This is a genomic window from Enterovibrio sp. FF113, from assembly GCF_041439165.1.
GTDB lineage: Bacteria > Pseudomonadota > Gammaproteobacteria > Enterobacterales > Vibrionaceae > Enterovibrio > Enterovibrio norvegicus_A.
In genome coordinates this window covers 1-57,671 of record NZ_JBGONO010000001.1, presented here as the reverse complement: position 1 = coordinate 57,671, position 57,671 = coordinate 1, and the positions used below count along the sequence as shown (strand labels likewise).

Sequence of the window (57,671 nt, the reverse complement as noted above, 5' to 3'; positions counted from 1 at the left end):
TAAAGGCAACAGTGCCACACAACGGCCTGCTTTCAATTCGAATACATCATATTCATATCAAATGATAATGCAACTGATAATTGATCTCATTGCCATTTCATGCATAATGCACACAGAATTAATCGTTTTCACGAAGTAGGAGAGAAAGTGTGAACGTTCGACGGTACGTTGTGTGTGGTGTCGTTTCAGTTGCGCTGCATAGTTTGGCCCTTTCGGCTCAGCAACCTCCACCACCCCAGTTTGCAATTAGCGATGCCCATGCAGGTAGTCGTGTAGCTATCCAACTTGTTGCTGCTCACCTGCCACCGCCAGAGCCTATCGCGGAAAAAAGCACTGATGAGAAAGTAGAAAAGGAAAGCGAGCCTAAAGACAGGAATAGCAAACCTGTTGAAAAACGTTCGGTCGTGGAAAACCCGAAGATTGAAAAGCCAAAGATTGAAAAGCCAGTTGTCGATAAGCCTAACTTGGATAAGCCAATCGCTAAAAAGCCCAAGACGATAGAACCTAAACCCGTTCAAAAAAAGATATCTAAGCCTGCAGACAACGCTAAGCCTATCGAAAAAATCAAGCCCATCGAGAAGCCTAAGAAACAAGCTACAGACAACAAGCAAATAGACACCCGCGCTAATGCACAGATGAATCAAGCCAAAGACAGTGCGCCAGTGATGGTTGAACGGCCGCAGTTTAAAGTTCGCCCATCTCAGCCTGCCTATCCACGTATGGCTATGCGAAAAGGCATGCAAGGTAATGTATTAATTGAAGTATGGCTCGATGAAGGTGGCAAACAAATCAAACAAGCATTGGTGAAAAGCTCGGGCTTTGACCTGCTTGATAGTGCCGCCATGAGCGCGGTGAAAAAGTGGCGATTTCAAAGCCACACAGTTAACGGTGTTGCATTAGCACACCGAGTCAGAATTCCTGTTCGTTTTAATTTGGATTAACCATGTTGGATTTACACTTTTTCTCATCCATTCACGCTCAGCTGGGCATCATGACTTGGCCGTTGACTATTCTCTCCGCGCTGATGCTGATGCTGATTGTCGAGCGCCTAATTTTCGTGGCTCTCAACACAAAAACCCACAGTCGAAGTCTTCAAAAAGAGATCTACACCCTTTCACTGACAAACGACGACGAGCTCAATCGCTACGTCGAAAACCATCAACAAGAAAAAAGCACCTTATCACAAGGGCTTTGTATGTTGATTAGCCATCGTCAATTTACTAAATCGCTTCGCGAAGAAGCCGTTAGTATTTGGCTTCAAAAAAAGCGCCGACAATTTACCTCGGGCCTCAAATTACTGAACGTGATTGGCGTACTTAGCCCTTTGATTGGCCTTTTAGGTACCGTTATCGGTTTGATTGAGATGTTCAAAGGCCTTTCCGCTACTCAAGGCGGCATCTCTCCCGCAGAGCTTGCAGATGGTCTAGGTTTGGCCATGTCCACCACCGCGGCTGGTCTCCTGATCGCCCTTCCCGCCATAGCTGCATCTCAGTTATTTAGCCTTTGGGCAGACCGTACATTGGCGAAAATAGAATACGTGCTTAACCATTTCAATTTACATCTTGCTGGTGTGTCTTTTGATGAAAGTGAGATGTGTTGCGCCAAAGTGACCCGTTGCCCGCCGACTTGCTCAAGCCAAGTTTCTGCACGAAATACCGTTTCGGATGACGCCGCATGATTCAATCACGTCCTGACAACGAAATAAGCACGTTTACGCCCGACCTGACGCCGCTGCTCGACATCATTTTTATTGTGATGGTGTTTCTATTGCTGACCGCCAACGTGGAATTCAAAAGCATGGAAATCGCTATTCCACAAACCAACGACAGCGCCGTGTTGGATTCCCCTAATCAAAATGTCATTGCCATCAATATATTAGCGGGCTCTCCCGCGTGGGCAATTCAAGGCATACCAATGGATAACTGGGAAGCGTTCACGAGCGCCCTATTAGACGCAATAAAGGCAAATCCAGATAAAACCGTGGTCATAGCCGCAGATAAAACGGCAGATGTACAAAGCATGCTCAAAGTGCTGGCCTTTATGCAAAACAACAAAATCACTGCCACTAACATTGTGATGGAAGAAGAATGAAAACGAATACATCAATTAAAGCGCTCTCATTAACTCTTTGTATGTTGATCAGCCCTCTTTCTATGGCAGCAGACAAAGAGACGCGCATTATTAGCGCAGGTTCAACCGTGACAGAGTTGCTCTTCGCACTCGGTGCTGACAATAAAGTGGTCGCTGTCGATTTAACCAGTCGCCACTATCTCGATCAACGAGACATTCCAGTGTTGGGCTATCACAGACAACTCGCCGCGGAAGGTCTTCTTGCACTCAGCCCTACTCACTTACTTGGTTCACCAGATATGGGACCTGATTCAACATTGCAACTGCTTAAGCAAGCAGGTGTCACCGTTGAAGCCTTGCCAACAGGCAATTCCATTGACGCATTTCATGACCGTGTCGATACCATTGCGCAAATCACCGATACACAGCAACAAGGTGAGCTTATTAAAAAGCAGGTTGAAGAAAGAATCGGCGCGTTGAATGCACAACAACCCGTTAACGCACCTTCGGTTCTATTTATGATGCTCTCGGATGGTAGGCCTGTGACAGTGGCTGGCGATCAAACCACCGTCAATACCGTTATCCAATTGGCTGGCGGCAACAATCCAGCCGCAAAAGAAAGCACCAGCTACAAACCCCTTTCAGCGGAAGCTATCGTGACGATGCAACCAGACTACATATTGGTGTCGGATCGCACATTGGAACAAGTTGGTGGCATGGATGGGATGCTAAAGCAACAACCTCTGCTTGCCGCTACCCCGGCGTTTCAAAACAACAAGGTGATTCCTATCCGTGGTCACGCGATTTTGGGCGGGTTTGGATTAGCAAGCCTTGAGTTGGCAACGTCGCTTAATACCCGTTTTAACAACGATAACTAACACGCAGCGGAAATAACGGAATACAGAATGAACGAGTTAATGACGCGTCGCGTACCTGTTCGATGGATGCTGCTATTTGCTACCATCTTGCTATACACCGCCATGGTGAGTTCCATCACACTGGGCCCAATGGACATCAGTATCACGGATAGCCTAAAAGCCTTACTCCCAATAAAAGCAGACCTGCCAAATTATGTCAGCGTTATCATTCAGCAAGTGCGCTTACCTAGAACCCTGTTAGCCATTGCCATTGGTGGCATTTTGGCTATCTGTGGTGCTGTGATGCAGGGGCTTTTCAGAAACCCACTGGCTGACCCAGGTATTATTGGCGTGTCCGCTGGTGCTTCATTAGGCGCAGCGATTGCCATCGTGTTGTTTGGTGGAGTCATTGGACACACCGCCTTTCTAACAATGGGTACGGTTCCTCTGTTTGCATTTCTCGGCGGCGCGGCGGCCACTTTCGCCATTTACTACTTGGGCACAAACAGCAACGGCACTTCCGTCACGATAATGTTGCTGGCTGGCGTAGCACTGGGCGCAATTGCTGGTGCGGGAATGGGGCTGCTTAACTATTTTGCTGATGATCAGGCGCTGCGTGATTTATCACTATGGACCATGGGATCGTTAGCAGGTGCATCGTGGGATGCGATCATTCTGGCCTATGTTTCGTTGTTTGTACTGGCATTTTTCTATCAACGAAACGCCAAAAAACTCAATGCGCTATTACTCGGTGAAGCAGAAGCGCGTCACATGGGCATCAATGTACAGGCATTAAAGCGCCAGCTGATCCTACTCACTGCTGCTGGCGTCGGTATCACCGTCGCGCTGTCAGGGATGATTGGTTTTATCGGCCTCGTTGTGCCACATATCGCGCGCATGTTGACGGGACCTGACCATCGAACCTTGCTGCCTGTTTCGCTGGTGCTTGGTGGCCTTATTTTGCTGGTCTCAGACATGATTGCACGAACCATTGTGGCACCTTTGGAAATCCCCGTGGGGATTATCACTGCAGCCATCGGGGCCCCCTTCTTCTTAGCGCTATTGCTAAAACAACGAGGACGACTGGCGTAATGAGTATTGAAATCAAACACGCTTCGCTCTCAATGGGCAACAAAGTCCTCCTCGATGATGTTAGCGTTCGGTTTAACAGCGGCGAACTGACCATTATTCTTGGTCCCAATGGCACGGGTAAAAGCAGCTTACTAAGACTGCTCAGTCGAGAATGGCCGTGCAATGGCGAGCTTAAATTCTATGACAAACCCGCGCCTGAATGGAAACCTAAAACTCTGGCGCAGTCTGTCGGTATCTTGCCGCAATCTAGCAGCTTAACGTTTGGCTTTACCGTTAGAGAAGTCGTTGAACTCGGTGGGTTAGCGTTGAGCGTACCGCAGCGAGAGATTAACAACATTGCGACTGCCAATATGACGCAAACCGATGTTCTCCATCTTGAAGACCGCCTGTACCCAAGTCTCTCTGGCGGTGAAAAACAACGGGTGCACCTCGCACGCGTATTAACACAAGTATCCAGAGCAGCAAGAAGCACAGTACTGATGTTGGATGAACCCACATCAGCATTGGATATCGGCCACCAACACAAGACATTACGTCTGGCAAAGCAACTAGCCAACGAGGGATCTGCCGTGATCGCCGTGATCCACGACCTTAATCTGGCATCACAGTACGCCGACCGCGTCATCATGCTAAATAATGGTAAAATAGTGGCGGACGGAGCCCCGGAAGCTGTCTTAACCTCGACCAACATTGAAGCGGTTTATGGCTGGCCTGTTCAAGTTATCCCCCACCCTGAACAGAACTATCCAGTGATCTTGGCCTAAACGGTTAACGTCCCACACCAAACCTATTTAAACGCTCCCTTGTGGAGCGTTTTTTGTTTAGTAACAATTCTTCACCCACAGAAACCAAAACATGGCTAAATTTTTGGTATGGCGCAGTTTTGCTACGACATCACTGTTTAACGATACTACGCTGTAGAAAAAGCGATATAACGCTTAGAGTCATTCTGTATTAAGTCACTTAAGTGTCTTGGTATAAACAGTCTTACTCTCTGAGCATCAACCAAAACAAGGGTCTTATAATGATTCGTACGGGTATTGTTGGCTTTGGCTTTTCTGCACAAACCTTTCATCTGCCGTTTCTCTCTGTCCTGCCCGATTTTGAGCCTGTCGCGGTCGTGTCTTCTCAACAAGCACTTGTTGGTCAATTGCTACCGCAAGCTAGCTGTTATTCAAATATCGAAGCAATGCTGCGCGATGCTGACCTTGACCTTGTCGTTATCACAACCCCTAACGACACCCACTATGACTTTGCCAGACAAGCGCTAGAAGCGGATTGTCATGTTCTGTTAGAAAAACCCTTTGTAGTCAATAGCGGTCAAGGGTTAGATTTACTGCGTATATCCAATACGCGCGGTAAAATTCTGTGTCCTTACCAAAATCGACGTTGGGATGGCGACTTCCAGACCGTTAAATCACTCATTGATTCAGATGAGTTAGGTAAGGTTCGTGTGTTTGAATCGAATTTTGACCGATTCCGCCCTGAAGTGAAGCAACGTTGGCGCGAACAGCCTGGTGATGGCGCAGGTATTTTGTATGATTTAGGTTCACACCTTGTTGATCAGGCGCTTTTTCTATTTGGTGAGCCTTTGGCTATCACTGCTCATTGCAAAGCGATGCGCAATCAATCGAAAGCCACTGACTATTTTCACATGACCCTTCACTATTCAGACAAAGAAGTCATTCTCAATTCCAGTCCATTCCGATCGGGTAAAGGCGCACGATTTGTCGTTCAGGGTGATAAAGCGACCTTCTCTTGCTTTGGTTTAGACGTACAAGAACAACAGTTACGTGACGGTGTCACAGTGACATATTCAGAATTTGGCCGCCAACAGCACCAAGGCAAGCTAGAAATCGGTGACAACGTCACTGAAAAAGATATCGAACTCGAATACGGCTGCTATTCGGATCTCTTTGCACAGCTAGCAAGCGCAATTCTAAACGGCACACCTCCGCCAGTTGATACCTATGACGCAGTGAAGGTCATATACGCCTTGGAGCTTGCAGAGCACTCGTCTCAGGCTGGCAGAACAGAGCGCTGGGAGTTCTGATTTACCCTCTCGTGACTCAGTTATTCAGTTATTCCGTTATTCCGTTATTCACTAATGCCAGCGTGTTAGCTGGCATTGGTGAATCAATAAAATTTTAACCACTCTGCCATCTCTCTGGATGTCGAACCTTTCTCCTACCATTTTTTATCATGAGAGCAGTCATCGGTACTTCATAGTCCTCCCTTGGTTTTCCTCTACTTTGGCCATACGGTGCCTTAGATAGCCGAAATAAAGCAATGACCCATTTAATCAGCAAGAAGATGAGGATAAGCGCGGCAAAAACAGAGTTATTGACCCCGAACTAATAAGTTATAGTGCGTATAAGTTGAAAGATAGGAGGCGTCAGGTCGGATAATACATTTCAGATACAAAAAAGCCTGCACAAGGCAGGCTTCTATAGAATAAATCTAATACGTCAACTTTCTATGTTTACATCATACTCTTTGCAATCACGTAAACCAGCATGCCCGCAAGCAGCCAGAACACAGACATATTAAACTTACGCAATACAGCAAAACCGACCACCACTGCCACCATGTCGGCAATACCATGAACCGCTGACACCCAAACGGGCTGATAGAAAGCAGCAACAAGCAAGCCGACCACCGCAGCATTGATCAATACCACCGACCCTGCAAACTTATTGTGATTCATGACTTTTTGCCATACGGGTATCGCGGCAAACAGGAGCAATGCACCCGGCAAGAAAATGGCAACGGTAGCAATGACACTGCCGATCACAGGGTGAATACCATCCATCGATGCGCCAACGTAACTAGCAATCGTAAACATGGGCCCTGGAACGAGCTGCGCAGCTGCATAGCCTTCGACAAGTGCATCACCCGTTACTGCATCACCAATAAGGGGCTGCAGCAATGGCAACACGACATGGCCGCCACCAAACACAAAACTACCCGCTTGATAGAAATGGCTAAACATACTCACTAAGGGCGCACTGCTCAGGGTCGGCAATATTAGAAGTGCTGCAAAGACACCGAATAGAGCCAATGTTTGTAAGAGGCTCGTATCTATGTTCGCTTTGGCTTCGATAGACACTGGTTTACGGATAAACAACCAACCGAGTAAGCCAGCGACAACGATTGGCAATAACTGTGCAAGTAACCCTGACTGCCATAAAATCCAGCTTGCAGATCCCGCACAGACAATAAACGTGACGGCGTCACTAATAAACTTACGCGCCATTGTCCATATGGCGTCAGCGACAACGACTACGGCTAACAATTTGGCCGCAGAAATGAGTATGGTCAACCATGTCGCATCGCCAAGGCTTGCACTATACATAGCTGCGAGCGTCAACAATAAGAAAGATGGAAACGTGAAGCCAACGAATGCGGCAATCGCACCCAGATAACCTGCTCGGTGATAACCAATGAACATACCCAACTGACTGCTTGCAGGACCAGGTAAAAACTGGCACAAGCTCAGTGCCATTGAGAATTTCTCTTCTTCAATCCATTTGCGCTTATCCACGAATTCACGTTGGAAATAGCCAATGTGGGCAACAGGCCCGCCAAAACTCATACAACCAAGAACTAAGAAACGAATAAATACGTCAAGCATTACAGGTGTACCTCCATGATTGAGGCCGATTCTATCGGACTTCACCACATTAGTAGAAACAATTCATATCGATGATCACTATTAACCGCATCAATTAACTCACCGATACTCTGATCTGCCCGTCTAAATTTTGTTGCTTGGATCAGTAAGATCCGTTCTTTTTTTACATTTGTATGTAAGTGCACACTAACTAGTGTCATGGTTGTTTCCCCACGAAAACAATAAGATTTAATTATTTACAAAACAACCATTTAATCAACATTGAAAACCATGACTCTTAACTTGTACTGTGTGAAACCTAGTTACAAATGGCGATCTTAAGTCAACTTTTTTACAAAGTTGGATCAATAGTCCCTGTTCAAAGTTAATGACCCTTTTGCCTCAATCGCTCACGAAGATTAAAGTGAGCAGATAACAAGCATCGTCTTTTGTCAGTGGAAAATGCGCACTTCTGTGGAAACCATATGCGTGATTGTATTGAGCTGGTTTGTTATGGCTGTTTACCCTATTGGAAGAATTAGTCGCCATAGGTTCATCTGTACTACTCGCTTAATTCATGATGAGCTATCTACAATAACAACGTAAATTACGCCATGTGACACTGTCACTCGTTCAGTGCTCGTGAGTTGTGATACGCTATGCCCTTCTTCTCATAGACGAAATTTCCGCATGTTAGATAATCTTCAGCAAATGGTTATCCTCGCTACCGTCGCGCATGAGCAACATTTCACGCGTGCCGCTGAGTTTTTGGGGATATCTAAATCACAAGTCAGCAAGCAGATCCGCTATCTTGAGGAGCGTCTAGGCGTTCAACTTGTTCAACGAAATACGCGTTCGGTCGCGTTAACAGAAGCGGGTAAACAGTACGCCGCGTTTGGCCGACAGATTGTTGAAACGATGCAAGATGCGGAAGCGATGGTTGCGGGCTATCGAAACGAGATATCAGGCCGCTTGAAGATTGGTATTGCTCAATCATTTGGCAATGCACAGATCACTCGTTTGCTTTCAACATTTCAAGAAAAGTATCCCGCGCTAGAATTGGAAGTGCATTTATTTGACCACCGCCCAAACTTGGTCGAAGACGGTTTTGATTGTTGGCTAGCTATTCATGAACATCCACCTGAAGGTATGGTGGCGCGTAAATTAGGGGATTGTCAGTTCAAGATTGTCGCCTCTTCCTCGTATTTGAACACGCATGGCGAGCCGAAAAATCCTGCTGAACTGAGAGAACACAACTGTATTACGTATCAGAGTGTTCAACGTACTTACGATCAGTGGCTATTTCAAAAAGATGGAAGCGAACAATCTGTCACCATTCGCGGTACGTATCGGATCAATAACGCACCCGCGGTTTTAGAGGCTGCAAAGTCGGGTGTCGGCATCGCCTATATCGCAACATATTTGCTGAATGACGAAATCGAATCTGGTCAGTTGAAAGTATTGATGCCTAGTTGGAAGCCGACGCTCAAATTACCCGTTTATGTTGTGTATCCAAGAAGGGAGTTCTTAGCGCCGAAGGTGAGGCATTTTGTTGATTTTCTTGCGGAGAACATCGACGTGACAAACAATCAACGCTCGTCATTTTAGTCTTTAACAGGCTAAAAGTCAGAGCGCTATGATCGAACAAGATTGTACGTGCAGATAAAACAAAAAGGAGTGACAACGTCACTCCTTTTTTTTATTATTTTTCTCGTAAGTATCTTATATTATTGGTATTTTTACTGAGCATCCACTTTCTTGTCTGTTGGCATCGCATACATGGATGTCACAATCTGCGCCACACCCTCAGGCAAAGAAGATATCTTACTGTCAAAAAGTGCGCGATCACTGTCAGTTATCGACGAATGATCTTTGCCAGCTGCAATATAATTCGACGGGAACAGATGATAATTTTGATAAATCTGACGGTCGATTTCAGCAGCGAGGGCAACCGGTGTTTCGAACTCATTCCCAATAACGTCACCAAACGATACGTGGATACGACGTTTTTGTCCGACGATCCCTTGAACAATGCTTTCAATGTCTTCGAACTCACCTTTCTCATAACCACCATCTTCTTGCTTTCGGTAAAGCTCATTGGCTTTAGCAGCATCACAGGGATCGTTTTCATAAGAGATCGTAACAGGGACAATACGCAATGATGCGATGTAATCAGCAAAAGGGATCTTTTCGCGACGCCCTTCTACGTGAAACATTTTCAAAATAGCAGGATCAGTTTTGTCGTTTCCATCTTTGGCACGACCTTCTTTTTGTGCAATCCACACTGATTGATTTTCATCGATCGAATGTTTGATATAAGCAGACAGTTGTCCCAGAGCCTTCATCATTTCACGTGGCCCTTTGGCCGAACGCTTAACAATAAAACTCTTGTTCAACTTCATCAATTCGGTGGCGCAAGGCTTTTTCAGCAAATTGTCGCCAATGGCGATTCTTAACGTATCAAAGCCTTGGGTGTGAAGACACCAGTTTACCATTGCCGGATCCATCGCAATATCACGGTGGTTTGAGACATACAGATAGCTTTGATTAGGGTCAAGTTTATCTACGCCACTCGTCGTGAATCCTTCCGATGAATTTTTGATCATAGATTGCATGTAGCTCGATACATTCAATTGAACATCACGAACCGAGTTGATTTTTCGCCATTTAGCGCGAAGGTATAATTTCATGAGCGGTTTTAGTAACCACCCGATAGTCCCAGACAGTCGGGAGAAACGATATTTGAGGATAGCCGAAATGAATTCGTCATCATTAACCAGGCGCTCAATGGCTGCCGGAACTTCATCATCGCGATAAGGGCGAATTTCTAAAAACGGATCGTTAGTTTGTGGCACGAGACTCTACTTACTCCGATAAAAACTGCGACATTTTACGCGCTTATAAGAATTCGAACATGGTTTTGATCGTCATTCATGACAGGTTGGAGGTCATACCTCCCTCTCTACGAGTCAGATCGTAACAAATTGATTATTTATCGCTCAAGAAGATACTCACAGCTTGATCTAGTTAACAAAACAAAAGAGTATGTGCGCGTCAGAACGAGAGAAAATTACTATGAAACAAGCTATCGAATTTAATCACTATCGTGCAGACACCATGATTATCGGTGCACGCAAGAAACAACACTATGCAAGTTACCTCCATGTACATAAAGGTACGGTATTAATACGCCTTGGTAAGGCTGAATTGCCCGTTTGCGCTAACCAAGGTTTCTGGCTACCGATTGACTGCCTCAATGCTGTTACCATCATGAAAGGCTCTCAAGTATCAACGCTAAACTTCTCTGTTCGTTCAACCGCTTTACTGTCTAATCAGGCTGGCTTTATTGAAAAATCGCCGTTGATCACTGGCATCATTGAGCAACTGCACGCTCGTCAAGAAAAAAGCAACGAAGATTGGGATGCACCATACGGTCGACTACTCCGTTGTGCTCGTGACTATTTAGCCACTTTAACACCCCATGATATTACCACGGACTCGTTCCGCCTATCGATGACATCGCTAGATGCTTTAGGCAACGGCAAAGCTTTGTCAGAAATCACGGGCAAAGCCTTGGAACACGCACTCGGTTTATCAACAGAAGACATTGCAGTTCAACTACGAGTGCGAGAGTGGGTGCGTCTATACAAATCGGGACGCTCAATTAAAAAGATAGCGCTAGCTGTGTCACTTTCTGAAACTGAAGTTGAACAACTACTGCGTCAAATAGCAGGTATCAGTTAAACGGCAGCTGCATTTGAAGTAAAAATTCGGTATCGCTATCCTCATGCCAACGCATATCAAATCGATACCGAGCATCACTGATTTTCGATTCCGTACTGAAACTAAAGTTCAAACCATGGTTCATAATCCAATCTTCGGTTGAACTCTCTTTAAATGAAAGTCCTTGGTATTCCTCAGGCTTCCATATACCAAAACCATAGAATGTAGTGCCACTGGAAGTCGTTAGATATTGAGGAACATCTAAATCATACTTCCAACCATCCCAAATTGATGGCAGTGGGATATCTTCCACTGTCCATTCAATCACACTTCTTTCATATGACTGAGAAAAGTGAACGTTATACGCCCCTCCATTCTTCAATGTATCGGCTTTCGGTGCTTGTTGTTCAAGGTAAGCAGCATATAAGAGTGACGGTGTCACTAACAGCCCTAAAGCGACACTTATTTGTTTTATTATCTGAGTCACAGTCAACACATAATCCTACAAGGTAGTTAGTCCAGGAGACAAAAAGAAAGGCATCTCCAAATTGGAATTGTTTTTATATTTTTTGTTTCATTGCAAAGATGAAGGCCTGCGGTTTGTCAGTCTTGACCTCTTCGCTTTATTCCATCGCGCCAAAATCAATCTTTGTCATATTCGCTGCCACCGTTGGCGTTGTCAGGTCTGAAATATCTATATCTTGTTCGAGTCTTTTCCTGATCTCCGTACTTCTCACCGGCACACTTTCAGGGCATGCCAGCACGCTCCAGCGCTTTAGGATATCTTGAGAGCGATAGAATTTTGCAAAGCTTAAAAAATTGTCAGGCCCCAGTACGAAGGTGAGATCAGAATTGGGATATTGCTTCTGAATATGGTTCAGCAACGCCCACGTTGTCACTGCACCTTCTTCACCCAGGCTTTTTTCATCTAAATAAATGTCTAGATTTGAACAACCCGCATCTTCAATGAACCCTTTCACCCATTGGCAACGTTTGGTGAAATCTGCCATCTTTTTTCCCCAAGCATGTGAATAACTTGGAACAAGCAACACCTTGTCGTAATGCGCTAGTCGTTGCACCACACTTAGATGACCAAGACTGGGAGGATTGAATGCACTACCAAAAATGGCAATTTTTTGATGTAAGTCCGTATTGACCATTATTAATCGTTTTTTGACAATGAGTTACATATAGATACTGAATCAGGCTGTAAGGTTCAATCTATTTCTCACAAAAGCATCACTAAGTGGGCAATAAAGCAACATCGGCATCATACTGCTCAAGCGTGGTCATTCGGGTAGATCAATCTCATGGCATAAAACGTACTTATTTCAACCAATAGGGCTTTATCTCAATGAATGTTCATGATTTTGGCATCGAGATATTGCAGAATAGAGTAAAAGAGAAAATGAGGAATCCCGCGAAATGGAACAAGCTATCCGCGCAGAGATGCGAGTACTGCCAACTATCGATGCAGAATTCGAAATACAACGTCGTGTTAACTTCATTAAGAAACGCTTGGTCGATTCAAGAACCCAATCCTTGGTGCTAGGCATCAGCGGCGGCGTTGATTCTTCAACCTGCGGACGTTTGGCTCAACTTGCTGTTGAGCAGCTGAATCAAGAAACAGGCACCAATGACTATCAGTTTATTGCCGTGCGTTTACCTTATGGGGTTCAACAAGACGAAGATGAAGCACAACTTGCGCTGAGTTTCATTCGCCCTACCCATTCTGTTAGCGTTAATATCAAAGACGGTGTTGATGGGATGCATTCAGCCACACTGGCAGCACTCGAAAATACAGGACTGACGCCAACTAACAACGCAAAAATCGACTTCGTGAAAGGCAATGTTAAGGCACGCGCTCGCATGGTCGCACAGTACGAAATCGCAGGTATGGTCGGCGGGCTTGTATTGGGAACGGATCATTCGGCAGAAAACATTACAGGCTTCTATACCAAGTTTGGTGATGGAGCCTGCGATCTTGCCCCGCTTTTTGGTTTGAATAAGCGTCAAGTTCGCCAACTTGCAGCCCAACTGGGTGCACCAGATCTGCTCGTGGTTAAAACACCAACGGCAGATTTGGAAGAACTGGCGCCTCAGAAAGCCGATGAAGATGCGCTTGAGCTCACCTATGACGAGATTGATGATTTCTTGGAAGGCAAAGACGTGTCAGATCGCGTTAAAGAAAGACTTGTTCATATCTATACAGTGACTCAACACAAGCGTCAGCCTATCCCTACGATTTACGACGACGAATAATTTCTAATTCGACTTCATAGATAAAAAACGCGCCTATCTTGGGCGCGTTTTTGTTTCGGAAAATAAAAACCAAAACAGCATTCGGTATAACGTGTTTTTAGTACCGTCCTATTTTGTCTCCAACCTCAATCAACATATCTAACTCCCACCAGATCATCTCACACAGTCCATGTCGGTATGTCGCTTTACGAAACTCAGCATGCTCTGATCGATACATTTTGTATTTTTCATGATGAAAGAGGCGGCAAGCTTTAACATTGGCAAGCCTGTCACACGATTTTACGATAAGTGCAAGACGTGCGGCTTCACTGGATTCATCAAGCTGGATGAGTCTTTGATGAAGTTGATGCTTTTTACTTTTTCGATCGCCACCCATGGGATCGGTGACATAGCTGACAGACAATCCAATCATGCCGCCAAACTCGACGACGAGCTCATCAACACTTGTTGTAGTGTCTTCGAGTATATCGTGCAACTGGGCAATGATCATGGCGTTGATACCGAAAGGCTGTGCAAGCCTTTCAACATCATCGAGGTGCACAGAATAGGGGAATTCACCATAACGCTGCCCTTCATGTCGGGCTCTGGCAAATGTTCTAGCTAGCAGTAAACGATCATTCAAGGCGATACCTAATATGTTGCACGTGAACTGTAAATAGCCTTACAAATTCAACGTGATTCAATATATGTATAGATTACCGCTAGAAAACAAAAAGAAAAACGGCCAATTATTGGCCGCTTTCACATTAATCATCTTTTTTTGATGCTTCGCGTTCTCGGATCTCGTTTGCCACAATCATAATGGCTTCTCCGCTGCTCATGCCTTGCGCCATCAGTGCATGAATACGATCAGCAGCAACTTGTTGCTCTGCGTGCGTTAATGTAGGCGAAAAGTTCATACGCGACCTCAAATTCTTACGATAAGAAGTCGCGTATTCTACTGCCCAGCGGGGATAATGTCACCTTAGAAGGTGAATGCCAACTGTGCAGAGGCACCATAACTGTTCTCATCAATAATCTGAGCAGCTATATCAAAGTGTACTGTATTGAAAGGCGACAAGCCGAGACCTAACGTCACGGTGCCGTCCAGGGTATCTTCCATGTCTTGAATATACCCAGCTCGTACCTGAGCCCATCCCCACGCGTTAAATTCCGTCCCTAAGCGAACCAACTGCGTATTATCTTTTATCTCTGGTCCACTTGGTGCTGAGAAGCGTTTTTGCTCATTCAAATCAATATCTAGTGCTAACGTGAATAAATCAGTAACAAATGCCCCACCCACTGTGTAAAGTGGCGCGATCTCATACGTATATTCACGCGTATAGAGTACCGTCTTAATGTCTTGTGCAATCAGATTTTTTGCTGCAAAGCCAACACGAAATGGCCCTGTTTGCCACGCTGCGCCCAAATCCACATTGAACACGCTTTCTTCTGTTTGATTGGCATCTGAATCCCAATCATCAGCATCAAAATCATCAATCGAGACTTCGTAGTGATACGTATAATACTTCTGCGATTTCGGGGTGATACCTAGCGCAATACGTTGGCCAGCAAGTTCGACATTCCCCCCCAACGCTAGCCCAACATCAACCACTGCAAATGCCAACACACGAGCTTTTGACGTTAATGTTGGCGCTGAGCCTAATCCGACATTTTCAATGGCTGAAATATCAGCATCTTCCACTTCGGGCATGATTATGGCTTCGGTGTAGCCTTTAACATAAAAGTTACCCGATATGGTCGATGTGGGCACGGCTATCGCACCACCAAATCCGCCACTAACATAAGCCACTTTGTTTTGGAGATTTTCAAGGGCATTGGCCGTTGCCGTGACATTGTCAGGGTTTTGAGGATTATTTGAAAAACTATCAAATACACCACTGAAGTCTTCCAAGGCATCGACAAGATCATCAGGATCGCGATACTGAATACCGATGACCGGAAACAGTACTCCAAATGCGGAATCTGGCTCTAACGCTACCAATGCTGGGTTATGAAAACCAGCAGTGAGGTAGCTTGCTGCTGCTGTGCCTGCGCCACCCATTGCATCAATACGAGGATCAATACTGTAATTTGCTGCAAGTGAAGGTAAAGAAACCATGGCCAAACTGACTGCGAGTAAGCTTTTCTTCATAACATGAATTCCATTTCTGATCATCAAAGGTCAGGAGACTTAAGCACATATCAATGACACGCTGTCTCTCTGTTTGTTTACAATCATGATCTTAGTCGACGATAAGTATCAACTTGGAGACACATTTTAAAGGTGTGACATCACTCATGTGTATGAGCGAAATAGGTGCAGAAAATAGTAGGGATATTCGCAAATAGCCTCAACGACGACTTACTTAACGTCTTTGTTTAATGACAGTTCTTTTAAATCAATATCGGGTAAATCAATTGATCGAGCAATGCGTTGAACATCTTCAAATAAAATAGCTCCCTGCCAACGCCGTTCTATCAACGCCACTGAAAACCAATACTGTCCATTAGGTACATCTATCACCGGCAACGATGTAGGCAAGTTTTTGTCTTTATCTTCTGACCAAATGGGGGCATCTTCCACGCCAGTTTGCTGATAAAGATTCATCGAGAGAAATGGACGCGGGCAAGTGCTCTTGAGATCTATCCTTGGCGCAATACGCCAGCTTCTGCTGTCTTTCCAACTGATCTTTTGAATCGGCTCAGGTTGAGCAATAAGCACCCATGATGACCAAGCCTCTCCTTCTTTAGAAGTGAGGTCGAGCTTGTAAAGACCCGCAGGAACAGCGCCGGCTACCGCTTCAAACTCCAACTTGAATTGGTTTTCGTTTTCCTCTGTCAGTTCTGAAAGAATCAACGATTGATTGGGCCATTCCGCAAATGAAAGGCTGGCTATCCCTTGGTTGGAGTTGCCATAAATGGAGAACTGATAGTAAACACGGTTAGGGGTTTGAACTGTTTCACGACGAATCACCATACTTTCCAGCCAGCTAGGCAAAGATAAGGTGCTCAAACTTCTTCCACAGTCTTCACTGATCGCCAAAGACAGTAATTCAGTCAGATGACGATGCTCAGTACTGGTCTTTTCTTGTTGCCATGCTTCCACCATCGCATCAAAACTTTCTGCGGTATTTCCTTCCAACAAGCGTTGATGAGCCGATGTCAGCGCATCCGATCCACTAAACCATGCACAGACACCTTTCAGGGGCAGCGCCATCATGACGAAAAGAAATACCGCGCGAACCATTATTGCACTTTCATCCTATATCCCACACCGCGAAGTGTTTCGATATCAATTTCAGGTAGCTTTTGGCGAAGCTGAAGGACATGAGTGTCTACCGTACGCGTCGTCGGGTAGTGGTTGTAGCCCCACACTTGATCCAACAGTTCGTCACGCGTAAATACACGTCCCGCATTTCTCGCTAGAAACGCCAAAAGGTCGAATTCCGTTCGTGTCAAAATCACTTCGTTATTTGAACAAATCACACCACGTGTTGACAGGTTGATACGCAGTTTACCCACGACGATATCGTCGGAATCAACATCGTCTTCTGATGCAGGTTTACGTAAATGCACGCGAATACGTGCCAATAACTCAGCCTCTGCAAATGGCTTTGTCATATAATCAGTCGCGCCGGAGTCAAGTCCTCCCACTCTGTCCCGCACTGACACCATTGCGGTTAACATGATCACAGGGACTTCTTTAATTTTTCGCCAATCCGGCAACCAATCCATTGAATCGCCTTCCGGCAATTGACGGTCCAAGACGACCAAATCAGCATCCGCCCACAATGCTTCTACTTTGCTTGCACAATCTGCGTACAAACATGTATATCCGTTTTGCTCAAGACTGGCCAATAGGCCATCTGCTAGGTTTGCGTCATCCTCAACGAGCAACAGAGTCGTTTGGGTCACAAGGTATCTCCAAAATAAACGTCGTTGGAGGGCCGATAAGTATTAATTGGCCCCCCATCCTTTCAATCATCGATTCAACAATTGTCAGTCCAAGCCCTAGGCCTTTCTCACTGACAAAAGGTTTACGTATTGTTTTCCAATCCTTCGCGGTTAACTGTCCCTGATCCTGTACTTGAATCTTCAGTAAACCATGACTGATTTCGGCATTCACCTTAACGGGTGCGATACCATATTTCTTTGCGTTGCTTATAAGGTTGTCTAGCGATGTCGTCAACCAATAAATGTTAACTGCAACACACCCATCTTCTTTGACAGCCAATTCAACATCACGTTCTTCACAAATGTAACCCAGCCACTCAGAAAGCGAAGGGATATCCTCTCGGACAAGCTGTTGCTGATTCGATTGCAAATAATCTTTGCTCGCTTCTGCCAATTGCTTGAGACGCATTGAGTCTTCACACAAACGCCGAAATTCATCATAAAGCGCTTCGGGGAGGCTATCGAACTTACGCCTGAAGCCTTCAACCGTCATAGACAGACTCGCAATCGGAGTGCGAAGTTCATGCGTCAAAATTTGCAGTACTAGCATGCGTTCTTGCATCAAGCGTCTTTTGACTGTCCAACGGTTGAATACCCAACCGGCTATCCACAAAAGGTTTATCACTGCCAATATGACAACAAGATTCGACCAATATGAGGGGGCTTGTTCTTGGTTCCAACAGACATTGCCTATACGAGACAAACAATACGCGTCGTTATCCGTTGGGGATGCTAACAAATCGCGTTTTTCAAGCAACGGAAGCCATACATCGATACCATAAATTTTGTATTGGCTGCCTTCGCGTAGCCATAGCTCTTCACCAGACAGGATTGATTCGGCCCCATCATTTAGCGCACTCACGCCGTTTTCAGGCATCCGTTGCAGACGCCCTAACAAAGTATCAGGCGGCGCAAGTAGGCGCTCTTTTATGTGAAAGAAGCGAAGAAGCTCATCTCTGCGTTCGGGGAATTTCTCGACGTACTTCGCCGCATAACTTCCCCCACCAGGGTGAATAAGATTCGATCGTGAAAACCAAACAGGTGGCAAGCGAGTGTTAAAACACAGCGCACGCGTGAAAACCAAAGGATCCGTAACCAATGGGCTAACAGGCCACGCGCCTTTGCATTTCTCAGAGGCTTGATAAAGTCGTTTCAAATCTTTCAGGGGGTAGTTTACGGACTGAGGCAATAAGCTGCCCGCTACCAATAGCGGCTTGGGATATTCGCTATGAACAGCATTCAATGTATACGCTGCCGCAGGTCGCTCTAATAAGAGTGATGACCTGAAAGCACCGAGTTGCTCAGGGAAAGATCCGTTGGCCAGTATATAAGGGCTGACAAAAGACAACATGATAAGTAGGAACGTACGCATTCGAAGAGAGTAGCATCAAAATATTACCAATTGTCAGTACTTTGTCAGAGTGAACGCTGCAAATAAACCTGTTGGCTACTCCTCATACAAAAAAGGCCAGCTTTCGCTGGCCTTCCTATAACGCTACTACGGCTAGAGCGCGAGATTAAAGTGCTTTCGCAATCGCTTCTACGCTTTCTTTCGCATCACCAAACAGCATTGCAGTGTTCTCTTTGAAGAACAGTGGGTTTTGAACACCCGCATAACCCGTATTCATTGAGCGCTTAAACACGATAACATTCTTCGCATTCCACACTTCAAGAACAGGCATACCCGCAATTGGACTGTTAGGATCTTCCATTGCTGCTGGGTTAACAGTGTCATTCGCGCCGATAACTAGAACCGTGTCCGTCTGTGGGAAATCATCATTGATTTCATCCATTTCAAGCACGATATCATATGGCACTTTAGCTTCAGCAAGCAAAACGTTCATGTGGCCTGGCAAACGACCCGCTACAGGGTGAATACCAAAGCGAACATTGATACCTTTCGCACGAAGTTTTTCAGTAATGTCCTGAACAGGATACTGCGCCTGAGCTACCGCCATGCCGTATCCTGGCGTGATGATAACCGAGCGAGAATCTTTCAGCATTTCTGCTACTTCTTCTGCTGACGTTTCACGATGCTCACCATACTCAACATCACTTGCTACAGAAACTTCCTGACCGAAACCACCGGCGATAACGCTGATAAAAGATCGGTTCATTGCTTTACACATGATGTAAGAAAGAATCGCACCAGACGAGCCTACCAGCGCACCGGTCACAATCAACAGGTCGTTTGCCAGCATGAAGCCCGCTGCCGCTGCTGCCCAACCTGAATACGAGTTCAGCATTGAAACCACAACCGGCATGTCCGCACCACCAATCGATGCGACCAAGTGGTAACCGAACGCGAATGCAATCAACGTCATTATGATCAGCGCAAACACACTGCCATCAGCTTTCACGAAGTAAGCCATCAACAATGCAGATGCCACGATCGCTGCCAAGTTAAGCTTGTGCTTATGTGGCAGATTCAGCGCTGATGAAGAAATGATGCCGCGAAGCTTTCCAAAGGCAACGATAGAACCAGTAAAGGTTACCGCACCAATGAACACACCCAAGAACACTTCCACCATGTGGATAACGTGCTCAGTGTGCGCAAATTCGCCGCTGTATTCTGGTGGCGCGAGAAAGCTGTTAAAACCGACCAATACCGCAGCCATACCCACAAAGCTGTGAAGTACGGCAACCAGTTCTGGCATTTCTGTCATTTCAACTTTCTTGGCGTAATAAATACCGATCGCGCCACCGATGATCATTGCAAGAATGATCCAAGTGATACCTTGAGAGTACGGGCCGAAGATGGTTGCAATCAATGCAATCGCCATACCCGCCATACCGTAATAGTTACCGGCTCTCGCTGACTCTTGCTTTGATAACCCAGCCAAACTCAGGATAAAAAATAGTGCAGCAACAATATATGCCGCTTGTGCTAGTCCTGCAGACATTCCTTGCTACTCCTACTAATCTTTACGGAACATTTCAAGCATGCGCTTGGTAACGGTGAAACCGCCAAAAATGTTAATGCTTGCAATAAGAACCGCAATGAATGCGAGGAAGGAAACCACACCATTACCTTGTCCAATTTGCAACAAAGCACCGACAACGATAATGCCTGAAATTGCATTCGTGACTGACATTAGCGGCGTATGCAGCGCATGGGTGACGTTCCAGACCACGTAGTAGCCAACAACACATGCCAAAACAAATACCGTGAAGTGGGATAAGAAGGCGGGTGGAGCGACTGACGCAACCCAACCAAATGCCGCCAAAGCAACAGCCAGACCCGCCAATTTCTTCTTAGGCGAAACAGGCTCATTGACTTTCTTCTTAGCAACTGGCTGAACGTCAACTTTCGCTTGTGGTTGTGCTGACACTTGAATGGGTGGCGCAGGCCATGTGATTTCGCCTTCTTTCACCACGGTAACACCGCGAAGAACAACATCGTCGAAATCAATGTTGATGTTGCCATCTTTCTCTTTGCAAAGAAGCTTCATCAAGTTAACAAGGTTAGTACCGTATAGCTGTGAAGACTGAGTTGGCAGACGGCTTACCATATCGGTATAACCGATAACTTTCACGCCATTTTCAGTAAGAACAACTTTATCCGCTTCAGTGTATTCACAGTTACCGCCGTTTGCCGCAGCCAGATCGACGATAACGCTACCCGCACTCATCGAATCAACCATTTCTTTGGTGATTAGCTTCGGCGCTGGACGGCCTGGGATAAGCGCTGTCGTGATAATGATATCAACGTCTTTCGCTTGCTCAGCATAAAGTTCAGCGGCTTTACGATTGAAGTCATCTGACATTTCTTTCGCGTAACCGTCACCACTGCCCGCTTGTTCTTCGAACGCAACTTCGAGGAACTGCGCACCCATACTTTCGACTTGCTCTTTTACTTCAGGGCGAACGTCAAACGCACGAACAATAGCGCCAAGGCTACCCGCTGCGCCGATAGCAGCAAGACCAGCGACACCAGCACCCGCGACAAAGACTTTCGCAGGGGGAACTTTACCTGCAGCAGTAATTTGACCGGTAAAGAAACGACCGAACTCGTGAGCAGCTTCAACCACGGAACGATAGCCCGCAATATTAGCCATAGAACTCAACGCATCCAGAGCTTGCGCACGCGAAATACGCGGCACTGCATCCATGGCCAGTACGTTGATTTTCTGAGAGGTGAGTTGCTGCATCAATTCTTCGTTCTGGGCTGGCCAGATGAAGCTCACAAGGGTTGCCCCCTCTTTGATACGCGCAATTTCGTCAACGCCAGTCTCTGCATTTTTCACAGGTGCGTTAACTTTAAAGATAATATCTGACTGCCATACGGAATCGGCATCAGCTACTTTTGCTCCAGCCTGCTCGAAAGCAGTGTTATCAAAGCTAGCGAGTAGTCCAGCATTGCTTTCAACAACAACCTCGAAGCCCATTTTAATGAGCTGCTCTACCGTTTTAGGTGTGGCAGCCACTCGCGTTTCATGCGCAAGTATTTCTTTTGGAACACCAATTTGCATAGTTAGTCCCTGACTATTGGCAGTGTAAGTTATCTGTTTGTAACGAACTGAAAAGGCTTAATCAAGCATTTTTGTAGTAAAAACACCAAAATAATCAATAAACCATCTAAAAACGATCAAATCTTAAAGAATTTTGGTGATAAAATAACGCCATTTGTTTGTGGACGGAGGTCATACCTCCCAAATTACACTATTGTTAAACTACTGATTAAATGCTGATTTAAGCAATAATCAAATCAAACCCGCTACCCATTCAATATCCATTCGAAGCCTTGGCGTACATTTGACCGGAAACACAGATATTTGCGTTGATCTTGGTCATTTAGCTAAACATTCTTTCGCCCATTTGATCGATAAATAAATGAGACTTTTTGAGCATAAGTTCTGCTGCACCAGCCTCACTTGGCAACAGATCAGAACGTATGAAGGAATGCGTTTGGACTTCACCATCAATCTCTTTGCAAATGCGCCCACTAATCCGAAATTGACCACCTTCAGATTTGGGTTCTGGGTAAATGAGAAAACCCTTATATTCGGTTGGTTCAGCCTGTTTGCTAGGCTTATCTTTATCGCCAAATAACCAGTTAAACAATCCCACGCAATGTCACCCTCTTCGGTTCTCCAAAATACTGAATAAACATACTGACGAACTGCATCAGCCTTGTCTATAGTCGTACCCGAACAACACACGGTAAACATAACGAAAAAAGGAGAGGATAGTGATAAACAATAACTTGTGGGGTATATAAGAAATTTAATGGCGATGACGCTGTTTCAAAGAATGGCATATACCCAAACCACCTCAAGCTCCTTGTTCTGCGAGATTTTGTTTAGGTTCTGGATCTAAGCAGGGGGAGATAATACGACTGTAGATTGGAAGGAAAAAGAGATAAGGGAAAAACAAAAAACGCCGGTTCGTCACCAGCGCCTTGTCGTATTCTTTTCAAGTTGTCATGAAAAAATTTAGCGGATCAGCCCGATATCGCGCTTGATGTGTTCTGGCAAATCATGAGTTGAATGAAATGTGTTGCTCACATCTTTCTTGCGCAGTACGTCCATTACATGGGCAATCAATCCTTTGAAAGAAACCGCATAGTTTTTTTGCACTTTTTCAACAGAAGTCATGGCTGGGCCAAGGTTTACTACCTGTGTCATATTTGCCTCACTATGTGATTGTCTTTACAGCACAAATTCTAATCGTATTCCCATCGTTTATGAAATGACTTTAATTCTTCAATTGGATTAGTTTTTCTAATGTTACGTTTGATTTATGTGTGTTTTTATTGCTCAAAAATCGGGATTTTTAATAACCCTACAATTGATAACCAAAAAAACACGCATTATTAAATTTAATTTATCATCTCATTTTCACTCTGTTAACATCCTTCTTTAACAATAAACTCCGAGACTTCTTTGTTAGCATTTCTTAGTCAACATTCATCAGTACTTCTTATTGCCGCCGCACTATTAGGTTTTACCTTTCCTAACTTGTCAGCTGCCAGCATCCCTTACCTGCCGTATATATTGTTTGCATTAATGCTTTTTACCCTCATTGGCATTAATCAACGCGCGTTGGTTCAAGCTCTCTTTAATCGCTCGGCATGGATTTATGCCCTCGTCCATGGCGGCGTCACTACCCTCGTCGTTTCAAGTATTGCATTGCTGTTTGGTGCTAGCACTGAATTACTGATGGCAGCGACTGCCGTCTGTGCCACCGGAAGTCTGTTTGCCACGCCTGCCATCGTAAGATCTGTTGGCTTTGATCCATTGGCGGCAATGGCATTCACCCTATCCAGTACTTTGATGATGCCAGTCATCTTGTACATCAACCTTGCTGTGTTTAGTGGCGATGAATTCTCACTCGATTTACAAAGTTATTGCTTAAGGCTGGCCGTGTTCATCATCGGTCCAATGGTGATTTCTTATCTCATTCACCAATATGTTCCTCAAAAACACCTCTCTCGCATCCACGGTAAGCTTGCACAGTTCACTATCTTACTTGTCTTCAGCTTCCCGTTTGGTTTAACAGGTCAATACCGTACGCTGTGGAACGACGACAGATCTTTTGCTATCACCATGTTCTTTATGGCTTTTGCAATATGCATTTTATTCTTCATCATTGGGTTGGCGCTGTATTGGCGAAAAGGGCGAGAAGCCGCATATGTCGCCGCGATTACATCAGGCAATAGAAATGTGCTACTGACCTATTCAGTGGCCGGGGCATTTCTAGGCCCACTGTATTTGCCATTGGTAGGCGCATTGCAATTCCCAATATTTTTACAACCTATTGTGGTGAGGTATTTATTGAGAAGAGGAGACAGAAAAGCACAAAAAGAGGGATTGAATAGACGATAAAAAGAAGAATACGAGAAATAAGGAACACCAACACAACGACCGTGTTGTCAGTTTTTTATATTTAATAACAGAGTGCTAGCCTGATGGGCCCTTTATCAGACTATTGGACAGTTGTCCGTCAGCTATTTGTTATCAGCCTCCTGCGCCTGGCACGAAGTAAACCAGTGATAACCATGCCGCCACCCAGAAGGTGATTAAACCGAAATCTAACCAGTCGCGTTTTTCTACCATGATTTATTCCCCTATCGCTGCATCACTTACTTTATCGACGCTGAATCCGACTTCTTGAGACTTTTTCGGATATACCTCATTCATAGACGGCAAAACATCGCCATGTTTCCAACAGCTTGCAAGTTTTGGGCACAAATGTGATGCAGCACGAGAAATAGTTAACATAATGAAAAATAGCGACATTTATAGTCGCTATTTCAATGAGTTAAAACATAGTTTCATCGAAGGGGAAATCAGTCAATTCCATCTGATTTACACTCAGGGCAAGGGACATAATTTGCCAACACCATTGAAGTTGCTGACAACGTTTCCTTGGTTCGCGCAAATTCAATGAAGCTTTCAGAAAGCGTGACGTCAATGGAGCGTGGTGGCTCTTTGAGATGCTTAAGGGAGTCATATCCCTCTTTGCCTTGAGAGGTATAGGCGGAAGAAACGGCGGTATAGGTGCTATCGCGTTCAATATTCAACCATTCGCCGTCAAGACGTTGGTACTGAAGCGTTGTAATGCGCTCACCTTTGGGCATTTCACATTGATAGATGTATTTCAGCCCTGCGGTATAAGGAAAACTGCCGTCACCCGTCCCTTCAGTGCCATTGTTGATTGCATTGTCAATGGCACCTTCAAGCGCTTGCATGACCTGCAGCCCTGTTGGTTTGTACAACATTAGATCAATGGCAAAAGGCAAAAGTCGGCCTGCAATTTCAGCGGCAGTGAGTTTCCCCTGCTCAAGACTGACGCGAACACCTCCCGCATTGTGAATCGCAAAGTCCACCAGATGGCCACGTTGACGAGCGGCAAAGAGCAAACCTTCGCAAACGAGCGGTGCAATTTCACTGCCGCCTTTTTCATCAGGCACGCGAAGGTGACGTAATCTTGCTGGCAATAGCGTGACAACGTCACTCTTCAGTTTTTCAACGGCTGGTTTATAACGCGCATTCAGCACCTGTTTTATGCTTTCATCGCCTCGGCAATGAAGCACATTAGGCTGCTGGGCTAAATATTCTTTCGCGGTCTTGAATGCCTCTTCGGGCAGACTTTGATCCCAAGAAGCATCCATCGCAAGGCTTCTGCCTAGCATAAGATAGTTGCTGCCGCTGTAGGCGCTGACTTTACCTTGCTCATCAAGCGTCACAATGAGTTTGCCCAATGCAAAAGAGTGACAACCCGCCTGCACCACCAGCGTGTCGTTGATCAATCGACCATACGGACCCATATCCCCTAAGCCAACGTTAGTAAAATCGCCTTGCAACACATGGCTGTGTCCACCCACGATGACCGAAACACCTTCCACTTCTTCTGCCACTTTTGAATCTGGTTCGTAACCCAGATGACTGAGCAAAATAATGTGGTGAGTGCCGAACTCGCGTTTGATATAAGAGACAGTATTGATGATCGTCTGTTTGGCATTGACGAAGGGTGTGTCGGCATCTGGCATCGCAATATCGGCCATTTTATCTAGTGCAACACTAAAGATAGCGACCGTCTGATCACCCATTTTTTTGAGCAATACATTCGCGATTTTTTTATCGGGATCATACGGCAATAGCTGCTTCTTACCTTTAACGGGAAAGCGTTTGCGGTCTGATTCATTGCTGACATCCCAATTGCCAGCAAGTAACGGAAATTCGATTTGATCGAGAAATCGTGAAACTGCGCTATTGCCAAGATCAAGCTCATGATTCCCCAAAGCCATAGCATCAGGGTTAAGAAAATTGAGCATTGTTGCGTTCGCTTCGCCTTTGAACAGACTGTAATAAAGCGTGCCTTGAAAGCAATCACCCGCATGAAGAAACAGGAAACCGTCTGTATCCGCTTGGGTTTCTTGTCTAAATGATTTAACGACAGAGGATATACGAGCAAAGCCGCCTACATTGGCATAAATACGCTCATCAAGTCCTTGCACAGCCAATGACATCGGCGTTGGTTCGAAATGGGAGTGGGTATCGTTGATATGCGCGATGGCGAGCGTTATTGGCGTGACGGTAGGCATGATTTCCTTTTACGCGTTTCACAAAAGCTGAGTGTATCAAACTCTAAGTCTAGTTCACACACATCACACTTTTGTTGCAAGAAAATCTAAGACTTCACGGAGGACAGAATAGCGCGTCGATTAGGTCATTGCCCTATCTGAGCAATGAAGGAAACAAACTTCACCGATGCACCGAGCATTAGACTCATCATCGCGGCATACCACCACTTCATTTCTTCAGAAGAAAGGCTCTGAACATTGAAAAGCACCACATTGAGCCTATGCCATTTTTCAGTTCGATAAGCATACTGGAAAGCACAACGAATCAGCATCACCACGCCGGTGACCAAGAAAACTGTTTCAATCGCGTGTGCAATCACTGGTAGCAAACTGTTCACTCCTTCTATCAACAAACAAAATAAAACAAATGCGCAATCAAGATTCAATGTTTTATTTACACGGAGAGTATAGTTCGTGAAGTGAAGGGAAAAAGACCAAGATAAAATGCGGTTGTGATGACAATGGTTCGTTCAGATAACAAAGGGAGCCATTGCTCCCTTCTATTCGATTGGCCAGTTAACCCTTCACTCGGTGAGCACACCATTTTGATAATCTTGGATCGCCTGATTAATCTCATCCATCGAATTCATCACAAATGGACCGTAATGCACAACAGGCTCATCAATGGGCAGCCCCGCCAAGATCAGCACACCAGAATCTTTAACGGCTTTCAACGAAAGCTGCTCTCCCTCAGAAAGCTGAACCAAATGCCCCTGACTTAACTGCTTACCCGCGACCTCTATGCTTCCTTTATAGACGAACAGATTCACTTGGTAGGCCGATGACATGGCAATGCTACGCGCCTCTCCCGCCAGTGCTTGCCAATCTGCAATCAATGTTTCAACACCTGTATTCTGCAAAGGTCCAGTGATTGCCTCACCGTTTTCAATGGCATTACCTGAAATCATTCGAAGTAGGTTTTGTGCTGACCCGAACTCGTTGATTTCTGGCGCTTGAAAATCGTGGTATTGCGCCGGAAGCATTTTCTTTGCTGCTGGCAGATTAATCCAGATTTGAAAGCCATGCAGTTCGCCGTCATTCATGATCGGCATTTCACTGTGGATCACGCCCTTTCCAGCAGACATCCATTGTGCACCACCGCTGCTAAGCTCACCCACATTGCCCATGTGGTCACGATGCTGAAAGTGTCCTTTTAACATATACGTCAGGGTTTCAATTCCACGATGCGGGTGAGGAGGAAAACCGCCAATATAGTCATTTGGATTGTCGCTTTTAAGCTCGTCGATCATCAAAAACGGACTGAGCTTCGCATCGTTAAAGCCATGAACGCGATTGATTTTAACGCCATCACCGTCTTTTGAAGGGTGAGACTGAATAACACGAGTGACGGTTCTTAATTTCATAACAAGCTCCTTTGTTAGAGACAGTTTAGGGCAGAGTGACCCAAGGAAAAACCTATCAAACAGGAACAACTTGTTCTGTTTTTTCGAACAATCAATTTGGATGCAAAAAGTCTTTCGTGTTCAACAAAGTTATTTGCTTATCAAAGGCGAAAAAATTTTCTGTCCCAGCACCGGCATCTCTGATATCTATACCCAAGTTCTACCAATTCACGGATGAATTTCTAATGATCGAATGGAAAGCTGACCATCTTTGGTACCACAGCGAAACATATCGTTGTTTTGGCGTCGATATTGGCCAGAGAATGACGATTGTTCGGCTGGATGATGGAAGCTTATTGGTTCATAACCCTTGTGAACTTACAGAAGACATCAAAACGCAGATAGCCGCACTCGGCAGAGTAAGCTGCGTCACCACGGTTAATCAAAGTTTGCATCACCCCCTATCAGACTGGTGGCTTGTGTATCCCGATGCCTATTTTTACTCGGCACCCGGTCTTGCCACAAAACGCACTGATATTGGTTTTGATGGCGAACTAACATCCACCACCTCACCGCGATGGCGCAATCAACTCTACCAAACAGTTTTGCGTGGCAATGACCAAAATGAAGAAGTGGTATTTTGTGATCCCAACAGTCGCACCTTAATGGTGGGTGAAAGCTTAATTTTGTTAAACCACGGATCAGTATTGCGTCGTGCCGTAGGAAAAGTCAGCGGTTGTCGCCAACATGCTCAAGTTCCGCTCACCCAGCGTTTCCAGATCAAGGACCCAAAATTGCTACGACGTTCGCTACAAGAGATACTCACTTGGCCATTTGATCACATATTGCCCGTGCATGGTGACCCTATATACCATGATGGAAAGACGAAGCTTGCTGAGGCCTATGGGTGGCTGTTGCACAGATAGTGGCTCGACGTACATTGTTAGACTCTTACTACTAATTCATAGCCCTTTGCATTCAAGTCGCTATAATTGGGCAATAATTTTTCCACGTCCCCATAGAAGCAGTTCATGAAACAAAATATTTTAACCTTTTTAAAAGGAATGGCCATGGGTGCGGCCGATGTCGTTCCCGGCGTTTCCGGTGGCACAATCGCATTTATCACCGGCATTTATGACACCCTTTTAGAAAGCATCCGTCGCGTCAATCCATCTATATTCTCTCGTTGGCGTAACGAAGGGTTCGCCGCCGTGTGGACTCACGTTAACGGCACATTTCTCAGTACTTTGCTGGCCGGTATTCTGACTGCAATTTTGACACTCGCCAAAGCCGTTTCTTACGCACTAACCGAACACCCCATCGTCATTTGGTCGTTTTTCTTCGGCCTTATCGTGGCATCTGCCTTACACATGATCAAACAAGTTGAACGTTGGTCACTGCCTGAGGTTGCTCTCGCCATCGCAGGTGCGGTGTTCGCATACGGTATTACTGTTGCTAACCCAATATCTCTTGAGTTCAACATGCTCACCGTATTCATCGCGGGTTCTATCGCTATTTGCGCGATGATCTTACCAGGCATTTCTGGCAGCTTTATTCTTTTGCTGCTTGGCATGTACGGTCCTGTGCTAGACGCAGTAAAAGGCCTAAACATCCCCATTCTTGGCTTGTTCGCACTAGGCTGCTTAGCGGGTTTATTGACCTTCTCTCATGTCCTTTCTTGGTTACTACGATCCTATCGTAGTTTTACTATCGCCTTTCTTACCGGTTTGCTTATTGGAGCACTTGGAAAAGTATGGCCATGGAAAGAAGTGCTCAGTTTCCGCATTAACTCATCGGGTGAACAAGTGCCATTGATTGAGAAAGTCCTGTCCCCATCCGCATTTGAAGCGGCAACCGGGCAACCGTCTCAACTTATCGTTGGACTTCTAATGATGGCTGTCGGATTTGGGCTCGTTCTTGGCTTAGAAAAAGTGTCACAGAAGCTTGGCGACTAATCAGCCTATATGCCACACGGCTGACACGATGCACAAACATTAGCGTCTTGAAATGAAAGGGTTGCCGCGAGGCAGCCCTTTTTCATTTAGCCTATTTCAAGACCTTACTCACATAGATATCAGGAGGATGGTGATACACTTTTCAGCGTTTATTCCTCAATATTGTTCTTTATGAAAAATAGCCTTTTTACACATCGTCGATGGTTCGACGCCTTTTCTCTCCTTATTTTTCTTTGCGCAGGCTATTTTTTGGCCGATCAGTTTCTGTTTTCTGAATCCAATGAATCCGTCACCACGACACCAGCCTGCACACTTGGCACAACACCTTGCGCATTTTCTTCGGCAATAGCAAAACTCACCGAAGATACCGTTACACCTTTAATTCCTGTCACACTCGATGTCACAGTTAACGACAATGACGCACCTTATTTGTTACTGGAAGTCGAAGGTGTGGAAATGAACATGGGGATGTACAAACTCAAGCTAGCCAAGTCTGACAATAATCAATATCGTGGTGAAGTCATGTTGCCACTATGCATGGATGCTGAAATGACATGGCGCGGCGCCATTAGCAGTCCAGACAAGAAAATTTTGCTGCCTATAGACATAAGGATGAAGAGATGAAAACAAAGATCATTGTTTTAGCTCTGGCTTTACTTGCCGGTTTGGGCGCGAGATACATGGTGCAACAAAACGAAACCGTTGAAGCAAATGTTGAACTTGGACAACTAAAAAGTGGTGATCAAAACATCAACCTTTTTGACAATGCAGACGACAGGTTACGCGTGGTCTATTTCGGCTACACCCATTGCCCCGATGTATGTCCAACATCATTAGCCATTCTTTCCGCGGCGCTAAAATCACTCCCAGAAGACGCCTTGACCAATGTTCGCCCACTGTTTGTTACCTTAGATCCCAAAAGAGACGACGCTGAAGCTGCAAAAGAATATGCGGGATATTTCCACCCCATGATTGAAGGTGCGAGTGGCAGTGAACAAGAAATTGCGGCATTGGCACGCAAGTACGGCGTGCTTTATCAAATCACTGAACTTGAAAATTCCGCCATGGAATACGCCGTCGACCACAGTTCCTACTTCTATTTTTTGCAACCTGATGGCACTTTGGTTGAAAAAGTCCCGCACACGCTAAATCCAAACATGGTGTCAGATGCCATCATGAGGCTCACTACTGCCACGCAGTAATCCGTTATCCTAATTACCATCAACGCGCTCCTGGTGCGTTGTTTTCCTTAAACATCAATATATACAAATAAAGGAACCCTTGATGAAAGCCTCTTCGTCTTTATGTGCATTACTCATTGGTCTATTCACTTTTTCTGCACAAGCGACCATCGAAATCAACGATCCTTATGCACGAGCAACACCACCACGAGCGCCAAACAGCGCAGCGTTCATGGTATTAGTGAACTCAGGGGACAAATCCGTCAATTTGGTCAGAGCGGCCACTCCCGCAGCCGGAAAAGTTGAATTGCACAGTCACGTTATGGCTGACGGCATGATGAAAATGCGACAAGTCGAAAACATTGCCATTCCTAGCCATGGAAAAGCGACGTTAGAACCCGGTGGTTTACATGTCATGCTTTTCGATTTGGCTGCACCATTGAAGGAAGGCGAATCACTTCCCCTCACCCTTCACTTCTCAGACGGAACAGAAATCACACAATCTGTTCCTATAAGAAAGACAATAGTTGAATCAAAAATGAAACACAGTCACGATAACGGCTAGAAATCTGCCAAAGTTCTAAACATTTATGCTGACCTGTGACTTAGATTTTTAGGCTGTATCAACAATGAGGCGGATATCAAAGGGCAACAGGCGGCAGAATAGACAATCCCAGTCTATGGTTATACTGCAGCCAGTTATTCAACAGGTAAAAGCAGTAAAGTAATGCAACCCAACAAAAACAATGAGGTTTAACTATGAAAATTCGTCTTCTAGCGTTAGCAGCAGTTGCATCCAGCGCACTACTTGCTGGTTGTTCTGGCAATTCAGCGCTTGAGCAAAGTGTTGCAGATATGTCATCGAAAGTAGATTCTCTTTCAAACCAAGTTTCAGCTCTACAAGGTGACGTAGCTGACGTAGCAGCAGCATCTGCACTGGCTTATGACGAAGCTGCTCGTGCAAATGAGCGTATCGACAACATGGCGCAGTCTTACACTAAGTAAGTCAACTGCACCATATCCCCCTATAATTCTGCGGCATCTTCGGATGCCGCATCGTTATTTCCCATCTCTAACGGCAATCCTGATTGTACCGCTAACGCTGCCCTGTAACGACTCACATTCATTCTGTTGGCTTCCAACCAATGTGCCGTGCGCGCATCTGGTGGCGTAAGAATGCGTGAGCCTGCTTCTGCTTCATCTTCTGAAAGCGGACGATGAACTTCAACATACACTGCGCCATCAGGCTCATAACTGGTTTTCACCGGCTCGTTTATCACACGTACTTTCTCGCCAACCGCCACTTCATTGAACAACCAATCAATGTCCTGCGGGCGCATACGAATACACCCTGAGCTTACACGTAAGCCAATCCCAAAGTCTTTATTTGTACCGTGGATCAAATAAGAGCCAGTGCCATAAGCCAGTCTCAGTGCGTGATTGCCCAATGGATTCTCTGGTCCCGCGGGTACAACTTCAGGCAACACGATATTGCGCTCTTCTAGATACTCTTTGCGAATGCTTGCTGGAGGCGTCCACGTTGGATTTTCACGTTTTTGGCTGATTTTTGTTTTCATAATTGGCGTATCACGGCCAATACGGCCAATACCGATCGGGAAAACATTTACTTTGCCGATTTTCGGTTCGAAATAGTAAAGGCGAAGTTCCGCAAGGTTGATGACAATGCCTTCGTAATCGACGTCAGGCAGGATCAACGCCTGCGGAATCGTGACGAATGAACCTGGCTGCGGCAAATAAGGATCGACGCCAGGGTTGGCTGAAAGCAAGGCGAGAAATCCGACATTGTATTCTTTCGCGATAAGCTCGAGATGCTCGCCCGGTTTAACGACATGCACCGTATTGTCACCAATCAGGCGCGTGTCTTTTTCCGGCCATTCGTATTGGTTTGCTTGAAGTGCAAATGGCATCAGCAATGCACATAAAATTGAAAGTCGTTTTAGCGTTAAACTCATGTGTCAAAATTCTCGGTAATATTTTTCGCCGAATCGATTCTTCATTTACCGCACGTATTCAAACGGACAAATTGCATGTGGCGCTTAATCCAAGACGATTCAGTGTCTTTAACCTTATAGAGTATAAGATATCACGCCAAGCGACTCACCCTTCAGGCTAGCCTCTTTGATTATCACATCAAATGTGCAATTTTTCTCGACGCTGACACAAAACGTAAAGAGCGCCCATCGGCGCTCTTTAACATGAAATCTTCCCACTGCAATACCGAGCAGAACACAGCAATGATCAGAAAAACATTCTAAGTCCAAATGACCCTTCAAATTTGAACGCTGCGTCTTCTTGCCAATACCAGGCTGTTCCCGCTTCTCCGTAGAGTTCAACATTGCCATGCCCCATTGGCAACGCAACACCTAGCCCTGCTCTTGGTCCCCATTTATGCTTAGGGTCATCAACCCACTGCATGCCTGTGTAGCCATAAAGAGGCGCATATTCGGGTCTTGCCAACCACTCACCGAGATTCCATAGGCCATCAACGGCGGCCCCTTTTTCTTGTATTCCTAAAGAAATACGAACCACATCTTGTGACACTGTCACACCAGACATTGGTGAACCAAAGAAAATCCCAGCAGACAAGCCTTGTGCTGACACGGATATCGAAGGCATGGCTAAAGCAAACAATAAGAAAAAACGTTTCATCAAAACTTCCATTTAAATATACCCGAATGACATAACCGTTCAGACGTGCAACGGGCGATAGGAGCGCTTCATTGCAGAGGTGGAATAGCTGAAAATAGGTTTAACCAGGCGTCCAAAACGCCTGACTGCCTATAAAACAATCACTTCGTTATATGCATCGACAACGCGATCACTCTACATGCCATCGGTCACATCTACCATCATCCAAGTAACGTTTTTTCATACAGAATGTAAACTAATGAAAGAAATTGCTCGTTATGTAGGTCTGTTCGGAATAATACGTAGGCTTTTGATGAAAGCCTGACCTGAAGTCACCGCCGGAGAGCATCGATGCTGATTCGTGTACCTAAAAAATCTGAGATAAAAGAGCATGAACTGACACCACAATCGGTTTATCACTCGCGAAGAGACATACTGAAAAAGCTAGGAATAATGACAGCCACCTTGCCTTTTGCGGCTCAGAGTCAAGCTAACATCTTTGACATATTCAGTAGCGGAGAAGACAACGCTGAACCAGCGACAGTTTTTCAACGATCCCCGCTTATAACAAACTCAAGCCCTTATGGGAGTGGTTTGTCACTGACTCCGGAATCAAAAGTGCTTACCTACAACAACTTTTATGAGTTTGGTACAGGCAAAGGCGACCCTGTTGAAAACAGCCAGTCTTTTCGCGTTGACCCTTGGAAACTCGAGGTGACTGGATTAGTCAATAACCCTATCACGCTAAGTTATGATGATTTGCTCAAACAGTTTCCATTAGAAGAGCGCTTGTATCGAATGCGCTGTGTGGAAGCATGGTCGATGAATGTGCCATGGATAGGCTTCTCACTTGCTGCTCTATTGAAAGCTGCCGATCCTCTTGGCAGTGCGAAATACGTTGCATTTGAAACCCTACACGATCCCAAACAAATGCCAGGGCAAGCCTCTCAGTTTGTTGGTGGTGGGATTGATTACCCCTACGTTGAAGGATTACGCCTTGATGAAGCCATGAACCCATTAACATTGTTAAGTGTGGGCTTATATGGTCAAACTCTTGCCCCGCAAAACGGCGCACCGGTGCGCTTGGTTGTGCCATGGAAATACGGATTTAAGAGCATCAAGTCGATCGTTAAAATTCATCTTTTGGAATCACAGCCAGCTACAACGTGGAACTTGCTGGCTCGTCACGAGTACGGGTTTTACGCCAACGTGAATCCTCAAGTTGATCATCCGCGTTGGAGCCAAGGCTCAGAACGTTTCATTGGTGAAGGATCAATCTTCAGTTCTCGTCGTCAACCTACACTGATGTTTAACGGCTATGAAGATGAAGTGGCGAGCTTGTACAAAGGCATGGATCTGAGGTCTAGCTACTGATGCCACTCACAGCAAAGCGAATCGTTTGGGTAAAAGCGCTGATTCATGTTGTCAGTCTGACGTTTGCGGCCAATATGGTTTGGTTAGTGCTGAACAACAAGTTCGGCGCTGACCCTGTAGACGGCATCACTCACTACACTGGGCTGGCTGCGCTTAATACTTTGATCATTACTATGTTAGTTAGCCCCATTGCGAAGTATGCGCGACAGGGCTTACTGATCCGTTGTCGGCGGGTGCTTGGGCTATATAGCTTTTTCTGGGCAACCTTACACTTGCTCACGTATTTGGCGTTGGATCTGACATTCGATTTTTCACTTCTAGGCACAGAAATCCTAAGCCGCCCTTACCTCACCGTCGGCGCATTTTGTTGGGTAATACTTTTTGCACTAACCGTGACTTCAACGTCGCGTATCCAACGGAAAATGGGCGTGAAATGGCAGAAACTGCACAATTCTGTTTATTTGGTTCTTATTTTGGCACCGATTCATTTTTACTGGTCATCAAAGTCTGAATTGCTTGAGCCTTCCCTCTATTTTTTGTTGGGAGTTTCACTACTGGCAATTCGCTGGAAGACCTTAAAAAGAATCGTATTAAACCCGATGCTTAAGCGCGGATAGCCTCACTTTTGAACGCTTCACCACATTTAGCTACCAGAGATAGTGCAAAGTGTAAATTTTTGCCATACTTTAGATAACCCTCTGTCGTGGGGCTTGTTTTGGAGTAGGCATTTTTGCTTGATGAACTTATTTCACAGAGCCTGCGAGACTTTCAATCAGACTGTCTCAATTTCTGTGAGCACCACTATCCGACGATTCATAATCGTGGCATGAATGAGAGCCATCTTGGTAAGGCTTTAGCACGACGGATCGTACACTCCTATGACAAGCTCAACATTGATGCTTTTCTTCATCAATTGGATGAATCACCTGCCCTAAAACAACCTGTGTTTCGTGTCGACGCACCCGATCATCAAATCTATATCGTTGCCCATCGACTCATCAGTGCAAACCTTGCTTGCCGAAAAGGCATTGTGAAAGACATGCATTGGACACTCGACCATATTGATACCACCAGCGAGAAAGAGAAGCGCGTGATTTTAGTGGCGGACCACTGGATCGATCGCTCTTCTGCCAGCAAGTCAGTACCGAGTTGGTGGTTAGGCCACCAGCCCATTCACCAAGCCGATTTCGCTGCACAAGGGGTAAGGCTTCTTGAGGCTGAACATTCTCTGGCGGGTGATATCGAACTAGAATGCGCCCTAACTGGCGGGCTGAACCGGATTTTCCATCCATTCCATCGTCAGCGAGATGGCCTGCCTCTCTATAAGTATTTGCTGTTAACTGCCACATATCCGCTTTAGTTATACGTATGAGTTCTGCGCATGCTTTATCCTGCGTACTTGCATTGTCTCTGGATGATGTGGAAACTCTAGTAGGCCAGACTCTCAGCGCGGCTTTCTAAGCGCTAATTAACCACTATTCGATACTCTTAAGGGGCATGGATGCTCGAAAAAGTCATTAGCATACTGTTCCCCGTTTTTGCGGTGGTTGCGGCAGGCTTTTTCGTTGGAAAGAGCTTTCGCCCCGATATGCGACACGTTAATCGAATCAATATCGATTTGATGGTGCCTTGTTTAGTGTTCACCACACTGTCCGTGATGCCCATGGGCGGAGAACAAAACGCACTGTTTATTGCAGCAGTCATTGCGGTATTGCTGCCCGGCGTACTGATGATACCCATCTGCAAGATCCTATCTTTGCCCTACAAAACATGGGCTCCCCCACAGATGTTTAGAAATAGCGGGAATCTCGCTATCCCCTTATTTGGTTATGCATTTGGCCTCATTGGAGAAGCGCCCGCCATCTTGCTGTTTGTGGTTTCCATGATGCTTCACATCACGGTGGGGTTGGCCATGCTAAGCAACAGCGAGTATCGCTTTCGTCAAATATTCAAAATGCCGATATTGATTGCTTCCATCCTCGCACTGATTTTCAATTTCAGCGGGATAACTGTGTGGGCGCCGTTAAACGAAGGAATGATATTGATTGGCAACGCAGCGGTGCCAGTGATGTTGATTTCTCTCGGGGTGCAACTCACCGCAATTCAATGGTCAGGATTGGGCGTGGGTATTCTCAGTACCTTCTTGAGCCTCGCAACAGGGGCGGTAAGTTTCGCCGTGATCTATTTCTTCGTGCCCCTGCCACCGGAGCACCTGCGTATGATGCTGTTGTTCGCCATGCTACCACCTGCCGTGATGAATTTTCTGTTTGCTGAGCGCTTCAATGTCGGTCCAGATAAGGTCGCCTCTATGGTATTGTTTGGCAACTTCCTCACCATCGTGACCTTACCCGCGTTGCTCGTCGCTGCTTTTGCGCTGTTTTAAACCAGATTTAAACGAAGTTTGATCAAGTTTAAGCCTGCTAGAGCGCAGGCTTTTTCCAGACAGATTTAAAGTCAAACCAGCCCACCTTGTTAGAAGACACATCTTCCAACTCACGCCCATCCACCACACCAAGCCATATGTGAAACAACGGGATAATCTGTGCTGAACCCACCAAGGTTTTACCGATGGTTTCCGCATCAAAATGCGGTTGGTCTTTATCACGCCACGTCGCCATTTTTTCAACAACAACGCTAAATTCATCTTGGGGCATTGCCGCTGAAAGGTGCTCAAAGTTCATTAACCAAGGCAAAATGGCATCGCTACGCTTATTTCCTAAACTCATACCACAAAGCCAAATATCCACTTTCTTTGCTTGTTTCGGCTCCATCATGTCTTCATAAGAAACGACTTCGATGTCTAACACCACCCCTTCATTCGCCAGCAACGCCTTCAGGGCTTTAGCCATCAAAGGAAATAACGGATTGTCCGATTGATGCGCTAATCTCAGTGTTGTTTTTGAAGACGGTACAGCAATGTCAGAATGAGAAACATTGGTGTGAATCCAGCCTGGTAACAAACCATACGCATTGGTCAGGCGGTATTCGCCAATGCCGCTTTCTGCCAAGTATGGCAACAAACGTAACGACGACAGCCTATCGCTTAAATAAGCCGCCCAACGCGGGTCTTTCGCCACACCACTGCAGCGATTTAGCATCAGGTAATTACACCCTTCATCCAGCGCCAAGCGTTCTTTGGTTCCATTTTGCAAAATGCCCTGACGTGAATCCAACGCCGTCGGATCCAATGTTGCCGTGGGCTGCAAATAACACATCGCCGCACTGTCTAAGACCCAGATTTCGATTTCATCCGTCAAGGCACGGAAGCCAAAATACTGATCATGGGCCTTCAACACGAGCTGGTGGCTATTGTTCTCGACGACACGATATGGCCCTGTACCAACAGGAAACTGCTCACCGTTTTTTGACGTGGCTGCTTTCTTCGATTGAATCGAGGCCATAGGCACTGCCAATGTATCGGGCAAGCGGCGATCTGGGCGATTCAAATAGAAATCAATGACATTGTCTTCGGGCGCCACAATGTGGTCGATATGCGAGAAATAGACATACTCGCTAAGGGTTTGCAGTGACCAAATCACATCATCGGTCTGCAACAAGCTACCGTCATGAAAACGAACAGCGGGTCGCAGGTAAAATCGCCAATGCGTATCTGAAAGAGCTTCCCAATGGTGGGCGAGATCGGCTTCTACCTCTTCAGTCGAATCATTGAACCGAGTGAGCCCATTAAATATTTGCGTGATCAGGTGTTGCTCTGAACGTCGAAGCGGTTTGGCCGGGTTCAAACAGGGAAACGCGCGATAATAAGGAAGGCGAATGATCTGCTTACCTTCTTGCGTCGATACCCCGAGTTGTTCTTGGATAAGATGCGCCAACTTGGCCGCGTCATTACCCAATTCTTCGAGTGCCGCATCCAGCTTTCCGTCTTTAACCCACTTTCTGACACGCTTCATTTGCAGATCAGAATCAGTTCGGTGAAAAGTCAGTCGGCTTTGTTTACCACGCCCTACCGCAGGCTCCCAACTCAACCAACCCTGCTCCCCCATTTTACTCAGCACCATCCGAGCATTACGACGAGTGCAACTGAAGATTTCAGCCATATCTTGGAGGTTTGTATCACTGTCCTTACCACTGAAATGGGCAAAGACTTTTGAAAACTGAGTTTGAAGACGCTGTCCTGACATAAAAGGGGAACCTAATTTCAAAGCAAGTGGGCATCAGAATTTCCTATTTTAACCCAAATTTTGGGAATGCCTACTGTTACTCGCTTTTTATCAATTGGTTAAGAGATATACAGTTACCAAAATAGTTTCCTCATTCTTTGGATTGAGCATTGTTATTTAACGCCATAGAGCTATTATCGATGCTCAACTGCAAGATGCCTAGCCGGCACAGGAGCCACCATGAGCGACGCCGCTGTTCTTTCTCACTTCCGCAAAAAGCATTTTTGGATGGCAAGCCATGTTGAAAACGCTCAATACCCAACGCCTGAGAGCCTGCAAGGTCTGAAATGCTATCAAGTAGCCGAAACAGAACCTAAGCAAGTCGAACGAGCTGCTGTCTCAGCGCCGGTTGAAGGTTATTCGTTTTATGCTGTGGATTGCCATCCATTGATGGTTCGCTACGCACGCACTTTAGCGCAAAAGTGGCCTGAAGCAGAACATGCCGCGATGCTCGAATATTTGTCTCAATTGTCGCTGACAGACATTCCCACTCCTGATGGCATAAATGTGGCGCTCTATGTAGCGATGCAATCGGGTAAACCTGTCGCAACGGGAATGATATTCAGTAGTACCGAAGAAAACGATGTGTCGGTCGTCGGCCTTTACGATATCTATGGCATGACTGAAGAAGCAGAACGTGCAATACGTGGACATTTGGCGACACTCACAGACACCCAGGTCCTTGTTAGCGAGTAACGCATCCACCGCCAACGTCCAACTGTACTGTAATGTAATGTCAGCTTAAATGAACAAAAATAAAAAAGCAGAGCCAATCGGCTCTGCTTTTTTATTTCTCACTTACCCTGCACTAGGATAAGCCATTAAAATAATGTGTTAGTTTGGTTTACGCTGACAAAAATTGAAGCAAAAGATGTACTGACTCAGCGTAATCCAATTTTACGCACGTGATGCGCGTTCTTTCTTCACAATCACAAATGCTGCACAGATGAATGCGATGACAAGAATAGTTTCCACGGGGTTCTCCAAGATTGTTTTAGGCAGCATTAAGCCACAGTAATAAAAGGTAACAACATAAGGTTGTTTTTTCGGCAGCGAGTATAACCAAAACTCGTAACCAGATCTCGCCAAATGTTAAAAAATATACATCTAATTTCGATGTCATGTTGAAGGGCATGATTTAACGCGATTCGACAATTCGGAGTTTATCTGCACATCGCCTTTAAAATCCTTGATTTACCGCAGATATAACAAAAAAACCACCTCATCTAGAGGTGGTTAAAGTTTGCTTTTGCGGGTGATACTAATATTTTGTAACAGTACTATTGAATCGCTGCTCCCAAGGACGCCCATTGGCCGATCAGATCTCGCTCTTCTTGCGTCATCTTCGTTAAGTTACCCAAAGGCATGATATTTGTGGAAACCGATTGGGCGACTATCCTCGTCACTTCGAGCTGAATTTGTTCTGGCGTATCGAGCATCACACCCGCAGGAGCAACCGCAAAAGCGGGATGTGTCGGCGATTGGGAGTGACAAACCGTACAACGTTCCGAAATAATGGTTTTCACTTCAATAAACGCCAGCGTATTCTGAGATTCTGCATTGGCTCCTGCTGTCGCAGGGGCAGTGCCTGAAGGAGAAATAGGCGCAGATACTGGCGCTGATACATACGCCAAACAAATCATTCCCAACGCTGCCGCCGGCAATGTCCATGCATACTTTTGGCTCGCATGTCGCGTGTTGAAGTAATGGCGAACCAAAACACTGAGCAACGAAACACCTGCCAGCACCGCCCAATTGAACTCATGACCGTAAGTGCTTGGAAAATGGTTGCTGATCATGATGAACAACACAGGCAACGTGAGATAGTTATTGTGTCGCGAACGCAGTAACGCTTTAGCTGGAAGGCTTGGATCAGGCGCTCTCTGTTCTTCAATCGCTTTCACCAAGGCGCGTTGCCCTGGCATGATCACTCGGAACACGTTACCCACCATAATGGTACCGATAATTGCACCAACATGGATGTAAGCGCCACGACCGCTAAACACGAGACTCAATGCCCAAGCGGCGAACACCAAACCAACGAACAGCGCCACACCCAATAGCATTGGCTTTTTACCCAATGCCGAGTTGCAGAGAACGTCATAGACAAACCAACCAGCAACCAGTGACGCGATACCAATCATGACTGTCGTGCTTGAACTAAATTCTGACCCTGGTTTCACCAAGTAAATATCAGCATTGGCGTAGAACACGATGAAAAGCAGGGTCATGCCCGTGAGCCACGTAAAGTAAGCTTCCCATTTAAACCAGTGTAAGGTTTCTGGCATTTTTTCAGGCGCGAGTTTGTATTTTTCCAAGTGATATATACCGCCACCATGAATGGCCCACAAATCACCAGACAAACCATCGCGCGGGTTTTGTCGATTTAAGTTATTTTCCAACCACACAAAGTAAAACGACGCACCAATCCATGCCACGCCAGTGATCATGTGCATCCAGCGAACCGCTATATTGAGCCATTCCGTGATATAAGGATCCATTACACTCTCCTTTTCGGATGCCGTTGCTCATACCCATTCAATACGCACTCAATGCTCACTGAAAAACCGCATCTTGGCATTACTTGGGTATATTATCGGCTACGTCATCCCTTACTGTTTTTTCTCAGATATTGACGCTCACTTTAAGCAAAGCAGGAATCGATTGGCTTTGATAAGTCCAAATCACAATTCAGGTGCCAATATCACACGTGTTTGTTCTGAAAAGAAAAACTCGTCACAGTTATTCCCGGCACCTTCTCGGTCGACCACCAAGAATCTATCTTTTGCCGTCAATGCCAGTACAGGGTGATGCCACACGCCACAGTGATAATTCACCCCTTGCGTGCCTTTGGCATAGAAAGCGCGGATCGAGCACAGATCCGGCTCCTCACCCACGGGCGCAACTAACACTAAGTAGTCATGACCAAGCAGCGGCATAAATGCCTGTGAGCCTTTCGGGTGACGCTCCAGCATCTTGATAGAAAGCGGATAGGAAAGCGGTGTTGCCTCAAAAATATTGATGATCACGCCACTCCCCTCATCCACTTGTGTGGTAGCAAGTTTGTGGTAACGACGTGTAGAACCGTTGTTGATCATGAAGAAGTCTCGATTTTCTGCTTCAATCACGTCTCCAAATGGCGCAAACTTTTCTTGCGTCAGCGGTTCCGGCGTCAACGTAATCATGTTGTCGAGGGCAATATCTTTTTCCATGTCCATTTTCATCCTATGACTGTCTGCAACGCGTCTGCTTTTCAGTCTGATTTTCGACCAAATACGCGCACTCGACTGATGCCACCATCTGGGAAAATATTCACTCTAACGTGAGAGATAGTGCCCAGCCTATTCAGTTGATCCGCAAACTCATGGATATTATCGGCTGACAATTTTTGACTGGGCAGCAGTTCGCGCCAGAACAAGCTTTGTGTAGCGATTTGATCGTCCGTACCACCTTCAACAAAAGCGGCTTGAATAGACAGGCTGTCAGGGTAATTACCTTTAAAGTGCGCCGTATCGACAACGATGCGATCAACCAAACCTGCATGGCCCAGCGACAAGATAACCCAGTCATTACCGGGTACACGTCGACGCGCTGTTTCCCAACCGTCACCCATATTTACGCCACGGCCCGGCATAATGAGATTACTCATATGACCAAAGTGTTGATCATTACACGCTAACGCCCTGCCGCCATTTTCCACAGCAAGTAGGTCTAACTCTTGCTCAGTACTCACTCGATCCCAATCCATTTCGGGATGACCATACACACGCAATCGAGCAACACCACCATCTGGATAGATGTGGAATCGAACATGCGTACAAGGCTTTTGAGAGGAAACATCTGCAAAATGATGACTGTCGCCACGCAGATCTAAAGAAGGTAAGAGTTCATCCCACTGCTGGTGAGTTGCAGGTTCGCCATCGGGGCAATAACACCCTTCCAATGACGCGGACGGCGGGTAGTTTCCAGTGAAGTGAGCGGTATCAATATCGACACCGACAACTTTTCCCGGCAGACCCAATTTAACGACACAGTAATCATGGCCCTCTTCACGCTTACGACGTGATTCCCAGCCATCCATCCACTTGCCATTTTCGTCATAAACATCTTCTTTCCATTCTGCCGGGGCATCATCGACAAGACGCTGTTTGTCTGCAAAAAAGTCGTCGGTCGCATAGATTGCTTGCGAGCCCAGTCTGCTGCTGGCGAGATTGACGAGCTTGGTGAAATCAGGACGATTATCCATTTCCGTTGCTTCCTTCAAGAGTAAGAAGCGTCTTTTTTCCTTTCACTGTGGCAGGAAACCAAAAGCCGGTTTCCTGCGAGCTTCAATTTGCGAGACGCTGTATTCGCCGTCTACATTAATTAGTCGTTAACAGACGGCGGCCAGAGAGCTACAAATCACGTAGCCTGAACAAAGCGATGTTGTTGATTTCCTCAATCGCTGTGTTGAATTCGGTGATAACGTCATTTTCCAAACGACGCTCAAAAGCGTCCAAAATCAAATGCCGATTTGCCCCCTTTACCGCCATGATAAAAGGGAACTGAAACTTGTCCTTGTAGCGCTGATTAAAATCCGTAAAGCGCACAAATTCTTCGGTCGAACATTGATCAATGCCCGCACTTGCCTGCTCAGTCGTCGATTCAGCCGTCAGTTCACCAGCTTGCGCCGCGCGTCCGGCCAAATCAGGGTGAGCCAAAATCACCTGCATTTTAGATGCTTCGTCAGCACTGTTCAGAACGTGTGCCATTCGAGCATGCAGAACATCCTGATCGTTAAAGGCTTGGTCCAGCCCGTCGCCATAAGCTTGTTCCGCAACCCAAGGGCTGTGTTCATACACACCGCCAAAGGTTTGAACAAACTGGTCTTTCGTTTGTTCACTTGGGCGACAGGTCGAAAATAATCCCATTGTGCTACCTACTCCTTGGTCATCGATGGATGCGGATGATGCTGATGCCAGTGTTTGGCAATATCGACACGACGCGTGATCCATACACTGTCGTGCTGTTTCACGTACTCAACGAAGCGCTTTAACGCAGCCAGTCGTCCAGGCCTGCCAATCAAACGGCAATGTAAACCGATAGACAGCATTTTGGGTGCATCCAACCCTTCCTCGTACAAGACATCAAAACTGTCCTTAAGATACTGGAAAAACTGTTCGCCAGAGTTGAAACCCTGCACGGTTGAAAAGCGCATATCATTGGCATCTAAAGAATAAGGAATAACGAGTTGGGGTTTACCCGGTGGCGTGCCATCTTCATGCCAGTAAGGCAAATCATCATCATAGGCATCAGAGTCATAAAGAAAACCGCCCTCTTCAGCCACCAGCCGACGCGTATTTGGGCTTGTTCTGCCGGTGTACCAACCTACTGGTCGCTCGCCTGTTGTCTTCTCGATCGCTTCAATAGCTTTGGTCATATCTGCGCGTTCGTCTTCTTCGCGCACATATTGGTAATCAATCCAACGATAGCCGTGGCTACAAATTTCATGGCCTTCGTTCGCCATGGCTTTGATCACATCAGGGCTTCGCTCTGCTGCCATGCCCACGGCAAAGATGGTTAATGGGATTTCATGTTGTCGAAACAAGCGAAGAACACGCCACACGCCTGCACGCGATCCATACTCATACATTGATTCCATACTGATATGACGAACACCAGCCAGAGGTTGTGCTGAGGGTATTTCAGACAAAAAAGCTTCTGATTCCCGGTCTCCATGCAAAACGCAGCGCTCGCCACCTTCTTCAAAATTGAGTACAAATGAAACCGCAATCCGAGCCTCCCCTGGCCATCTTGGGTGAGGAGGATGGGCGCCATAGCCTTTTAGATCTCGAGGATAGTCACTACTCATCGCGCCATTCCTATCATTATATTTGCGTCAAAATCTTGCGTGTTTAGTCACTTCCATTTCCCTGCTTATCAAGTCGATGTCAGCGAAGTTCACAAAAAGCGGGTTTCGCCATTCACTGGCAAGCTCAATTTTAGTATTGCATTTTGTATACAATTTACAAGAACAAGTTAACAAAATGTTGCCGCCTTCATGTTTTCGACAATTCGATCCTGTCTAGATTAACTGCCATTTTTCACGCTAACCCCTTTAATTACGGTATTTATTCCCAGATTCTCACAATTAGCACTGCGTATTTTTTGACCTTTACAAGACTTAACTATTGTGTACATTTTAGTTATTAGATGTGCACATACGGCAGAATTCATTGCTACTGGGTAACGTTGATTTAACGGACCAATACAGCAGCAAGCTGTAATCAATCGGGTTGACGTCACTGATGCGATGCCATTGCACAAAGGAACCGTTACTCATGAAGGACGAAGTGAAGATGGGAAAGCTGACAACACATGTTTTGGATACAAGCAAAGGTAAACCTGGTTCAGAGATAGAAGTCACGCTATTCAGGGTCTCTGGTCACAGTCTAGAACATGTCGTCACCACAATGACAAACCTTGATGGAAGAACGGATGAACCGTTACTCGAAGGTACAAACTTCCTAAAGGGAAAGTATCAATTGCAGTTCAATACCGCAGGTTATTTCCACAAAACAGGCGTCACGTTAAGTGATATTCCATTTCTTGATGACGTGGTGATACGGTTCGGTATCGACAACCCTAGCGCTCACTTTCACGTTCCTCTGCTGGTTTCTCCGTACAGCTTTTCGACTTATCGAGGGAGCTGAAAAAACCGCCCCTCGCAAATACTCACAGGACTAAATCGACATAGAAAGCGCGAACAGGTTCTTAGTGAAATTGGACAGAAGTAACAGGATGGAAACGATGGACAAGAATAGCACTGTTGAACAAACATCAGTAAAGAGTGGCTTTCTGGAGCGGTTCTTCAAACTCAGCCAACACGGCACATCAGTAAAGAACGAGTTTATTGGCGGGATCACCACCTTTGCCACCATGGCATATATCATTTTCGTGAACCCTAACATCATGTCAGCGTCTGGCATGGATCCCGGTGCGCTCTTTGTCGCTACCTGCATAGGCGCAGCCATCGGTACGTTGATGATGGGACTATTTGCGAACTGGCCTGTTGGTCTTGCGCCAGGAATGGGGTTGAACGCATTTTTTGCTTTCACCGTCGTTGGCGAAATGGGCTATAGCTGGCAAGTCGCACTCGGTGCCGTGTTTATTTCCGGTGTGATCTTTGTGGGTCTCAGCGTGTCACGTGTCCGTGAATGGGTCATCGAAAGTATTCCCACCAGTTTACGTTATGGCATGACAGCGGGGGTCGGCCTATTCCTCGGCATTATCGGGTTAAAAAGCGCAGGCATTGTTGTCGGTAGCTCGGCCACCTTGGTGACACTGGGAGATTTTACTCAGCCCCCTGCCATTCTTGCCGCCGTGTGCTTCTTCATTATTTCCGTGTTGTCTGTGAAGAAGGTTTTTGGCTCCGTGCTCATCGGCATATTCAGCGTGACGCTCATTGGCCTTGGGCTCGGTCTTTTCGAATACAACGGTATCTTTTCCGCACCGCCAAGTATTGCCCCAACATTTATGGCCATGGACATCGCAGGCGCGTTCAATGTCGGCATGATCAGTATCATTCTCGCTTTCCTTTTCGTGAACATGTTCGATACCGCGGGTACGCTAATGGGCGTGGCTGAGCGCGCAAACTTGGTCAACAAAGAAACAGGTAAAATAGATGGGCTACCAAAGGCGCTCAAAGCAGACAGTCTGTCGAGCGTCATCGGCGCTTGCTTTGGTTGTCCTCCTGTCACCAGTTATGTTGAAAGTGCGGCAGGTGTTTCTGCCGGTGCGCGTACTGGCTTATCGGCGGTTGTGGTTAGCTTGTTGTTTCTGGCCGCCATTTTCCTCGCGCCGCTGGCAGGAATGATCCCTGCCTACGCCACGGCTGGTGCACTGATTTATGTCGCATTTCTCATGATGAGCAGCATCAAGAACGTCAACTGGGATGACTTTACCGATTCCGTCCCTGCTGCCGTCACCGCGCTCATGATGCCACTGACTTTTTCAATCTCAAACGGCATCGCATTGGGTTTCATCACTTACACCGTACTCAAAGCAGGCACCGGAAAATTCTCAGATATTTCCATCGCCATGTATGCATTGAGCATTCTCTTTGTATTCAAACTCATCATTCTTGGATAACAAAAACATAGGGACCCGCAGAGGTCCCTTTTTTCTATTTTAGGATTGGACAACCTTTCAATCAGCATCAAGGGTAAACGGAATTTCACTATCATCGCTGTCGAAGGGAACGAGACAGTAAGAGGAAAACACTATGAAATTGCTTTACGAGTTAAATGACAGGCCACCAGCAGGCTCAACATTCTTGCTGGCACTGCAACACATGCTTGCTTCCATTGGGGGCATTATTGCTGTCCCTCTCATCGTCGGCAGCGCCATCGGATTGCCTGCCGGTGATGTCGTTACACTGATTAACGCAGCACTATTCGTTTCTGGTGCCTTTACTATTGTTCAATGCCTTGGATTAGGCCCAGTGGGTATTCGGTTACCCGTGGTTATGGGGTCAAGTTTCGCCTTTTTGGGGATAGCTATCGGGATAGGCAAAGCTGATGGGGTCTCCGGCATAATGGGCGCAGCCCTCGTGGGTGCCTGTCTGGTCATTGTTTCAGCCTTCTTCATGGAGCAGATCCGAAAACTGTTTCCTCCCGTTGTCAGTGGCGTTGTGGTTACCTTGATTGGTTTAACGATATTACCCGTCGCCATGAATTGGATTGGTGATGCCCCCGCAGGCAGCGATCAATTCGCCACACTGCCGAAGCTATTTCTCGCTGCAATTTCGCTATTGGTTGTCCTTTTAGTGTCGACCTATGCCAAAGGCGGAGTGGCAGCATCAGCCATCGTGATTGGTTTGGCGGGTGGTTACCTTGTCGCACTCAGTATGGGCATGGTCAATCTCGATCAGCTCCACAATTCAAGCTGGTTTGCTGCGCCAGAGCCCTTTAAGTTTGGTCTCAGTTTCTCTTGGCCTGCCATCATTGGCATGTGCCTTGCGTACATCGTCGTGATTGCAGAAGCGACAGGAGATTTCCTTGCCCTAGCCAGTAACTGTCATCGCACCATTTCCGGTAAAGATCTGAAGCGTGGACTGTTAGGTGATGGTATCGGCAGTGCTGTTGGCTCTTTATTTGGCGCCATGCCATTGGCATCGTTCAGCCAGAACGTCGGCATTGTGGGCATTACTGGGGTAGCAAGTCGCTTTGTGGTTGGCACCACTGGCGCATTGCTGATCCTTGCAGGCTTATTCCCTAAATTCGGCGCGTTAGCCGTCTCCGTACCGAAACCTGTATTGGGTGGTGTCGGTTTTGTCATGTTCGGGATGATTGCTTACGCGGGTATCCGCATGCTGGTGAAAGCCGCCGATACGCGTCGTAACGCCTTGGTGATTTGCGTATCGCTAGCAGCAGGTTTAGCCGTCACCATTAAACCTTCGTTACTCCAACATTTACATCACGATATTGCGCAGCTTCTGCACTCCGGTATCACCACAGGCACGATTGTCGCCGTGATGTTGAATCTTGTTTTACCAAAGTCGAAAGAAGATGTGACCGCTGAGCGTGAAGCCGAAGAGGAAGAAATGAACAGCGAACACACTCAGCCATTGAACGAAGACACTGCCGATCCAGTGATGGTTCGCGCTACCGCGCCAAAAGACGCGCCGCTCGATGAGGATTCCAAACCGACACCCTAATCCTCACCTAGCACGTTATCGCCCCGTTCATTCGGGGCGATTTTCTTCAAAGACTCTGTTTTCAATCACATTGACTTCACCGACAAAGGATCTTCTTACATGGCGACAATCTGGCTTAAATCTCCCCTCGCAATTTGGACAGGCACTCACGAAGACGCGTCCGGTGGTGTGGTGATTAAAGGTAATACCATCGTTGAACTGGTCGCGCAGAACGCCCTACCATCCGTCAATGTCGATCAGATTGTGGATGCCTCAGAACATGTCGTGTTACCCGGCTTGATCAATGCGCATCACCACTTCTACCAAACCCTGACTCGCGCCTATCCCGATGCACTGGACAAAGAGCTGTTTCATTGGCTCAAAGCCTTGTACCCAGTGTGGGCAGGGCTTGATGAAGACATGATGCGTTTAGGCACAGAACTCGCGTCAGCAGAGCTGTTACTTTCAGGGTGTACAACCGCTTCCGATCACCATTACTTGATACCAGTTGGCCTCGAACACGCCATCGACATGCAAGTTGAAGCCACGCGAAAACTGGGATTGCGCACCGTGCTTACGCGTGGATCAATGAGCCTTGGTGAAGATCAAGGTGGCCTACCACCAAGGCACACCATTCAAACCGAGCAAGCCATTATTGATGACAGCCTACGTTTGATCCGCGATTACCATCAACCTGAATTTGGTGGAATGACACACATTGCTCTTGCTCCTTGCTCGCCATTTTCAGTCACCACAGAATTGATGAAAGAAACCGCACGCGTTGCCAAACAACACAATGTCATGCTTCACACCCACCTGTGCGAAACCATCGACGAAGAAGCCTTTTGTTTAGAGAAATTCGGGCTGCGACCTGTCGATTACCTCGAAGATGTCGGCTGGCTTCACAACCGAACATGGCTCGCACACGGTATTCACTTTAATGATGAAGAGATCAAACGATTGGGTCAGGCTGGTATTGGCATTTGCCATTGCCCGAGTTCAAACATGATGCTGGCTTCAGGTATTTGTCGGAATTTGGAGCTCGAAGCAGCAGGCGCGTCTGTCGGGTTAGGCGTGGATGGTTCCGCCTCCAATGACGGTTCAAACCTCGTTAATGAACTTCGAATGGCGACCTATATTCAGCGCCTACGATACGGGTCCGCCAAGGTTAGTCATCTCGACGCTTTCCGTTGGGCAACCCAAGGCTCTGCAAAAAACATTGGCCGCAGTGACATCGGGACTCTGTCCAAAGGCATGCTGGCAGACATCGCCATGTTCAAACTCGATGAAATCCAATTCTCCGGCAGTCACGATCCACTTGCCGCTCTCGTGCTGTGTGGCGCACACCGTGCAGACAAAGTCATGGTGAATGGAGAATGGCGCGTGAAAGACGGAGAACTCGTTGGTGTAGATACACACGAGTTGATGGTGAAGCATCGCGCAGCCGCAAAAAGGCTGGCGGAAAAAAGTAACAGCCGGCATTGATACACCCAAACAATCTGAAGATGCAGGATTCAGCGAGCATCTTCAGGTTGCTTGGGTATATAGGAAAAAACATGACAAACAACCACACTGAAAACCAAGCATTGTCCGCACACCCTGACTCAGATCTGTCCGAGCAAGATTTGCTGATCCTTCATCAGTTGCTTATAGAAAAACGAGACGAACTGTTGGTTCAATCTGAAGGGTTTGAAAAGGAAATCACTCGTAAAGAAGATTGCTCATTAGCGGATGCCGTTGAAGCCTCTTTTTATCGCGCCGAAGCAAACAGGGCTGAAGTGCAGCTCACTCACAATCATTCACTGTTGAATGAGATCGCTCGTGCTTTTCTTCGATTAGAAACGGCACAATACGGCGTGAGTATTGAAACAGGCGACCCTATTCCGTTTGCACGTTTGCAGTTGCTTCCTTGGACTGATCACTGAACCGAGGATCTTGAATGAGCATTTGGCACTCTCTCAACACACTTTAGCCGGCACCTTGACGCTTATTCATACCCACCCACCTAACTATACCCAAGCAACCTGAAGATGCAGGATTCAGCTTGCTTGGGTATAAGCATCATAAGACGATTTGAAAAAACACCACATTCAAATCATACTGTGATTAGATTAAAGCGATTTATCTAATCATAGGAACAGCAAATGTGGATCTGGCAACAACAAGATTGGCCTTCTTTTACATGGGATAATGCGGTTATCGAGCCACTTTTGCGCAGTGTGCGCCTCAATCAAGGCATCCTACTTGGGAAGATGAGCAGCCAGTCGCGTGATGAAACACAAACCATGCTCGACACATTGCTGGCCAATATCGTTCACTCTAGCGCGATCGAAGGTGAAACGCTGAATGCGTTCTCCGTGCGCTCGTCTCTGGCTAATCGCCTCGGCTTGAGTGAAGACAAACCCTTTCCCACCACCGAACAAACCGATGGCTTGGCAGAGTTCATGCTTGATGCCGTTGAAAATCTCGACACACCACTCACGCTGACGCGCATCTTGCATTGGCATGACCGACTGTTCCCGGAAGGCTACACGCTCCTTAACCCCGTCACTGGCGGTCGATTAAGGGGAGATGCGCCCATGCAGGTGGTTTCTGGTCGAATTGACCGCCCCATCGTTCACTTTGAAGCCCCGTCGCGAGCGGTGCTAGAGGACGAACTCACGCAGTTTATCGCATGGTTTAATGCAACCAAGCTCGATGCTGCGTTTGATCCCCTGCTTCGCGCAGCCATCACCCATTTGTGGTTTGTCACGTTACACCCACTCGATGATGGTAACGGACGCATTACGCGGCTATTAACCGATCTCGCGCTAGCCCAAGCCGAGAAACAATCGGTTCGCTTCTATGCCATGTCCGTTGGGATCTTGGAAAACCGTAAAAGCTATTACGACATATTAGAGCGCACGCAAAAAGGCGGTATGGACGTCACAGCATGGCTAGAATGGTTCTTCAATACACTTGAAGATACGTTTTTCGACGCGCTAAAAGGCATCGACCAAACCGTCTATAAATCCAACTATTGGCGACAAATAGACCAAACAAAACTGACAACTGAACAGGTGAAAGTGCTCAATCGCATGTTAGATGGAGATTTCGAAGACGGTATCAATACCAGCCAATACCACAAGGTAGCGAAAGTGAGTAAGCCAACCGCCACAAGGCATTTAGCCGCATTGGTTGAATTGCAGTGTTTAGTTAAATCGGACGCTGGTGGCCGAAGTACACGTTATCATCTACCGAAAAGCTAAGGCGACCGTTAACGTCTCTATCATCCACCTTATAGGTTCTATATGTAGGTGAGAAATACTTATATGAATTAACTTTTCAACTTACATTACTGTGTGACTATATTGATAACAAAGTAGAAAAGAACCACTTATCGTCATTAACATAGGTATAACTGCGCACTTCAATTATCCAAACAACTGTAATCGGAGAAGGAAAATCAAACCAAACCTTAACTACGAGACATTAAGGACTGAGAGAATCAGCCCTCAATGATTATTATTTTAATTTTGATTGAATCTCGGGGCAACCTGTAGCGGAAATAGACAACTTAGGTCTGATTTGATCAGGCTTTGTGGTTTTCTCCAAACTGTGGATAACAACCGACAAAGTCAGGCCACAGTGAGTATTAATCCCTACTACTGAAGAGTCTCCCGGGCTTATGCTATTATTTATATATACAGTATAACCATTATCTGTTATATCCGTCGTTATTCCGTTGATATTGTCCTTAGCTTTATCAAAGGTATCCCCACCACTTAAGCCGATGGAAGCTACGCTATTTGTAGGTAGGTAGAAGTGCACAACAGAGTTTTGTGCTTGAGTTCGGTCAACTGCATAAGGACCGGACAGCTTGACCACATCTTGAACATTCGCTGTCGCTACAGACGAGAACAGAAATAAAGACAATAACAATTTTTTCATAAAAACCTCAAATTAAAAGAGCATTTTATATTAACAAATAAAAAGTGACAATCTAATTATATAGTCCACCACTCCACTATAAAAAATAAAAATCCGAAACATTATTTACCGCATTTACCGCTCTCAAAAAGAGAATGAATCGCTAAAAGACAAAATCAAATTGACACACCAATTGATTAACAATTGCCCATTGAAAAATACAAATATAATTCTTGACTAAAAATCACATCCATATAAAGTTCCGCCATAAAAGCACATTGCATTATGGAAACTTAAATGAACGAAGCAATCCAACAAGCTCGACTAAAAAACAAAATGAAAAACCCAGCCATAGCACTGGTTCTTGGATTAGTTATCCCTGGAGCAGCACAGATGTATGCGGGTAATGTTATGTGGGGCATTATCAACTTAGTCATTGCCACTGTGTGTATGTTAACTGTGATCGCCTCACCTATATCATTTATCATTTGGCTAGTGTCAATATACCTCGGTTACAAAGGTACAGTGGCATACAATGATGCAGTTCTTGATACGGTCGAAGCTGCAGTATCGAAGTAACTATTACAAGCAGTCTACTCTTGCAGGCTGCTTATACTCTTACTCTAAAATCGATATCATCTATACCCAATCAACTTGAAGATGCAGGCTTGAGCATCTGAAAATGGTCATTTATTCGGGACGTCAAAGAGCCTGCAATCTCAGGAAGAGTTACAGTGACAAATTGTTCAATGGCTTCTTGAAAATCCCGTTTACTTTTGAAGTAAACGTTATTCCTCGAGTGTTCATTCATCACCTTCCATAGCCGCTCTATCGGGTTAAGATTTGGGCTGTAAGGCGGAAGATAGTGAAGCTCGATATTGAGGACGAATGCCGCATCTCTCACGATATCGCTGCGGTGATATCCGGCTCCATCCAAAATAATATGGAGCTTATGAGCCAGTGGGTAGCGCTCTCTCAGTTTACAGAAAAAGCGAATGATACTTTCGCTGTTAATAGTGTCATATTCGCTGACAATCGTACCGCTGATGTCATTGAGGTTCAGAGCACCGATAATATTGAGACGACTGCGGCTACCCGTTGTTTCCAGCATTTTATCTTGCCCTGTACGTATCCATCCATACGTGATTTTTGTTGCTTGTGTTGGGTGCACGGCATCGATGAATAAAATGGATTCACCCTTGCCACAGCCGGACTTGAGCGCGTCATAGTGATGGATGAAATCCTGTTGCTTTGCTTCATCAAACTTGTGCGGAACACCTTTGGGCATCTTATAACTGAAGCCGTTGTGATGAAGCCACTTGTTCATTCCTGCTACCGTGTATTTCACGCCAAACTGTCCGTCAACATAGGCAACAACCTGAAAAGTGTGATGGTAGGTGAACTCGCTTAGGTGCTCAATGAGACCCATTGTGTCAGCGGTTGAAAGGTGGCTGTTTGAGCCCCCATTTTCAGGTTTTAGTTTCTCTGACTGCTCGTAGTCTTTGAGGTGGCGGAGAACCGTGGTTTCGTGGATGCGCAAAGCTTGAGAAATCATCGCTGTACTCCAACCTTCTGAAGCCAGCAGTACCGCCTTTATACGGTCACGAACTCGACCGTCACGCGTTGTATCGTGCTGGCTTTCGAGTACTTGCTTTTGATTTTTGGTCAGCGTCATTTTCATAGCACATAGCTTGATCCTCATTTTTTGAAAATCAAGCACCTTCAATGATCACGGGTATAACTAACAATCCATTAAATTACACATCTCAATTAACATGGTTGAGTAGCACACTATTTAAATTGCGTAACTATTGAAATAGAAAAACACATCAACTCTTGCCTTGATCACTACCTGATAGTTTGCGTCCTTATTTCCTGCTTGGTATAACCACGCCTCTCTGGCATCATGCGCCCAAGATCGCCGTGAACAGTTACGGCACAGTAAGTGTGAAGGTAGTCAGTGTTAGAAAACAGCCAACAATTAAGTAACCGTTACAATGAACACGGTTACTTTGTTCTGAGAAATTATTTCGATGAAGCTCAAATTGCTTCACTAAGAAAAGTCATCCTCAAATTCCACGAACTGTGGAAAGACGACAACAGAAGATTCTATCGAGAAGAAGCATTTAACTCGTCTTTGATTACCGGAAGCGAATATCTGCCCGATGAAGACAGAACCCAACTTTTTGATTTCATCAGCTCGAAAAAAGTCATGGATGTGGTGGATGCGGTGATACCGCAAAACCCCGCGTTCATGAACACGCAATTGTTCTTCAACCCCGTGAATCCCGAGCAAAAGGATTTCTGGCATCGTGACTGTCAGTACGACTATGACATTGAAGATCAGATGAGAGTGATACAGGAAACCCAAGTGTTGCATCTTCGTGTGCCATTGTTTGATGAACTCGGCATGGAGATTATCCCTGGTACGCACAAGCGCTGGGACAATGAAGAAGAGTACAATGTCCGCCAAGAAGAGAATGGAAAAGTGAGCAATGACCCCATCTCTGGCGGCATTAACATTCCGTTAGCAGCCGGTGATCTGTTGGTGTTTTCGGCAGACATGATCCATCGCGGCCTATACGGGTTAGATCGTTTGGCGTGGGATATCTTGATTTTTGATTCGGCGGCAGATTATATCGACTACATCGATGATGATTGCTTGCCCTCCCTATCTATGCTGAACAAGATTGCCGACCCCAGGCTGTTTATCAATACGATGCAGTTGAAATCGACGGCGTGTGCGTAGAAATATCAACAAAGAAAGAATTAGGTTGATGCCATCTCCACCATGGATGCATGGCATCGATTCGTTAGGATAAATGATACAGACCTCAATCATTGAGCTTGGTGCCAACTGAGTCGCATGAATCCGCCCTCGCCCTCGTTATCTTTAATCACTGTGCTCAAATGAGGTAATTTCTGCCCATTGAGGACGACGTAATGAATCGCGATCCCGCTCTTATCAGCAACAACACGACACACTATCAAGGAGTGGTAGAACGATTTTCATTTGAGGCCGCCTCGTTGAAAAGCAACATTGCAAACGAAGATGCTGAACGCCATATCGTCGTATACCTTCCCCCGTCATACGCCGAGAGTCCAAAGCGCGAATATCCTATTGTCTACATGCTTCATGGCATGGACAGCCACCCAGAGAGTTGGTTTGACCAAACCGCAACCAATCTGGGCATTAGACACATCATGAATAATTTGGGCGAACGCGGAGACATTGAAGACATGATCGTTGTCGCCGTGGATGGCAGATCGTCTATCAAAGGCGCTTGGTATCTCAACTCCCCCATTTCTGGCAATTTCTTTGATTATCTGACGCAAGACATGATTAATGAAACTGAAAACCGCTACCGCGTCAAAAAGGGGAAACGAGGCATTTGTGGGCATTCAATGGGGGGATTTGGCGCACTCTACGCAACAATGCTTCACCCAGAGTTATATCAAGCATGTGCGGCATTAAGTCCAGGTGGAATGATAATGCGCGAGCATCGCTACCAACAACATGCTGAGTTTTTCAAAAATCAGGTAGAAGCTTTCACCAAAGGCGAAGAGTGTGAGTGGTTTTTCTATGCCTATCTTGCCATTCTTCGTGCCATTGCACCGGACAGGAGTAATCCTCCCTCTTACATCATTCGCGACATGGACGCAGCGATGCGAGCACTGGAACAATTTCACCTTTCAGCTATTGCTAAAAAACGTGCGCCCTTCATCAATAAACAGGGTAAATACACAGCCATTGGCGCACGCGATATAAACGCGCAAGACGAATTACCTATCTATGCCGAGATCGGCTCAGATGAGGGCGAAGCAGCAGGCGAACCGATTCTAGAAAACTTCCAGAAGATGATCGCAACGTTTGAAGAGTTAGAAATTCCCATCACCCATCATGTCTTTGAGGGCGGACACATCGACAAAGTTGGAGAACAAATTGATCGAGGGATTCGGTTTATCGACGCTTCGTTTAAACAGTGAAATTGACAAATATATGCCTATCTGGGGTGTTTGATCCCCTCATCTCCTTTAGCCCCGTTGTAACCGCTTGAGTGAGCCGCCAAACACCGTCAGCAACAAGCCGACAATCACCACAACAGCACCAAAAACCTGTTGCGCGTTCAAGGTTTCACCCAGCAACACGGCAGCACTGATCATCCCTACCACTGGCACCAACAATGAAAGCGGTGCGACACGCCACGTTTCATAACGGCCCAGCAAATAACCCCAAATACCATACCCCATTATCGTGGCGACAAAGGCCAGATAGAAGATAGAGAAAACAGACTGGAACCGGATATTTTGCAGGCTATATACAATGGCCTCTTTGCCTTCAAAAAACCAAGAAAATACAAGGAAAGGCAATACTGGAATTAAGGCGCTCCATACCACCAACGACAAGACAGGAACGTTGTTATTACGCATGATCACTTTGTTTGAAATGTTACCCAAACTCCAACAAAAAGCGCCGGCAAGAGTCAGCAACATCGTGGTAAACGACAGGCCGACAGCAACGTCGCTGCTGCCCTCTGTTCCTGCGAGAAAATACATGCCAGTCGAGGCGACAATAATCCCGACGATATGATGCCATTTAAGGCTCTCGGACAAGAACAACGCACCGAGCAAAATAGTAAAGAACGCCTGCGCTTGAAGCACCAAAGAAGCAATACCCGCAGGCATTCCGCTCTTAATAGCAAAGAACAAGAACGCAAACTGACCGAAGCTGATGGTTAGCCCGTAACACAACAACCAGCGC

At 46.1% G+C, this 57,671-nt stretch carries 59 protein-coding genes; 31 read left to right on the top strand and 28 right to left on the bottom strand.

What is annotated here, in order from left to right; translation table 11 throughout:
• Positions 1-149 precede the first annotated feature (149 nt).
• The 7 genes from ACED36_RS00295 (at position 150) to ACED36_RS00265 (ending at position 6,072) form a co-directional block, all read left to right on the top strand.
• A complete protein-coding gene (locus ACED36_RS00295) occupies positions 150-941 on the top strand; it encodes an energy transducer TonB (RefSeq protein WP_016958735.1) in 792 nt (263 codons plus the stop codon).
• 2 nt (positions 942-943) lie between these two features.
• On the top strand, positions 944-1,678 hold the full coding sequence (locus tag ACED36_RS00290) for a MotA/TolQ/ExbB proton channel family protein (protein ID WP_016958736.1): 735 nt from the start codon (positions 944-946) through the stop codon (positions 1,676-1,678).
• Positions 1,675-2,091 (top strand): biopolymer transporter ExbD, encoded by a 417-nt coding sequence (locus ACED36_RS00285; RefSeq protein WP_016958737.1) that lies wholly within the window; start codon positions 1,675-1,677, stop codon positions 2,089-2,091. The genes ACED36_RS00290 and ACED36_RS00285 overlap by 4 nt, the downstream gene beginning before the upstream one ends.
• On the top strand, positions 2,088-2,948 hold the full coding sequence (locus tag ACED36_RS00280) for a hemin ABC transporter substrate-binding protein (protein ID WP_016958738.1): 861 nt from the start codon (positions 2,088-2,090) through the stop codon (positions 2,946-2,948). Before ACED36_RS00285 ends, ACED36_RS00280 begins: the two co-directional genes overlap by 4 nt.
• A gap of 27 nt (positions 2,949-2,975) precedes the next feature.
• Positions 2,976-4,019, top strand: a complete 1,044-nt coding sequence (locus tag ACED36_RS00275; protein ID WP_016958739.1) for an iron ABC transporter permease — start codon at positions 2,976-2,978, stop codon at positions 4,017-4,019.
• A complete protein-coding gene (locus ACED36_RS00270) occupies positions 4,019-4,783 on the top strand; it encodes a heme ABC transporter ATP-binding protein (RefSeq protein ID WP_016958740.1) in 765 nt (254 codons plus the stop codon). The genes ACED36_RS00275 and ACED36_RS00270 overlap by 1 nt, the downstream gene beginning before the upstream one ends.
• Before the next feature lie 260 nt (positions 4,784-5,043).
• The gene (locus ACED36_RS00265) at positions 5,044-6,072 is read left to right on the top strand and encodes a Gfo/Idh/MocA family oxidoreductase (protein WP_016958741.1); all 1,029 of its coding nucleotides are present in this window, start codon (positions 5,044-5,046) and stop codon (positions 6,070-6,072) included.
• A gap of 429 nt (positions 6,073-6,501) precedes the next feature.
• Here the strand turns inward: ACED36_RS00265 and chrA are convergent, their stop codons facing one another.
• Positions 6,502-7,653, bottom strand: a complete 1,152-nt coding sequence (gene chrA / locus ACED36_RS00260; protein WP_371732541.1) for a chromate efflux transporter — start codon at positions 7,651-7,653, stop codon at positions 6,502-6,504.
• 669 nt (positions 7,654-8,322) lie between these two features.
• On the opposite strand from chrA, the gene ACED36_RS00255 reads away from it, so the two are divergent.
• A complete protein-coding gene (locus ACED36_RS00255) occupies positions 8,323-9,240 on the top strand; it encodes a LysR family transcriptional regulator (RefSeq protein ID WP_016958743.1) in 918 nt (305 codons plus the stop codon).
• A 131-nt stretch (positions 9,241-9,371) separates the two neighbouring features.
• On the opposite strand, the gene ACED36_RS00250 is transcribed toward ACED36_RS00255, so the two are convergent.
• On the bottom strand, positions 9,372-10,487 hold the full coding sequence (locus ACED36_RS00250) for a 1-acyl-sn-glycerol-3-phosphate acyltransferase (protein ID WP_016958744.1): 1,116 nt from the start codon (positions 10,485-10,487) through the stop codon (positions 9,372-9,374).
• Between the two features lie 220 nt (positions 10,488-10,707).
• On the opposite strand from ACED36_RS00250, the gene ACED36_RS00245 reads away from it, so the two are divergent.
• The gene (locus ACED36_RS00245) at positions 10,708-11,376 is read left to right on the top strand and encodes a hypothetical protein (protein ID WP_016958745.1); all 669 of its coding nucleotides are present in this window, start codon (positions 10,708-10,710) and stop codon (positions 11,374-11,376) included.
• On the opposite strand, the gene ACED36_RS00240 is transcribed toward ACED36_RS00245, so the two are convergent.
• Positions 11,369-11,851, bottom strand: a complete 483-nt coding sequence (locus ACED36_RS00240) for a hypothetical protein (protein ID WP_371732540.1) — start codon at positions 11,849-11,851, stop codon at positions 11,369-11,371. The genes ACED36_RS00245 and ACED36_RS00240 overlap by 8 nt on opposite strands.
• 127 nt (positions 11,852-11,978) lie before the next feature.
• Positions 11,979-12,515: a nicotinate-nicotinamide nucleotide adenylyltransferase gene (locus tag ACED36_RS00235; RefSeq protein WP_016958747.1), complete on the bottom strand. Its 537-nt coding sequence runs from the start codon at positions 12,513-12,515 to the stop codon at positions 11,979-11,981.
• A gap of 265 nt (positions 12,516-12,780) precedes the next feature.
• Here ACED36_RS00235 and nadE point away from each other — a divergent pair, with 265 nt between their 5' ends.
• On the top strand, positions 12,781-13,617 hold the full coding sequence (nadE, locus tag ACED36_RS00230; RefSeq protein ID WP_016958748.1) for an ammonia-dependent NAD(+) synthetase: 837 nt from the start codon (positions 12,781-12,783) through the stop codon (positions 13,615-13,617).
• A 97-nt stretch (positions 13,618-13,714) separates the two neighbouring features.
• Here the strand turns inward: nadE and ACED36_RS00225 are convergent, their stop codons facing one another.
• The 10 genes from ACED36_RS00225 to ACED36_RS00180 form a co-directional block, all read right to left on the bottom strand.
• Positions 13,715-14,239 carry a phosphohydrolase gene (locus ACED36_RS00225; protein ID WP_016958749.1) on the bottom strand — a complete coding sequence of 175 codons (525 nt, stop codon included), beginning with the start codon at positions 14,237-14,239 and terminating at the stop codon, positions 13,715-13,717.
• Between the two features lie 124 nt (positions 14,240-14,363).
• The gene (locus tag ACED36_RS00220) at positions 14,364-14,516 is read right to left on the bottom strand and encodes a YoaH family protein (RefSeq protein WP_016958750.1); all 153 of its coding nucleotides are present in this window, start codon (positions 14,514-14,516) and stop codon (positions 14,364-14,366) included.
• A gap of 65 nt (positions 14,517-14,581) precedes the next feature.
• Positions 14,582-15,751 (bottom strand): conjugal transfer protein TraF, encoded by a 1,170-nt coding sequence (locus ACED36_RS00215; protein ID WP_016958751.1) that lies wholly within the window; start codon positions 15,749-15,751, stop codon positions 14,582-14,584.
• Between the two features lie 210 nt (positions 15,752-15,961).
• Positions 15,962-16,846, bottom strand: a complete 885-nt coding sequence (locus ACED36_RS00210; protein ID WP_016958752.1) for a DUF2861 family protein — start codon at positions 16,844-16,846, stop codon at positions 15,962-15,964.
• The gene (locus tag ACED36_RS00205; RefSeq protein WP_016958753.1) at positions 16,846-17,514 is read right to left on the bottom strand and encodes a response regulator transcription factor; all 669 of its coding nucleotides are present in this window, start codon (positions 17,512-17,514) and stop codon (positions 16,846-16,848) included. Before ACED36_RS00205 ends, ACED36_RS00210 begins: the two co-directional genes overlap by 1 nt.
• Complete coding sequence (locus tag ACED36_RS00200) at positions 17,486-18,925, bottom strand: DUF3404 domain-containing protein (RefSeq protein WP_026023883.1); 1,440 nt, start codon at positions 18,923-18,925, stop codon at positions 17,486-17,488. Before ACED36_RS00200 ends, ACED36_RS00205 begins: the two co-directional genes overlap by 29 nt.
• A 145-nt stretch (positions 18,926-19,070) precedes the next feature.
• Positions 19,071-20,456: a Re/Si-specific NAD(P)(+) transhydrogenase subunit beta gene (gene pntB, locus ACED36_RS00195; RefSeq protein WP_016958755.1), complete on the bottom strand. Its 1,386-nt coding sequence runs from the start codon at positions 20,454-20,456 to the stop codon at positions 19,071-19,073.
• 15 nt (positions 20,457-20,471) lie between these two features.
• Entirely contained in the window at positions 20,472-22,025 is a 1,554-nt protein-coding gene (gene pntA, locus ACED36_RS00190) for a Re/Si-specific NAD(P)(+) transhydrogenase subunit alpha (RefSeq protein WP_017003531.1), read from the bottom strand.
• A 322-nt stretch (positions 22,026-22,347) separates the two neighbouring features.
• Positions 22,348-22,623: an HlyU family transcriptional regulator gene (locus ACED36_RS00185; protein ID WP_016958757.1), complete on the bottom strand. Its 276-nt coding sequence runs from the start codon at positions 22,621-22,623 to the stop codon at positions 22,348-22,350.
• A gap of 365 nt (positions 22,624-22,988) precedes the next feature.
• Entirely contained in the window at positions 22,989-23,180 is a 192-nt protein-coding gene (locus ACED36_RS00180) for a hypothetical protein (protein WP_016958758.1), read from the bottom strand.
• 381 nt (positions 23,181-23,561) lie between these two features.
• On the opposite strand from ACED36_RS00180, the gene ACED36_RS00175 reads away from it, so the two are divergent.
• Complete coding sequence (locus tag ACED36_RS00175; RefSeq protein ID WP_016958759.1) at positions 23,562-24,380, top strand: hypothetical protein; 819 nt, start codon at positions 23,562-23,564, stop codon at positions 24,378-24,380.
• A gap of 464 nt (positions 24,381-24,844) precedes the next feature.
• On the opposite strand, the gene ACED36_RS00170 is transcribed toward ACED36_RS00175, so the two are convergent.
• The 3 genes from ACED36_RS00170 to ACED36_RS00160 form a co-directional block, all read right to left on the bottom strand.
• Positions 24,845-26,602: a bifunctional UDP-sugar hydrolase/5'-nucleotidase gene (locus ACED36_RS00170; protein ID WP_371732539.1), complete on the bottom strand. Its 1,758-nt coding sequence runs from the start codon at positions 26,600-26,602 to the stop codon at positions 24,845-24,847.
• A 125-nt stretch (positions 26,603-26,727) separates the two neighbouring features.
• Positions 26,728-26,961, bottom strand: coding sequence for a hypothetical protein (locus ACED36_RS00165; RefSeq protein WP_241819244.1), 234 nt, complete (start codon positions 26,959-26,961; stop codon positions 26,728-26,730).
• Between the two features lie 204 nt (positions 26,962-27,165).
• Complete coding sequence (locus ACED36_RS00160) at positions 27,166-28,005, bottom strand: pirin family protein (RefSeq protein WP_371732538.1); 840 nt, start codon at positions 28,003-28,005, stop codon at positions 27,166-27,168.
• Between the two features lie 35 nt (positions 28,006-28,040).
• On the opposite strand from ACED36_RS00160, the gene ACED36_RS00155 reads away from it, so the two are divergent.
• The 6 genes from ACED36_RS00155 to ACED36_RS00130 all read left to right on the top strand — a co-directional run bounded on the left by ACED36_RS00155 (position 28,041) and on the right by ACED36_RS00130 (position 32,125).
• Entirely contained in the window at positions 28,041-28,910 is an 870-nt protein-coding gene (locus tag ACED36_RS00155) for a methanol oxidase (RefSeq protein ID WP_371732537.1), read from the top strand.
• Positions 28,911-29,015: 105 nt separating this feature from the next.
• The gene (locus tag ACED36_RS00150) at positions 29,016-29,939 is read left to right on the top strand and encodes a DUF368 domain-containing protein (RefSeq protein ID WP_017003532.1); all 924 of its coding nucleotides are present in this window, start codon (positions 29,016-29,018) and stop codon (positions 29,937-29,939) included.
• A 249-nt stretch (positions 29,940-30,188) separates the two neighbouring features.
• Positions 30,189-30,563, top strand: a complete 375-nt coding sequence (locus ACED36_RS00145) for a hypothetical protein (RefSeq protein WP_241819139.1) — start codon at positions 30,189-30,191, stop codon at positions 30,561-30,563.
• Positions 30,560-31,141 carry an SCO family protein gene (locus ACED36_RS00140; protein ID WP_016958767.1) on the top strand — a complete coding sequence of 194 codons (582 nt, stop codon included), beginning with the start codon at positions 30,560-30,562 and terminating at the stop codon, positions 31,139-31,141. Before ACED36_RS00145 ends, ACED36_RS00140 begins: the two co-directional genes overlap by 4 nt.
• 82 nt (positions 31,142-31,223) lie before the next feature.
• The gene (locus ACED36_RS00135; protein ID WP_016958768.1) at positions 31,224-31,685 is read left to right on the top strand and encodes a copper chaperone PCu(A)C; all 462 of its coding nucleotides are present in this window, start codon (positions 31,224-31,226) and stop codon (positions 31,683-31,685) included.
• Positions 31,686-31,879: 194 nt separating this feature from the next.
• Positions 31,880-32,125 (top strand): LPP leucine zipper domain-containing protein, encoded by a 246-nt coding sequence (locus ACED36_RS00130; RefSeq protein ID WP_016958769.1) that lies wholly within the window; start codon positions 31,880-31,882, stop codon positions 32,123-32,125.
• Positions 32,126-32,145: 20 nt separating this feature from the next.
• Here ACED36_RS00130 and ACED36_RS00125 read toward each other — a convergent pair whose 3' ends face one another.
• Positions 32,146-33,093, bottom strand: a complete 948-nt coding sequence (locus ACED36_RS00125) for a L,D-transpeptidase family protein (RefSeq protein ID WP_017003533.1) — start codon at positions 33,091-33,093, stop codon at positions 32,146-32,148.
• A gap of 286 nt (positions 33,094-33,379) precedes the next feature.
• On the bottom strand, positions 33,380-33,790 hold the full coding sequence (locus tag ACED36_RS00120; protein ID WP_016958772.1) for a hypothetical protein: 411 nt from the start codon (positions 33,788-33,790) through the stop codon (positions 33,380-33,382).
• 330 nt (positions 33,791-34,120) lie between these two features.
• On the opposite strand from ACED36_RS00120, the gene msrP reads away from it, so the two are divergent.
• The 4 genes from msrP (at position 34,121) to ACED36_RS00100 (ending at position 37,526) form a co-directional block, all read left to right on the top strand.
• On the top strand, positions 34,121-35,143 hold the full coding sequence (gene msrP, locus ACED36_RS00115) for a protein-methionine-sulfoxide reductase catalytic subunit MsrP (RefSeq protein WP_016958773.1): 1,023 nt from the start codon (positions 34,121-34,123) through the stop codon (positions 35,141-35,143).
• Complete coding sequence (gene msrQ, locus ACED36_RS00110; protein WP_017003534.1) at positions 35,143-35,760, top strand: protein-methionine-sulfoxide reductase heme-binding subunit MsrQ; 618 nt, start codon at positions 35,143-35,145, stop codon at positions 35,758-35,760. Before msrP ends, msrQ begins: the two co-directional genes overlap by 1 nt.
• Before the next feature lie 113 nt (positions 35,761-35,873).
• On the top strand, positions 35,874-36,503 hold the full coding sequence (locus ACED36_RS00105; RefSeq protein WP_016958775.1) for a hypothetical protein: 630 nt from the start codon (positions 35,874-35,876) through the stop codon (positions 36,501-36,503).
• 141 nt (positions 36,504-36,644) lie between these two features.
• Complete coding sequence (locus tag ACED36_RS00100; RefSeq protein ID WP_017003535.1) at positions 36,645-37,526, top strand: AEC family transporter; 882 nt, start codon at positions 36,645-36,647, stop codon at positions 37,524-37,526.
• 37 nt (positions 37,527-37,563) lie between these two features.
• Here the strand turns inward: ACED36_RS00100 and ACED36_RS00095 are convergent, their stop codons facing one another.
• Complete coding sequence (locus tag ACED36_RS00095; RefSeq protein ID WP_371732536.1) at positions 37,564-39,285, bottom strand: SgrR family transcriptional regulator; 1,722 nt, start codon at positions 39,283-39,285, stop codon at positions 37,564-37,566.
• A gap of 219 nt (positions 39,286-39,504) precedes the next feature.
• On the opposite strand from ACED36_RS00095, the gene ACED36_RS00090 reads away from it, so the two are divergent.
• Positions 39,505-40,020 carry a hypothetical protein gene (locus tag ACED36_RS00090; protein ID WP_017003537.1) on the top strand — a complete coding sequence of 172 codons (516 nt, stop codon included), beginning with the start codon at positions 39,505-39,507 and terminating at the stop codon, positions 40,018-40,020.
• Between the two features lie 584 nt (positions 40,021-40,604).
• On the opposite strand, the gene ACED36_RS00085 is transcribed toward ACED36_RS00090, so the two are convergent.
• The 5 genes from ACED36_RS00085 to puuE all read right to left on the bottom strand — a co-directional run bounded on the left by ACED36_RS00085 (position 40,605) and on the right by puuE (position 45,175).
• A complete protein-coding gene (locus ACED36_RS00085) occupies positions 40,605-41,825 on the bottom strand; it encodes a urate hydroxylase PuuD (RefSeq protein WP_017003539.1) in 1,221 nt (406 codons plus the stop codon).
• 183 nt (positions 41,826-42,008) lie between these two features.
• Positions 42,009-42,542: an ureidoglycolate lyase gene (locus tag ACED36_RS00080; protein ID WP_016958781.1), complete on the bottom strand. Its 534-nt coding sequence runs from the start codon at positions 42,540-42,542 to the stop codon at positions 42,009-42,011.
• A 35-nt stretch (positions 42,543-42,577) separates the two neighbouring features.
• Complete coding sequence (gene alc / locus ACED36_RS00075) at positions 42,578-43,570, bottom strand: allantoicase (protein ID WP_371732535.1); 993 nt, start codon at positions 43,568-43,570, stop codon at positions 42,578-42,580.
• A 148-nt stretch (positions 43,571-43,718) separates the two neighbouring features.
• Positions 43,719-44,234 carry a 2-oxo-4-hydroxy-4-carboxy-5-ureidoimidazoline decarboxylase gene (gene uraD, locus ACED36_RS00070; protein WP_016958783.1) on the bottom strand — a complete coding sequence of 172 codons (516 nt, stop codon included), beginning with the start codon at positions 44,232-44,234 and terminating at the stop codon, positions 43,719-43,721.
• An 8-nt stretch (positions 44,235-44,242) separates the two neighbouring features.
• The gene (puuE, locus tag ACED36_RS00065) at positions 44,243-45,175 is read right to left on the bottom strand and encodes an allantoinase PuuE (RefSeq protein WP_371732534.1); all 933 of its coding nucleotides are present in this window, start codon (positions 45,173-45,175) and stop codon (positions 44,243-44,245) included.
• Between the two features lie 487 nt (positions 45,176-45,662).
• Between puuE and uraH the strand changes: the two genes are divergently transcribed.
• The 6 genes from uraH (at position 45,663) to ACED36_RS00035 (ending at position 52,248) form a co-directional block, all read left to right on the top strand.
• A complete protein-coding gene (gene uraH / locus ACED36_RS00060) occupies positions 45,663-46,016 on the top strand; it encodes a hydroxyisourate hydrolase (RefSeq protein WP_026023886.1) in 354 nt (117 codons plus the stop codon).
• A gap of 97 nt (positions 46,017-46,113) precedes the next feature.
• Entirely contained in the window at positions 46,114-47,454 is a 1,341-nt protein-coding gene (locus tag ACED36_RS00055; protein ID WP_016958786.1) for an NCS2 family permease, read from the top strand.
• A 133-nt stretch (positions 47,455-47,587) separates the two neighbouring features.
• Positions 47,588-49,021: a nucleobase:cation symporter-2 family protein gene (locus ACED36_RS00050; RefSeq protein WP_016958787.1), complete on the top strand. Its 1,434-nt coding sequence runs from the start codon at positions 47,588-47,590 to the stop codon at positions 49,019-49,021.
• A 99-nt stretch (positions 49,022-49,120) separates the two neighbouring features.
• Positions 49,121-50,485, top strand: coding sequence for an 8-oxoguanine deaminase (locus tag ACED36_RS00045; RefSeq protein ID WP_371732533.1), 1,365 nt, complete (start codon positions 49,121-49,123; stop codon positions 50,483-50,485).
• 71 nt (positions 50,486-50,556) lie between these two features.
• Positions 50,557-50,925 carry a TraR/DksA family transcriptional regulator gene (locus ACED36_RS00040; protein ID WP_371732532.1) on the top strand — a complete coding sequence of 123 codons (369 nt, stop codon included), beginning with the start codon at positions 50,557-50,559 and terminating at the stop codon, positions 50,923-50,925.
• Between the two features lie 219 nt (positions 50,926-51,144).
• Positions 51,145-52,248: a Fic family protein gene (locus ACED36_RS00035; protein ID WP_371732531.1), complete on the top strand. Its 1,104-nt coding sequence runs from the start codon at positions 51,145-51,147 to the stop codon at positions 52,246-52,248.
• A 256-nt stretch (positions 52,249-52,504) separates the two neighbouring features.
• Here ACED36_RS00035 and ACED36_RS00030 read toward each other — a convergent pair whose 3' ends face one another.
• Positions 52,505-52,930: a hypothetical protein gene (locus tag ACED36_RS00030; RefSeq protein ID WP_371732530.1), complete on the bottom strand. Its 426-nt coding sequence runs from the start codon at positions 52,928-52,930 to the stop codon at positions 52,505-52,507.
• Positions 52,931-53,206: 276 nt separating this feature from the next.
• Here ACED36_RS00030 and ACED36_RS00025 point away from each other — a divergent pair, with 276 nt between their 5' ends.
• Positions 53,207-53,488 (top strand): hypothetical protein, encoded by a 282-nt coding sequence (locus tag ACED36_RS00025; protein ID WP_371732529.1) that lies wholly within the window; start codon positions 53,207-53,209, stop codon positions 53,486-53,488.
• Positions 53,489-53,558: 70 nt separating this feature from the next.
• Here ACED36_RS00025 and ACED36_RS00020 read toward each other — a convergent pair whose 3' ends face one another.
• Positions 53,559-54,590, bottom strand: coding sequence for an IS630 family transposase (locus tag ACED36_RS00020; RefSeq protein ID WP_371732528.1), 1,032 nt, complete (start codon positions 54,588-54,590; stop codon positions 53,559-53,561).
• A 279-nt stretch (positions 54,591-54,869) separates the two neighbouring features.
• Between ACED36_RS00020 and ACED36_RS00015 the strand changes: the two genes are divergently transcribed.
• Together ACED36_RS00015 and ACED36_RS00010 are read left to right on the top strand one after the other, a co-directional pair.
• Entirely contained in the window at positions 54,870-55,658 is a 789-nt protein-coding gene (locus tag ACED36_RS00015) for a phytanoyl-CoA dioxygenase family protein (protein WP_016958789.1), read from the top strand.
• A 194-nt stretch (positions 55,659-55,852) separates the two neighbouring features.
• A complete protein-coding gene (locus ACED36_RS00010) occupies positions 55,853-56,896 on the top strand; it encodes an esterase family protein (protein ID WP_016958790.1) in 1,044 nt (347 codons plus the stop codon).
• Positions 56,897-56,944: 48 nt separating this feature from the next.
• Here the strand turns inward: ACED36_RS00010 and ACED36_RS00005 are convergent.
• A partial coding sequence (locus ACED36_RS00005) for an EamA family transporter (RefSeq protein ID WP_371732527.1) occupies positions 56,945-57,671 on the bottom strand: 727 nt, incomplete at its 5' end.

What these genes read in the sequence shown, in the direction of transcription:
- ACED36_RS00290 (WP_016958736.1), top strand. Translation starts at nt 944, where the DNA reads ATGTTGGATTTACACTTTTTCTCATCCATTCACGCTCAGCTGGGCATC.
- ACED36_RS00285 (WP_016958737.1), top strand. Translation starts at nt 1,675, where the DNA reads ATGATTCAATCACGTCCTGACAACGAAATAAGCACGTTTACGCCCGAC.
- ACED36_RS00280 (WP_016958738.1), top strand. Translation starts at nt 2,088, where the DNA reads ATGAAAACGAATACATCAATTAAAGCGCTCTCATTAACTCTTTGTATG.
- ACED36_RS00275 (WP_016958739.1), top strand. Translation starts at nt 2,976, where the DNA reads ATGAACGAGTTAATGACGCGTCGCGTACCTGTTCGATGGATGCTGCTA.
- ACED36_RS00270 (WP_016958740.1), top strand. Translation starts at nt 4,019, where the DNA reads ATGAGTATTGAAATCAAACACGCTTCGCTCTCAATGGGCAACAAAGTC.
- ACED36_RS00265 (WP_016958741.1), top strand. Translation starts at nt 5,044, where the DNA reads ATGATTCGTACGGGTATTGTTGGCTTTGGCTTTTCTGCACAAACCTTT.
- chrA (WP_371732541.1), bottom strand. Translation starts at nt 7,653, where the DNA reads ATGCTTGACGTATTTATTCGTTTCTTAGTTCTTGGTTGTATGAGTTTT.
- ACED36_RS00255 (WP_016958743.1), top strand. Translation starts at nt 8,323, where the DNA reads ATGTTAGATAATCTTCAGCAAATGGTTATCCTCGCTACCGTCGCGCAT.
- ACED36_RS00245 (WP_016958745.1), top strand. Translation starts at nt 10,708, where the DNA reads ATGAAACAAGCTATCGAATTTAATCACTATCGTGCAGACACCATGATT.
- ACED36_RS00235 (WP_016958747.1), bottom strand. Translation starts at nt 12,515, where the DNA reads ATGGTCAATACGGACTTACATCAAAAAATTGCCATTTTTGGTAGTGCA.
- nadE (WP_016958748.1), top strand. Translation starts at nt 12,781, where the DNA reads ATGGAACAAGCTATCCGCGCAGAGATGCGAGTACTGCCAACTATCGAT.
- ACED36_RS00220 (WP_016958750.1), bottom strand. Translation starts at nt 14,516, where the DNA reads ATGAACTTTTCGCCTACATTAACGCACGCAGAGCAACAAGTTGCTGCT.
- ACED36_RS00215 (WP_016958751.1), bottom strand. Translation starts at nt 15,751, where the DNA reads ATGAAGAAAAGCTTACTCGCAGTCAGTTTGGCCATGGTTTCTTTACCT.
- ACED36_RS00210 (WP_016958752.1), bottom strand. Translation starts at nt 16,846, where the DNA reads ATGGTTCGCGCGGTATTTCTTTTCGTCATGATGGCGCTGCCCCTGAAA.
- ACED36_RS00200 (WP_026023883.1), bottom strand. Translation starts at nt 18,925, where the DNA reads ATGCGTACGTTCCTACTTATCATGTTGTCTTTTGTCAGCCCTTATATA.
- pntB (WP_016958755.1), bottom strand. Translation starts at nt 20,456, where the DNA reads ATGTCTGCAGGACTAGCACAAGCGGCATATATTGTTGCTGCACTATTT.
- pntA (WP_017003531.1), bottom strand. Translation starts at nt 22,025, where the DNA reads ATGCAAATTGGTGTTCCAAAAGAAATACTTGCGCATGAAACGCGAGTG.
- ACED36_RS00180 (WP_016958758.1), bottom strand. Translation starts at nt 23,180, where the DNA reads ATGACACAGGTAGTAAACCTTGGCCCAGCCATGACTTCTGTTGAAAAA.
- ACED36_RS00175 (WP_016958759.1), top strand. Translation starts at nt 23,562, where the DNA reads ATGCTTTTTACCCTCATTGGCATTAATCAACGCGCGTTGGTTCAAGCT.
- ACED36_RS00170 (WP_371732539.1), bottom strand. Translation starts at nt 26,602, where the DNA reads ATGCCTACCGTCACGCCAATAACGCTCGCCATCGCGCATATCAACGAT.
- ACED36_RS00160 (WP_371732538.1), bottom strand. Translation starts at nt 28,005, where the DNA reads ATGAAATTAAGAACCGTCACTCGTGTTATTCAGTCTCACCCTTCAAAA.
- ACED36_RS00150 (WP_017003532.1), top strand. Translation starts at nt 29,016, where the DNA reads ATGAAACAAAATATTTTAACCTTTTTAAAAGGAATGGCCATGGGTGCG.
- ACED36_RS00140 (WP_016958767.1), top strand. Translation starts at nt 30,560, where the DNA reads ATGAAAACAAAGATCATTGTTTTAGCTCTGGCTTTACTTGCCGGTTTG.
- ACED36_RS00135 (WP_016958768.1), top strand. Translation starts at nt 31,224, where the DNA reads ATGAAAGCCTCTTCGTCTTTATGTGCATTACTCATTGGTCTATTCACT.
- ACED36_RS00130 (WP_016958769.1), top strand. Translation starts at nt 31,880, where the DNA reads ATGAAAATTCGTCTTCTAGCGTTAGCAGCAGTTGCATCCAGCGCACTA.
- ACED36_RS00125 (WP_017003533.1), bottom strand. Translation starts at nt 33,093, where the DNA reads ATGAGTTTAACGCTAAAACGACTTTCAATTTTATGTGCATTGCTGATG.
- ACED36_RS00120 (WP_016958772.1), bottom strand. Translation starts at nt 33,790, where the DNA reads ATGAAACGTTTTTTCTTATTGTTTGCTTTAGCCATGCCTTCGATATCC.
- msrP (WP_016958773.1), top strand. Translation starts at nt 34,121, where the DNA reads ATGCTGATTCGTGTACCTAAAAAATCTGAGATAAAAGAGCATGAACTG.
- msrQ (WP_017003534.1), top strand. Translation starts at nt 35,143, where the DNA reads ATGCCACTCACAGCAAAGCGAATCGTTTGGGTAAAAGCGCTGATTCAT.
- ACED36_RS00100 (WP_017003535.1), top strand. Translation starts at nt 36,645, where the DNA reads ATGCTCGAAAAAGTCATTAGCATACTGTTCCCCGTTTTTGCGGTGGTT.
- ACED36_RS00095 (WP_371732536.1), bottom strand. Translation starts at nt 39,285, where the DNA reads ATGTCAGGACAGCGTCTTCAAACTCAGTTTTCAAAAGTCTTTGCCCAT.
- ACED36_RS00090 (WP_017003537.1), top strand. Translation starts at nt 39,505, where the DNA reads ATGAGCGACGCCGCTGTTCTTTCTCACTTCCGCAAAAAGCATTTTTGG.
- ACED36_RS00085 (WP_017003539.1), bottom strand. Translation starts at nt 41,825, where the DNA reads ATGGATCCTTATATCACGGAATGGCTCAATATAGCGGTTCGCTGGATG.
- ACED36_RS00080 (WP_016958781.1), bottom strand. Translation starts at nt 42,542, where the DNA reads ATGGACATGGAAAAAGATATTGCCCTCGACAACATGATTACGTTGACG.
- alc (WP_371732535.1), bottom strand. Translation starts at nt 43,570, where the DNA reads ATGGATAATCGTCCTGATTTCACCAAGCTCGTCAATCTCGCCAGCAGC.
- uraD (WP_016958783.1), bottom strand. Translation starts at nt 44,234, where the DNA reads ATGGGATTATTTTCGACCTGTCGCCCAAGTGAACAAACGAAAGACCAG.
- puuE (WP_371732534.1), bottom strand. Translation starts at nt 45,175, where the DNA reads ATGAGTAGTGACTATCCTCGAGATCTAAAAGGCTATGGCGCCCATCCT.
- uraH (WP_026023886.1), top strand. Translation starts at nt 45,663, where the DNA reads ATGGGAAAGCTGACAACACATGTTTTGGATACAAGCAAAGGTAAACCT.
- ACED36_RS00055 (WP_016958786.1), top strand. Translation starts at nt 46,114, where the DNA reads ATGGACAAGAATAGCACTGTTGAACAAACATCAGTAAAGAGTGGCTTT.
- ACED36_RS00050 (WP_016958787.1), top strand. Translation starts at nt 47,588, where the DNA reads ATGAAATTGCTTTACGAGTTAAATGACAGGCCACCAGCAGGCTCAACA.
- ACED36_RS00045 (WP_371732533.1), top strand. Translation starts at nt 49,121, where the DNA reads ATGGCGACAATCTGGCTTAAATCTCCCCTCGCAATTTGGACAGGCACT.
- ACED36_RS00040 (WP_371732532.1), top strand. Translation starts at nt 50,557, where the DNA reads ATGACAAACAACCACACTGAAAACCAAGCATTGTCCGCACACCCTGAC.
- ACED36_RS00035 (WP_371732531.1), top strand. Translation starts at nt 51,145, where the DNA reads ATGTGGATCTGGCAACAACAAGATTGGCCTTCTTTTACATGGGATAAT.
- ACED36_RS00030 (WP_371732530.1), bottom strand. Translation starts at nt 52,930, where the DNA reads ATGAAAAAATTGTTATTGTCTTTATTTCTGTTCTCGTCTGTAGCGACA.
- ACED36_RS00025 (WP_371732529.1), top strand. Translation starts at nt 53,207, where the DNA reads ATGAACGAAGCAATCCAACAAGCTCGACTAAAAAACAAAATGAAAAAC.
- ACED36_RS00020 (WP_371732528.1), bottom strand. Translation starts at nt 54,590, where the DNA reads ATGAAAATGACGCTGACCAAAAATCAAAAGCAAGTACTCGAAAGCCAG.
- ACED36_RS00010 (WP_016958790.1), top strand. Translation starts at nt 55,853, where the DNA reads ATGAATCGCGATCCCGCTCTTATCAGCAACAACACGACACACTATCAA.